This window comes from Agrilactobacillus yilanensis (genome assembly GCF_003946725.1).
Classification (GTDB): Bacteria; Bacillota; Bacilli; order Lactobacillales; family Lactobacillaceae; genus Agrilactobacillus; species Agrilactobacillus yilanensis.
This window is the reverse complement of record NZ_RHOY01000002.1, coordinates 115,343-173,013: the sequence shown is the minus strand read 5'-3', so window position 1 is coordinate 173,013 and position 57,671 is coordinate 115,343. Positions and strand designations below refer to the sequence as shown.

50 protein-coding genes, 2 pseudogenes and 1 riboswitch (2 of these 53 running past the window's edge) are annotated in these 57,671 nt (G+C 40.4%); of the genes and pseudogenes, 39 read left to right on the top strand and 13 right to left on the bottom strand.

All coding sequences use genetic code 11. The features are described from left to right. From ssnA to EKM93_RS02130, 23 genes are all read left to right on the top strand, one after another. Nucleotides 1-935, top strand: the 3' portion of a protein-coding gene (ssnA, locus tag EKM93_RS02240; protein WP_125712633.1) for a putative aminohydrolase SsnA. The gene continues 400 nt to the left of window position 1, outside the view; the window shows 935 of its 1,335 coding nt (coding positions 401-1,335); the start codon falls outside the window, past its left edge; it ends in the stop codon at nucleotides 933-935. 11 nt (nucleotides 936-946) lie between these two features. After that, entirely contained in the window at nucleotides 947-3,967 is a 3,021-nt protein-coding gene (gene ygfK, locus EKM93_RS02235; RefSeq protein ID WP_125712631.1) for a putative selenate reductase subunit YgfK, read from the top strand. A 30-nt stretch (nucleotides 3,968-3,997) separates the two neighbouring features. Continuing rightward, nucleotides 3,998-5,389 carry a dihydropyrimidinase gene (gene hydA, locus EKM93_RS02230; protein ID WP_125712629.1) on the top strand — a complete coding sequence of 464 codons (1,392 nt, stop codon included), beginning with the start codon at nucleotides 3,998-4,000 and terminating at the stop codon, nucleotides 5,387-5,389. A 102-nt stretch (nucleotides 5,390-5,491) separates the two neighbouring features. After that, nucleotides 5,492-6,631 carry a diaminopropionate ammonia-lyase gene (gene dpaL / locus EKM93_RS02225; RefSeq protein WP_376923061.1) on the top strand — a complete coding sequence of 380 codons (1,140 nt, stop codon included), beginning with the start codon at nucleotides 5,492-5,494 and terminating at the stop codon, nucleotides 6,629-6,631. Then, a complete protein-coding gene (locus EKM93_RS02220) occupies nucleotides 6,631-7,965 on the top strand; it encodes a YgeY family selenium metabolism-linked hydrolase (protein ID WP_125712625.1) in 1,335 nt (444 codons plus the stop codon). The genes dpaL and EKM93_RS02220 overlap by 1 nt, the downstream gene beginning before the upstream one ends. A gap of 17 nt (nucleotides 7,966-7,982) precedes the next feature. After that, nucleotides 7,983-9,179, top strand: coding sequence for a knotted carbamoyltransferase YgeW (gene ygeW / locus EKM93_RS02215; protein ID WP_125712623.1), 1,197 nt, complete (start codon nucleotides 7,983-7,985; stop codon nucleotides 9,177-9,179). 40 nt (nucleotides 9,180-9,219) lie between these two features. Next, complete coding sequence (arcC, locus tag EKM93_RS02210) at nucleotides 9,220-10,158, top strand: carbamate kinase (RefSeq protein WP_125712621.1); 939 nt, start codon at nucleotides 9,220-9,222, stop codon at nucleotides 10,156-10,158. Between the two features lie 32 nt (nucleotides 10,159-10,190). After that, entirely contained in the window at nucleotides 10,191-10,571 is a 381-nt protein-coding gene (locus EKM93_RS02205; protein WP_125712619.1) for a RidA family protein, read from the top strand. A 55-nt stretch (nucleotides 10,572-10,626) separates the two neighbouring features. Next, nucleotides 10,627-12,003: a nucleobase:cation symporter-2 family protein gene (locus tag EKM93_RS02200; RefSeq protein WP_125712617.1), complete on the top strand. Its 1,377-nt coding sequence runs from the start codon at nucleotides 10,627-10,629 to the stop codon at nucleotides 12,001-12,003. Between the two features lie 35 nt (nucleotides 12,004-12,038). Continuing rightward, a complete protein-coding gene (locus tag EKM93_RS02195; RefSeq protein WP_125712615.1) occupies nucleotides 12,039-13,064 on the top strand; it encodes an XdhC family protein in 1,026 nt (341 codons plus the stop codon). 122 nt (nucleotides 13,065-13,186) lie between these two features. Further along, entirely contained in the window at nucleotides 13,187-15,766 is a 2,580-nt protein-coding gene (gene xdh, locus EKM93_RS02190) for a selenium-dependent xanthine dehydrogenase (protein WP_125712612.1), read from the top strand. Between the two features lie 18 nt (nucleotides 15,767-15,784). After that, nucleotides 15,785-16,372, top strand: coding sequence for a nucleotidyltransferase family protein (locus EKM93_RS02185; protein ID WP_125712610.1), 588 nt, complete (start codon nucleotides 15,785-15,787; stop codon nucleotides 16,370-16,372). Further along, nucleotides 16,369-17,517, top strand: coding sequence for a selenocysteine lyase SclA (sclA, locus tag EKM93_RS02180; RefSeq protein ID WP_125712608.1), 1,149 nt, complete (start codon nucleotides 16,369-16,371; stop codon nucleotides 17,515-17,517). Before EKM93_RS02185 ends, sclA begins: the two co-directional genes overlap by 4 nt. A gap of 4 nt (nucleotides 17,518-17,521) precedes the next feature. After that, a complete protein-coding gene (selD, locus tag EKM93_RS02175) occupies nucleotides 17,522-18,547 on the top strand; it encodes a selenide, water dikinase SelD (protein WP_125712606.1) in 1,026 nt (341 codons plus the stop codon). Nucleotides 18,548-18,565: 18 nt separating this feature from the next. Further along, entirely contained in the window at nucleotides 18,566-19,150 is a 585-nt protein-coding gene (gene yedF / locus EKM93_RS02170) for a sulfurtransferase-like selenium metabolism protein YedF (protein ID WP_125712604.1), read from the top strand. Between the two features lie 23 nt (nucleotides 19,151-19,173). Continuing rightward, nucleotides 19,174-19,425 (top strand): DUF3343 domain-containing protein, encoded by a 252-nt coding sequence (locus tag EKM93_RS02165; protein WP_125712603.1) that lies wholly within the window; start codon nucleotides 19,174-19,176, stop codon nucleotides 19,423-19,425. After that, complete coding sequence (gene yqeC / locus EKM93_RS02160; RefSeq protein WP_125712601.1) at nucleotides 19,416-20,162, top strand: selenium cofactor biosynthesis protein YqeC; 747 nt, start codon at nucleotides 19,416-19,418, stop codon at nucleotides 20,160-20,162. Before EKM93_RS02165 ends, yqeC begins: the two co-directional genes overlap by 10 nt. Beyond that, the gene (yqeB, locus tag EKM93_RS02155; protein ID WP_125712598.1) at nucleotides 20,135-20,947 is read left to right on the top strand and encodes a selenium-dependent molybdenum cofactor biosynthesis protein YqeB; all 813 of its coding nucleotides are present in this window, start codon (nucleotides 20,135-20,137) and stop codon (nucleotides 20,945-20,947) included. Before yqeC ends, yqeB begins: the two co-directional genes overlap by 28 nt. 339 nt (nucleotides 20,948-21,286) lie before the next feature. Then, nucleotides 21,287-21,736 carry a flavodoxin gene (locus EKM93_RS02150; RefSeq protein ID WP_125712597.1) on the top strand — a complete coding sequence of 150 codons (450 nt, stop codon included), beginning with the start codon at nucleotides 21,287-21,289 and terminating at the stop codon, nucleotides 21,734-21,736. Nucleotides 21,737-21,799: 63 nt separating this feature from the next. After that, nucleotides 21,800-25,396, top strand: coding sequence for a pyruvate:ferredoxin (flavodoxin) oxidoreductase (gene nifJ / locus EKM93_RS02145; RefSeq protein ID WP_125712595.1), 3,597 nt, complete (start codon nucleotides 21,800-21,802; stop codon nucleotides 25,394-25,396). Between the two features lie 363 nt (nucleotides 25,397-25,759). Continuing rightward, nucleotides 25,760-26,221, top strand: coding sequence for a fluoride efflux transporter FluC (locus tag EKM93_RS02140; protein WP_125712593.1), 462 nt, complete (start codon nucleotides 25,760-25,762; stop codon nucleotides 26,219-26,221). A gap of 33 nt (nucleotides 26,222-26,254) precedes the next feature. After that, nucleotides 26,255-26,611 (top strand): fluoride efflux transporter CrcB, encoded by a 357-nt coding sequence (crcB, locus tag EKM93_RS02135; RefSeq protein WP_125712591.1) that lies wholly within the window; start codon nucleotides 26,255-26,257, stop codon nucleotides 26,609-26,611. A gap of 113 nt (nucleotides 26,612-26,724) precedes the next feature. Beyond that, the gene (locus EKM93_RS02130) at nucleotides 26,725-27,366 is read left to right on the top strand and encodes a helix-turn-helix transcriptional regulator (RefSeq protein WP_125712589.1); all 642 of its coding nucleotides are present in this window, start codon (nucleotides 26,725-26,727) and stop codon (nucleotides 27,364-27,366) included. A 212-nt stretch (nucleotides 27,367-27,578) separates the two neighbouring features. Here EKM93_RS02130 and EKM93_RS02125 read toward each other — a convergent pair whose 3' ends face one another. Together EKM93_RS02125 and EKM93_RS02120 are read right to left on the bottom strand one after the other, a co-directional pair. Next, a complete protein-coding gene (locus EKM93_RS02125; protein WP_125712587.1) occupies nucleotides 27,579-27,815 on the bottom strand; it encodes a hypothetical protein in 237 nt (78 codons plus the stop codon). Nucleotides 27,816-27,940: 125 nt separating this feature from the next. Further along, complete coding sequence (locus EKM93_RS02120; RefSeq protein WP_125712585.1) at nucleotides 27,941-30,031, bottom strand: DNA topoisomerase 3; 2,091 nt, start codon at nucleotides 30,029-30,031, stop codon at nucleotides 27,941-27,943. Nucleotides 30,032-30,233: 202 nt separating this feature from the next. Here EKM93_RS02120 and EKM93_RS02115 point away from each other — a divergent pair, with 202 nt between their 5' ends. The 7 genes from EKM93_RS02115 to EKM93_RS02085 all read left to right on the top strand — a co-directional run bounded on the left by EKM93_RS02115 (nucleotide 30,234) and on the right by EKM93_RS02085 (nucleotide 39,079). Then, nucleotides 30,234-32,036, top strand: coding sequence for a heavy metal translocating P-type ATPase (locus EKM93_RS02115; RefSeq protein ID WP_125712583.1), 1,803 nt, complete (start codon nucleotides 30,234-30,236; stop codon nucleotides 32,034-32,036). A 252-nt stretch (nucleotides 32,037-32,288) separates the two neighbouring features. Beyond that, nucleotides 32,289-33,134 (top strand): 5-dehydro-4-deoxy-D-glucuronate isomerase, encoded by an 846-nt coding sequence (gene kduI / locus EKM93_RS02110; protein WP_125712581.1) that lies wholly within the window; start codon nucleotides 32,289-32,291, stop codon nucleotides 33,132-33,134. 23 nt (nucleotides 33,135-33,157) lie between these two features. Continuing rightward, nucleotides 33,158-33,973, top strand: coding sequence for a 2-dehydro-3-deoxy-D-gluconate 5-dehydrogenase KduD (kduD, locus tag EKM93_RS02105; protein ID WP_125712579.1), 816 nt, complete (start codon nucleotides 33,158-33,160; stop codon nucleotides 33,971-33,973). Between the two features lie 122 nt (nucleotides 33,974-34,095). Beyond that, nucleotides 34,096-35,196 carry a glycoside hydrolase family 88/105 protein gene (locus tag EKM93_RS02100; protein WP_125712577.1) on the top strand — a complete coding sequence of 367 codons (1,101 nt, stop codon included), beginning with the start codon at nucleotides 34,096-34,098 and terminating at the stop codon, nucleotides 35,194-35,196. 285 nt (nucleotides 35,197-35,481) lie between these two features. After that, nucleotides 35,482-36,819, top strand: a complete 1,338-nt coding sequence (locus tag EKM93_RS02095) for an MFS transporter (RefSeq protein ID WP_225423613.1) — start codon at nucleotides 35,482-35,484, stop codon at nucleotides 36,817-36,819. A 100-nt stretch (nucleotides 36,820-36,919) separates the two neighbouring features. Further along, on the top strand, nucleotides 36,920-37,756 hold the full coding sequence (locus EKM93_RS02090) for a sugar phosphate isomerase/epimerase family protein (RefSeq protein ID WP_125712573.1): 837 nt from the start codon (nucleotides 36,920-36,922) through the stop codon (nucleotides 37,754-37,756). A gap of 21 nt (nucleotides 37,757-37,777) precedes the next feature. Then, nucleotides 37,778-39,079: a glycoside hydrolase family 28 protein gene (locus tag EKM93_RS02085; RefSeq protein WP_125712571.1), complete on the top strand. Its 1,302-nt coding sequence runs from the start codon at nucleotides 37,778-37,780 to the stop codon at nucleotides 39,077-39,079. Between the two features lie 82 nt (nucleotides 39,080-39,161). Here the strand turns inward: EKM93_RS02085 and EKM93_RS02080 are convergent, their stop codons facing one another. Continuing rightward, entirely contained in the window at nucleotides 39,162-39,425 is a 264-nt protein-coding gene (locus EKM93_RS02080; RefSeq protein WP_125712569.1) for a hypothetical protein, read from the bottom strand. Nucleotides 39,426-39,620: 195 nt separating this feature from the next. On the opposite strand from EKM93_RS02080, the gene EKM93_RS02075 reads away from it, so the two are divergent. The 8 genes and pseudogenes from EKM93_RS02075 to EKM93_RS02040 all read left to right on the top strand — a co-directional run. Then, the gene (locus EKM93_RS02075; RefSeq protein WP_125712567.1) at nucleotides 39,621-40,397 is read left to right on the top strand and encodes an IclR family transcriptional regulator; all 777 of its coding nucleotides are present in this window, start codon (nucleotides 39,621-39,623) and stop codon (nucleotides 40,395-40,397) included. A 22-nt stretch (nucleotides 40,398-40,419) separates the two neighbouring features. Beyond that, complete coding sequence (locus EKM93_RS02070; RefSeq protein WP_125712565.1) at nucleotides 40,420-41,322, top strand: DMT family transporter; 903 nt, start codon at nucleotides 40,420-40,422, stop codon at nucleotides 41,320-41,322. Nucleotides 41,323-41,402: 80 nt separating this feature from the next. Continuing rightward, on the top strand, nucleotides 41,403-42,248 hold the full coding sequence (kduI, locus tag EKM93_RS02065; protein ID WP_125712563.1) for a 5-dehydro-4-deoxy-D-glucuronate isomerase: 846 nt from the start codon (nucleotides 41,403-41,405) through the stop codon (nucleotides 42,246-42,248). 28 nt (nucleotides 42,249-42,276) lie between these two features. Then, nucleotides 42,277-43,296 (top strand): sugar kinase, encoded by a 1,020-nt coding sequence (locus EKM93_RS02060; RefSeq protein ID WP_125712562.1) that lies wholly within the window; start codon nucleotides 42,277-42,279, stop codon nucleotides 43,294-43,296. Between the two features lie 674 nt (nucleotides 43,297-43,970). Continuing rightward, entirely contained in the window at nucleotides 43,971-44,435 is a 465-nt protein-coding gene (locus EKM93_RS02055; RefSeq protein WP_125712560.1) for a universal stress protein, read from the top strand. Nucleotides 44,436-44,515: 80 nt separating this feature from the next. Beyond that, the gene (locus EKM93_RS02050) at nucleotides 44,516-45,319 is read left to right on the top strand and encodes an alpha/beta hydrolase (RefSeq protein ID WP_125712558.1); all 804 of its coding nucleotides are present in this window, start codon (nucleotides 44,516-44,518) and stop codon (nucleotides 45,317-45,319) included. Nucleotides 45,320-45,513: 194 nt separating this feature from the next. Further along, nucleotides 45,514-45,786, top strand: a pseudogene (locus tag EKM93_RS13760) (DNA-3-methyladenine glycosylase I). A 140-nt stretch (nucleotides 45,787-45,926) separates the two neighbouring features. Continuing rightward, nucleotides 45,927-46,153, top strand: a pseudogene (locus EKM93_RS02040) (hypothetical protein); the annotation flags it as partial. Between the two features lie 157 nt (nucleotides 46,154-46,310). Here EKM93_RS02040 and EKM93_RS13470 read toward each other — a convergent pair. The 10 genes from EKM93_RS13470 to EKM93_RS01995 form a co-directional block, all read right to left on the bottom strand. Next, nucleotides 46,311-46,373, bottom strand: a complete 63-nt coding sequence (locus EKM93_RS13470; protein ID WP_263853563.1) for a putative holin-like toxin — start codon at nucleotides 46,371-46,373, stop codon at nucleotides 46,311-46,313. Between the two features lie 52 nt (nucleotides 46,374-46,425). Next, complete coding sequence (locus EKM93_RS02035) at nucleotides 46,426-47,010, bottom strand: LysR family transcriptional regulator substrate-binding protein (protein ID WP_225423606.1); 585 nt, start codon at nucleotides 47,008-47,010, stop codon at nucleotides 46,426-46,428. Between the two features lie 87 nt (nucleotides 47,011-47,097). Further along, a complete protein-coding gene (locus EKM93_RS02030; RefSeq protein WP_125712556.1) occupies nucleotides 47,098-47,865 on the bottom strand; it encodes an acyl-CoA dehydratase activase in 768 nt (255 codons plus the stop codon). Between the two features lie 2 nt (nucleotides 47,866-47,867). After that, on the bottom strand, nucleotides 47,868-49,028 hold the full coding sequence (locus EKM93_RS02025; protein ID WP_125712554.1) for a double-cubane-cluster-containing anaerobic reductase: 1,161 nt from the start codon (nucleotides 49,026-49,028) through the stop codon (nucleotides 47,868-47,870). A gap of 364 nt (nucleotides 49,029-49,392) precedes the next feature. Then, nucleotides 49,393-50,493 carry a cysteine desulfurase family protein gene (locus EKM93_RS02020; RefSeq protein WP_125712553.1) on the bottom strand — a complete coding sequence of 367 codons (1,101 nt, stop codon included), beginning with the start codon at nucleotides 50,491-50,493 and terminating at the stop codon, nucleotides 49,393-49,395. An 8-nt stretch (nucleotides 50,494-50,501) separates the two neighbouring features. Beyond that, a complete protein-coding gene (gene nadA, locus EKM93_RS02015; RefSeq protein ID WP_125712551.1) occupies nucleotides 50,502-51,599 on the bottom strand; it encodes a quinolinate synthase NadA in 1,098 nt (365 codons plus the stop codon). After that, entirely contained in the window at nucleotides 51,596-52,432 is an 837-nt protein-coding gene (gene nadC / locus EKM93_RS02010; RefSeq protein WP_125712549.1) for a carboxylating nicotinate-nucleotide diphosphorylase, read from the bottom strand. Before nadC ends, nadA begins: the two co-directional genes overlap by 4 nt. Continuing rightward, on the bottom strand, nucleotides 52,413-53,891 hold the full coding sequence (locus EKM93_RS02005; RefSeq protein ID WP_125712547.1) for an FAD-dependent oxidoreductase: 1,479 nt from the start codon (nucleotides 53,889-53,891) through the stop codon (nucleotides 52,413-52,415). The genes nadC and EKM93_RS02005 overlap by 20 nt, the downstream gene beginning before the upstream one ends. Before the next feature lie 194 nt (nucleotides 53,892-54,085). Further along, complete coding sequence (locus EKM93_RS02000) at nucleotides 54,086-54,862, bottom strand: NrtR DNA-binding winged helix domain-containing protein (RefSeq protein WP_225423605.1); 777 nt, start codon at nucleotides 54,860-54,862, stop codon at nucleotides 54,086-54,088. A 91-nt stretch (nucleotides 54,863-54,953) separates the two neighbouring features. Further along, nucleotides 54,954-56,243, bottom strand: a complete 1,290-nt coding sequence (locus EKM93_RS01995; protein ID WP_125712545.1) for a cytosine permease — start codon at nucleotides 56,241-56,243, stop codon at nucleotides 54,954-54,956. Between the two features lie 204 nt (nucleotides 56,244-56,447). Further along, nucleotides 56,448-56,583: riboswitch (FMN riboswitch) on the top strand. 194 nt (nucleotides 56,584-56,777) lie between these two features. Here EKM93_RS01995 and ribD point away from each other — a divergent pair. After that, a protein-coding gene (gene ribD, locus EKM93_RS01990) for a bifunctional diaminohydroxyphosphoribosylaminopyrimidine deaminase/5-amino-6-(5-phosphoribosylamino)uracil reductase RibD (protein WP_125712543.1) crosses the window boundary here: on the top strand, nucleotides 56,778-57,671 show its 5' portion. It continues 186 nt past the right edge of the window; only the first 894 of its 1,080 coding nucleotides appear in the window; the start codon lies at nucleotides 56,778-56,780; its stop codon lies off the right edge, out of view.

Below are 57,671 nucleotides of genomic sequence, written 5' to 3'. Positions count from 1 at the left end.
AAGTTGATGGCAGTTTAGATGCTTTGAGCCAAGCTGCTGATGAAATGGGCGTTCGGACTTGTCTCTGCTATGAAGTTTCAGATAGAAATGGCGAAGCACAAATGAAAGCTTCAGTTGCTGAAAATGCACGGTTCATTAAAGCGGTTGCACAACGTAATGATGATATGCAACACGCAATGATGGGGATGCATGCTTCCTTTACATTATCTGACGAAACTTTGGAATATGCAAAGAGTTTCACACCTGAAGGCATTGGTTACCATATACATATTGCTGAAGGGATTTCAGATGTTACGGATTCATTACAACGTTGCGGACAACCCGTTGTTGATCGTCTCTACAATGCAGGTATCTTAGGCAAACAAACAATGGCTGGCCACTGTATCCACATCGGCCCTTCAGAAATGCAACTTCTAAAAGACACTGAAACAATGGTCGTTACAAACCCTGAATCAAACATGGGGAATGCGGTTGGCACACCAGCAGCAATGACAATGATGAATAAATATGGCTTAACAGTTGGCTTGGGTACAGACGGCTTCACAAATGATTTAACAGAATCTTATAAGTTTGCCAACTTAATCCATAAAGACCACTTAGCAGATCCAAATGCTGCTTGGGGTGAAGTACCAACAATGTTATTTGAAAATAACCCTAAGATGGCAAATCATTACTTCCAAACAAAACTTGGTGTTTTAGAACCAGATGCTGCTGCTGACGTTATCGTCTTAGATTACAGCGCACCAACACCAATTACAGCTGACAATATTAACTCTCATATCTTATTCGGTATGAACGGCGGCAACGTACGTGACACGATCATTGGTGGTGAAGTTCGGATGCGTAATCGTGAACTTCAAGGTATCGATGAAGCAGCTGTCTATGCTGATGCACAAGTTCAAGCCCAAAGACTTTGGGACAACATTAATAAATAAGGGGTGTAAACATGAGTGATATTATGCGTCCGATTTCAATCGAAGCATTACTAGAATGGATCTTAGAAGAATACAAACGAAACGGTACAATCTTCGGTGTTCGCAAATTTTTCCAAGCTGATCCAAACAAAAAAATCTCACTATTTGGGGAAGAAATGGAAACACCAGTTGGCCCGGCCGCTGGTCCACATACCCAATTAGCACAAAATATTATTGCAGCTTACTTAACAGGTTCTCGTTTCTTCGAAGTTAAGACAGTTCAAATTATTGATGGCGAAAACTTACCTGTTGAAAAGCCATGTATCAACGCCCGTGACGAAGCTTACAACGTTGAATGGTCTACAGAATTACGTGTTCCAGATGCATTTGAAGAATATGCTAAAGCATGGTTCGTCTTAAAATTATTGAGCCGTGAATTAAACTTAGGCAGTCCTGATGGCTTCATCTTCAACATGAGTGTTGGCTATGATCTAAAAGGCATTAAGTCTGAAAAAGTTCAAAACTATATTGATAGTATGCAAGATGCTTCCAAACAACCCGTTTGGGAAGAATGCATGACAGCTGCTAAGAAATTATTGCCAAGATTCACAAGAATTAATGAAAAATATTTGGCATCTATTAGCCCTAGAGTTTCTCATTCTATTACATTATCTACTTTACATGGTTGTCCTGCAGATGAAATTGAAAAAATTGCATCTCATTTAATCCATGAAAAGCATTTAAATACATTCATTAAATGTAACCCAACTTTATTAGGTTACGATTATGCGCGTAAAGTTGTGGACGAATTAGGTTATGATTACATGTCCTTTGATGACCATCACTTTACTGAAGATCTTCAATTTGAAGATGCTGTACCAATGATCCAACGGTTACAAGCTTTAGCTGATGACGAACAAGTCAGCTTTGGTGTGAAGATTACCAATACATTCCCTGTAGAAATCAAGCAAAATGAATTACCAGGCGATGAAATGTACATGTCCGGCCGTTCATTGTTCCCATTGAGTATTGCAGTTGCTAAGAAATTATCAGATGCTTTCCATGGCAAATTACAAATTTCTTATTCTGGTGGGGCAGATGTTTTCAACGTTAAAGACATCTTTGAAGCAGGTATTTGGCCAATCACTTTTGCAACAACACTCTTAAAACCAGGTGCTTATCAACGGATTACCCAAATTGCAAATGTTGTTAGCACATTAGATTATCCAACGCACGTTCAATTGAAATTAGATAAATTAACAGAATTAGTTAAAAAAGCTAATGAACAAGCATTATATCAAAAATCTGTTAAATTACCAGTAACACCAAAGATCGCTGAAAAATTACCATTATTAGATTGCTACACAGCACCATGTCGTGGTACTGGTGGTTGTCCAATTAACCAAGATGTTCCTGCTTACTTACGTTACGTCAGCGAAGGCAAGTATTTGGATGCTTTACAAGTTATCGTAGACAAAAACCCATTGCCATTTATTACTGGGACAATTTGTGCTCACCCATGTGAAACAAAATGTACCCGTCAATTTTATGAAGGTGCCATTGATATCCGCGGCGTGAAATTAGAAGCTGCAGAACATGCTTATGATGAATTATTAGCAACAATGGAAAAACCAACACCTGTTAAAGATGCACCTAAGACAGCAGTTGTCGGCGGCGGCCCTGCAGGGATCTCTGCTGGTTACTTGTTAGCTCGCGAAGGCATGCCAGTAACTGTCTTTGATAAAGCTGATGAACCTGGTGGTGTTTGTACACAAATCGTTCCAGAATTCCGGTTATCTGCACAAAGCGTTAAAAATGATGTTGGCTTAGCCAAATTCATGGGTGCCGAATTCAAAAACGGTCAAGCTGCACCAAGCTTAGACGAATTACACAAACAAGGTTACGAAAACGTTGTTTATGCAATTGGTGCTTGGCGTCATAATAACTTACGTTTAACAAAAGGTTCTGCAATCAATTCCTTGGAATTCTTAAAAGCGAACCGTGAAAATACTGAAATCAATCCTTATGGTGAAAACATTGTCGTTGTCGGCGGTGGGAATACTGCAATGGATTGTGCCAGAGCTGCAAAACGCTTACCTGGTGTCAAACAAGTTTCTCTTGTTTACCGTCGTAACAAACGGAACATGCCTGCTGACGAAGAAGAATTGATTTTTGCAATGGATGATGGTGTGAACTTCTTAGAATTATTATCACCAATCAGCCTTGAAAACAACGAATTAACTTGCGAAATCATGGAACTTGGCGAACGCGATGCTTCTGGTCGTCGGGCACCAAAAGGCACTGGTAAATTCCAAAAAGTCGCTGCAGACACAGTTATTTCTGCAGTCGGTGAAAAGATTGATACTGAATTCTACCAAAGCATTGGTATTGAAACAGACGAAAAAGGTTATGTTAAATCTAACCCAATGACTTTAGAAACAAACTTGCCTAAGACTTATGTTATTGGGGATGCAAACCGCGGCCCAGCAACAATTGTTGAAGCAATTGCAGATGCAACAAAAGCTGCAAACAACATCTGCGGCGAAGTTAACGGCGAAGTTCACAATAAGAACTTTGAAACAGACAACCAAAACATCAACTTAGCAGAACCTCGTGCAAAACGTGGCAACTTGATTACACCAGATTGTGATACAACACAAGCCGGTCGTTGTCTAGAATGTTCTACAGTTTGTGAATCATGTGTTGATGTATGTCCTAACCGTGCCAATATCGTCGTTAATGTTAACGGCAATCCACAAATCATGCACATCGATCGTATGTGTAATGAATGTGGGAACTGCGAAACATTCTGCCCATACTCTAGCGCACCTTATAAAGATAAATTCACGCTATTCAATAGTAAAGAAGATTTCAACAACAGTACAAACCAAGGCTTCTACGTTATCGATGCAGCTAAGAAAGAATGCTTAGTTCGTTACGATCACCAAGAAAAGACAATTCGTTTAACAGAAACAATTGTTGACATTCCAAACGGCCTATTAGACTTAATGGAAACTGTTATTGATGATTACAGCTACTGCTTAGCAGATTAGGATTTATGATATAAAAGGAGAATAAAAAGGATGGCACTTTTAATTCGAGGCGGTACAGTCGTCTCTACCAATGGTCAACGGCAATTAGATGTCCGAATCGACGGTGAAAAAATCGTTGAGATGGGCGTTGACCTACCGCAAAAAGATTCTGAAATCGTGGACGCAGATGGCTGCTTCCTCTTCCCCGGGTTTATTGATACGCATACCCATATGGAATTGGATAATGGCCCCGGCACTTTAAACGTTTCAGATGAATTCCCAACAGCAAGTGTTGCGGCAGTTGCGAAGGGCACGACGACTGTAATGGATATGGCAACACCACAAAAGGGACATAGCTTACAAGATTGCCTAGATACTTGGAATCGTTTATCCAAGGACAAAACATCTTGTGACTATACATTCCACATGTCCGTGATTGAATGGTCCGATAATATGGCTGAACAAATTAAAGCAATGGCAGCCAAGGGCATCACTTCTTTCAAAATGTATATGGCTTATGATAATTTACGCGTCAGTGACGATGGCATTTATGAAGCTATGAAAGCCATCAAAGCTGTCCATGGCATGTTGGGGATTCACTGTGAAAACGGGGATCTTGTCAATGCATTGCAGCAGGAATATCTTGCTGCCGGGTGCTACGCGCCAAAATATCATCCCATTACCCGCCCGAACATCCTAGAAGCTGAAGCAATTGAGCGTTACTTAACCATTGCAGCTTTGGCGGATCTTCCGGTCAATATTGTACATCTTAGCACTAAAGAATCTTTGGAAGTTGTCCGTGCAGCGCGTAAACGTGGTCAAAAGGTATTCGTGGAAAGTTGTCCACAGTATTTCTTCTTAGATGACCGGCTTTACGACTTGCCAGACTTTGAAAGTGCCAAATATATCTGCTCACCACCACTTAGAAAACCTGCAGATATTGCAGCTTTGTGGACTGGGTTGGAGAACGGTGAGATTGATACGATGGGTACCGACCATTGTGCGTTCAACTTTAAGAATCAAAAAGTTGTTGGCAAAGATAACTTTACAAAGATTCCTGGCGGCATGCCTGGGGTGGAAACCCGCGGTGAGTTAATGTACACCGCCGGGGTTGCCGGTGGCAAAATCACCCCAGAACAGTTCGTCGGACTGATGTCAGAACACGCCGCACACCAATTTGGGATGTATCCTCAAAAAGGGGTCATTCAAACCGGTAGTGATGCAGACATCGTTGTCTGGGATCCAAAAGCACAAAACGTAATTTCCGCAAAGACACAATTGTCAAACGTTGATTACACTGCCTATGAAGGATTCAAGACACAAGGGGCTGCTCATCAAGTTTATCTGAGAGGTCAAAAGGTTGCTGAAGACGGCAAACTACTCAAAGGTCAACAAGGTCAGTTTATTGCCCGTCATGAAAGTGAATATAATTTCAACAAATGAATTATAGATCAAAAACAAAAAACTAAGGAGGATTTTTAATTGGCTGAACTTAAAATTATCAAAAACCAATTATCAAAAACAGACGACAAACATCTTGATTTAATGAATCAAAAGGCGATTACAAATGCCCAGAACTTCCACAAGAGTTTCCCACAATATAAGGAAACACCTTTAGCTGAACTAAAGAACATGGCTGGTTTCTTAGGCTTAAACGATATGTTTGTAAAAGATGAATCTTATCGTTTTGGCTTAAATGCTTTTAAAGTATTAGGTGGTTCTTTTGCAATGGCTAATTACATTGCTGAAAGACTAGGTAAAGACGTCTCTGAAATCACTTATGACGTTATGGTTTCACCTAAATTAAAAGAAGACTTAGGCCAAGTTACTTTCTACACAGCAACTGACGGCAACCATGGTCGTGGTGTTGCTTGGGCAGCTAACAAATTAGGTCAAAAATCAGTTGTTTTGATGCCTAAAGGCTCTACTAAAATGCGCTTTGATAACATCAAAAAAGAAGGCGCTGAAGTTACAATTGAAGACGTCAACTATGACGAATGTGTGCGTAAAGCTAATGCTTTGGCAGAAGCTAACGAAAACGGCGTAATGGTTCAAGATACTGCTTGGGACGGCTATGAAAAGATCCCAACTTGGATTATGCAAGGTTACGGCACAATGGCACTTGAAGCTGCAAAACAATTACGTGAAGCTGGCGTTGAACGTCCAACACACGTCTTCATTCAAGCAGGTGTTGGTAGTTTAGCTGGGGCTGTTGTTGGTTTCTTCGCTAACTTGTTCCCTGAAAACCCACCAATCATGACGGTTATGGAAGCACAAGTTGCAGATTGCTTGTACCAAACAGCTGAAGCAAATGATGATAAGATTCATTTTGCAACTGGCGATTTACAAACAATCATGGCTGGCTTAGCTTGTGGCGAACCAAATACCATTTCATTTGATATTTTGAGAAACCACGTTGCCAACTTCGCTTCTTGCCCAGACTGGGTTACTGAACGCGGCATGAAGATGTTAGGTGCACCAATCAAAGGCGATCCACAAGTTGTTTCCGGTGAATCTGGTGCCGTTGGTATGGGCTTAGTTTCAACATTAATGCAAGATCCAGCTTATGCTGATATGAAAGCACAATTACAATTGGATGAAAACTCTAAAGTATTGATGTTCTCTACTGAAGGGGATACAGATCCAGATAATTACAAGAAAATTTTATGGGGGATTAATAAATAATGACTAAAGTAGAATTAGATTACAATGCAATTAAAGAACAAGCTGCTAAATATCAAGACGCAATGACTAAGTTCTTGCGTGACATGGTTAAAATCCCTGGCGAAAGTGCTGAAGAAGGCGACAAGATAGCCCGTGCCAAGGAAGAAATGGAAAAAGTTGGTTTTGATAAAATTGAAGTTGACCCAATGGGTAACCTATTAGGCTATATGGGTACTGGTGAAACTTTGATCGCCTTAGACGGTCACATCGATACAGTTGGTATCGGCGAAATCAAGAACTGGAAATTTGATCCATATGATGGCTATGAAACTGAAACTGAAATCGGTGGCCGTGGTACTTCTGACCAAGAAGGCGGGATCGCATCTGCAGTTTATGGCGCTAAAATCATGAAAGATTTAGGTCTTTTAAATGATAAATATACTGTTTTAGTTGCTGCTACTGTTCAAGAAGAAGACTGTGATGGCTTAAACTGGCATTACATCATCAACGAAGACAAGATTCGCCCAGAATTCGTTGTTTCTAACGAACCTACTGATGGTGGTATCTATCGTGGACAACGTGGCCGTATGGAAATCCGCGTTGACGTTAAAGGTTTATCTTGCCATGGTTCTGCTCCAGAACGTGGTGATAACGCAATTTACAAGATGGCTGATATTTTACAAGACGTTCGTGCTTTGAACAACAATGGCGCTGGCGATAGCACTGTTATCCGTGGCTTAGCTAGAATGTTAGATGAAAAATACAACCCAGAATGGAAAGAAGCACGTTTCTTAGGCCAAGGTACTGTTACTGCTTCACAAATCTTCTATTCTTCACCAAGTCGTTGTGCCGTTGCTGATGGCTGCTCTGTTTCATTAGACCGTCGTATGACTGCTGGCGAAACTTGGCAAAGCTGCTTGGAAGAAATTCGTCAATTACCTGCTGTTCAAAAATATAGTGACGATGTTGAAGTTTCTATGTACAACTATGATCGTCCAAGCTACACTGGTTTATCTTATCCTATCGAAGCTTACTTCCCAACTTGGGTTATCCCAGAAGATCACCCAGTTACAAAAGCATTGATGGAAGCACACCACAACTTATGGGGTGATGTTCGCCAAGGCCCTGCTGAACAAATCGAAATGCGTAAAGTTCGCCCATTGTTAGACAAATGGACATTCTCTACAAACGGTGTTTCTATCATGGGTCGTAATGGCATTCCATGTATCGGTTTTGGCCCTGGTGCTGAAGCTCAAGCGCATGCTTCTAACGAACATACTTGGAAGATTGACTTAGTACACTGTGCTGCTATGTTTGCTGCATTACCAACTGTATACGTTAATAACAACAAATAATAAGGGGACTTTAAATAATGGCTAACTTTGATGCATTAGTAAATAGCATTAGCAAATTAAACATTGAAAACATGTATGGTGAAGATTTTCAACAAACATGGACTAAAAGTGATGACGAATTAAACGCAACATTACAAGTTGCTGACGCTTTACGTAACTTACGTGAACGTAACATCTCTACACGGGTTTTTGATTCAGGTTTAGCAATCTCTATCTTCCGTGACAACTCTACTCGGACACGTTTCTCATTCAGTAGTGCTTGTAACATGTTAGGTTTAGCTATCCAAGATTTGGATGAAAAGAAATCTCAAATCGCCCATGGTGAAACTGTTCGTGAAACAGCAACAATGATCTCATTTATGGCTGACGTTATCGGTATCCGTGATGATATGTATATCGGCAAAGGTACAGCTTACATGAACGAAGTCATCAATGCCGTTAAAGAAAGTAACCGCGATGGTATCTTGGAACAACGTCCTAACTTAGTTGACTTGCAAGATGATGAAGATCATCCAACACAAGCTTTAGCTGATTTAGGCCACATCATCCATGAATTTGGTGGCGTTGAAAACATTAAAGGCAAAAAGATCGTTATGTCTTGGGCTTATTCTCCATCATACGGCAAACCCTTGTCTGTTGCGCAAGCAATTATCGGCTTGATGACACGTTATGGCATGGATGTTACTTTAGCTCATCCAGATGGCTACGAAGTTATGCCTGAAATCGAAGAAATTGCTAAGAAGAATGCTGCTAAATCTGGTGGTAAATTCACTAAGACTAACGACATGAAAGCTGCCTTCAAAGATGCAGACGTTATCTACTGCAAGAGCTGGGCACCATTCAAAGCTATGGAAGAACGGACTGACTTATACGGCAAAGGCGACTTTGACGGCATCGATAAGTTAGAACAAGAATTATTAGCTCAAAATGCTGAACATAAAGATTGGGCTTGTACTGAAGATATGATGAAATTAACTAAGGAAGGCAAAGCATTATACATGCATCCATTGCCTGCTGACATCACTGGCGTTTCTGCTGAAGAAGGCGAAGTTGACGCTTCTGTATTTGATCGCTACCGTGATGAATTATACAAACAAGCTAGTTTCAAACCTTACATGATCGCTGCAATGATCTTCTTGAGCAAATTCAAAGATCCTGCAAAAGTATTGAAAGAATTAGAAGCTCGCGGCACACAACGTCACGAATTCAAATAATACACTAGATTACATTAATGTTTGAAAGAGGCTAGTATTTATGAAAAAAGTAGTTGTAGCTTTAGGAGGTAATGCATTAGGGAATAACCTACACGAACAGATGGAAGCTGTGAAAACAACTTCAAAAGCCATCGTCGATTTAATCGAAGAAGGCTATGAAGTTGTTCTATCTCACGGCAACGGCCCGCAATCTGGTATGATCCAGTTGGCAATGGGACAATTAACGGAACTTGATCCGGATAAATATCCGGAAGTTCCGTTATCTGTTTGTGTAGCTATGAGCCAAACATATATTGGCTATGACCTACAAAATGCATTACGTGAAGAATTATTGCACCGTGGCATTAACAAACCAGTGGCTACAGTAGCCACACAGGTTGTTGTAGACAAAGATGATCCAGCTTTCCAAAATCCTACAAAACCAATTGGTCGTTTTATGTCCAAAGAAGAAGCTGAAAAACGGGCTGCTGAAACAGGCATCCAAATTATGGAAGATGCCGGTCGTGGCTATCGTCAAGTTGTCGCTTCTCCAAGACCAAAAGCAATTGTTGAAGAAGATACAATCAAAGCTTTGATTGATGCTGATCAAACAGTTATTGCTTGTGGTGGTGGCGGTATTCCCGTCACTCAAGAAGCCAATGATCATTTGAAAGGTGCTGGCGCAGTTATTGATAAAGACTTCTGCAGTGCTTTATTAGCAGAACGAATTGATGCTGATATGTTAGTTATCTTAACGGCCGTTGAAAATGTTGCTGTTAACTTTGGCAAACCAGATCAAAAAGCATTGACTGACGTAACCGTTGATCAAATGAACCAATATATTAAAGAAGATCAATTTGCACCAGGCTCTATGTTGCCTAAAGTTGAAGCTGGTATTCAATTTGCTAACTCCAAACCAGGTCGCAAAACATTGATCACATTATTAGAAAAAGCAAAAGATGGTTTAGCAGGTAAAACTGGGACAACAATCCAAGCTTAATAGTTAATCGAATAATTTTTGGAGGCAATCTTATGATTAAAAAGGCAGTTAACTCTGACGGCGCACCTAGCGCTGTTGGACCTTATTCTCACTCAGTTTTAGCAGGCGACACATTGTATGTTTCTGGTCAATTAGGCCTAGATCCAGCCACTGGCAAATTAGCTGATGGCGTTGCCGCTCAAGCAAAACAAGGTCTAACAAACCTTGGTGCAATTTTGAAAACATCTGGTTTAGACTATAAAGATGTTGTCAAAACAACAGTTTTCTTAAAGGATATTAATGATTTCGCCACAATTAATAAAATTTACGGTGAATATTTCACAGAACTATTGCCTGCACGTTCTTGCATTGAAGTTGCAAACTTACCAGCAGGGGGTCTCTTTGAAATTGAAGCCGTAGCTATTAAAGATTAATAGCTTCGACTTGTAATCACGCAGTTGTTACACGTTGAAGGAAAGGGTCATATCTATGAATGAAAAGAAATCAGGAGGCCTATTCAATTATGATGGTAAGGTTTCATTAGGGGAAGTTGCACCAATCGGACTGCAAAATGTAATGGCCGCAATTGCGGGTATCATTACACCAGGTATAATGATTGCAAAAGCAACAAACCTTAGTGCCGCAGATACGACACTGATGATCCAAATCTCATTGGTCATGGCTGGTATCGCGACATTAATGCAGTTATTCCCTATCTTTGGCATTTTCGGCGCACGTTTACCTGTAATACTAGGGTCTAGTTTTGCATGTATGCCAATCTTATTAGTAATTGGTAAGGACTATGGTATATCAGATATATTCGGCGCCACTGTCGTCGGGAGTATCGCAGTAATATTGTTGGGGTTTGCATTTAAGAAGATACGTTTCTTATTTCCGCCTATTGTATGCGGAACCGTTATTTTAAGCATTGGGCTTTCGTTATTCCCAGTGGCCATTAAGTATATGGCCGGTGGTGAAGGCAGTGCAAATTTCGGTTCAGCACAAAATTGGTTAGTGGCAATCGTCACATTCTTGGTGGTATTTGTCCTAAATTATTTCTCTAAGGGCTTGTTGAGATTATCATCGATCTTAATTGGTATGGTCGTTGGTTATGCTTTTGCTTTCTTCTTAGGTATGGTTAATTTTGACGCGGTAAAATCTGCGGGTTATTTTCAAATTGTTGAACCATTGCACTTTGGGATGTCTTTTCATGCCGTTCCAATTATTACATTAACAATTGTCTTTATTGTTGAAGTTGTCCAATCTGTTGGTCAATTCTCAGCAACAACGACTGGTGCTATGGGCCGGGAAGCAACGGACAAAGAATTGTCTGGTGCGATTACTGGACAAGGTCTAGCTTACTTGTTAGGCGGTTTCTTCGGTGCAGTACCAGTGGGCACTTTTGGTCAAAATGTCGGTCTCACCATCGACACAAAGGCTGTCAATAAATGGATCCTGACTTTTGCGTCAGGCATCCTTATTGTTGCCGGATTTGTACCAAAATTGTCTTCACTTTTGGTAACGATTCCATACGCGGTAATTGGTGGGGCGACACTTTCTGTCTTCTCTATTATTGCCATGACTGGGATCAAAACAATCGCTTCAGCTGGGTTAACTTCGACGAACACTGGTATTGTGGGCTTGTCATTAGCAGCTGGGATTGGCGTTGCCCAATCTCCAAATTCTTTACAAGGTTTCCCAGAATGGGTTTACACAATTTTTGGCAGTTCTGAAGTTATTTTGACAACAATCCTAGCAATTGTTTTAAACTTAGTTTTAAATAGTGTTAAAGATTATCAGCAAGGTAGAAAAATCAAAGCCAAAAAGGAAGATGTCAAGGCAGCACCAATCAGAAATCACAATTAAAGTGATAACTTGACTTCAGAGAGAAGGTAAAAAACATGGAAGCTATTTTTAACCTCATTCACAATGAATTACAAAAAGGAAATGATTTAGAACTCGTCTCAATCGTTGATAGTTCAGGCTCAGCACCAAGAGGTTCTGGTGCACACATGTTAATTGGCGCGCAAGGGTATCTTGGCGGCACAATTGGCGGCGGCAGTATTGAATACAAGAGTATCAGTATTGCGGGAGAACTGTTGGCTAATAAGGTTAGTGAACTAAAACATTTCAATCTATTGCCTAATGATGATTTAGGCATGCTCTGTGGTGGAAAGGCGACCGTGCTTTATACCTTCTTGAATCATGAAGATACGGTGACAAAAGATGTTTTCCAACAAATCGTTGCAAAGTCTGATCAACACGTGGAAGCTTGGTTATTAACGAAGCTTGTTGATGAAACAGAAGCAACGCTTGGCTTTTATAGTGAAGATACGCAATTCATCGGTATTGATGCCGACATGGCTTATTTAACTATAAAACCAAATTGTTGGACGGCTGACGGGGCAACTTATTTCGTGGAACCCATCAGTCAAAGCGATAAAGTTTATATTTATGGCGCAGGCCATGTAGCAGAGGCATTAGTACCGGTGCTACATAATTTGAACTTTTATACGGTTGTCTTAGATGACCGAACAAACTTATTAACACGGGAACATTTTGCAACAGCAGATGAATTAAAACTCGTGGACTTCTCAAAAGATGACTTAGCACAAAAATTGACGGCACAGGATTATGGGTTGGTTATGACACGCAGTCATGAAGCGGATTATCAAATGGAAGTGCAGCTTTTAAATACACCCGCCTTTTATTTGGGGATAATTGGCAGTCGTTATAAGATTTCTAAGCATGCACGTCGCTTGATGGATGAGGAAGGGTTTACAAAAGAAGAAGTCGCACGGTTGCATTGGCCAATTGGTCTGGATATTAATGCAGAAACCCCTGCAGAGATCGCAATTAGTATTGCCGGAGAACTGATTAAAGAACGGGCAACACAATATCAAGAAGTTGTCGATCAGAAAGCTTAATGTATCAACCGTGTTAGGGTTTTCACTATATTGTGAAAACTAACAAAAAATCTAGAGCCTAAAAATGTTTTTGGTGTTATAATAAATGTGAATTGATTAACAATCTATATGGAGGTGTTCTGATGTATACCTTAACGGTGAATGGCGAAACCGTCTCATGTACTGAAGATAAAAAGTTGATGCACTTTTTACGTGATGACTTAGGGTTAACTGGAACAAAAGATGGCTGTAGTGAAGGCTCGTGTGGCGCGTGTACGGTATTAATTAACGGAAAAGCTTCTAAGAGTTGCTTATTTAACTTATCAAAAGTTGAAGGCAAAGAAGTAACAACCGTTGAAGGCCTTTCACAACGGCAAAAAGATGTTTTTGCTTATGCTTTTGGACAAGCTGGGGCTGTCCAATGCGGCTATTGTATTCCAGGGATGGTTATTTCAGCAGTTGGCCTGTTGAATAAAAAACCAAATCCAACAGAACAAGAAATTCGTAAAGGCATTCGTGGCAATATTTGCCGCTGTACTGGGTATGTTAAAATTATTGAAGGGATTCAAATTGCCGCTAAAATGCTGCGGGAAGATGAACCTATTCCAGAAGCAACAACTGACGGACATTTAGGTGAAGACTTAATCCGGGTGGATGCTGCTGAAAAGACAACCGGTGTTGGTAAATACGCTGATGACATCACAGATATGGATGTACCAGGTATGTTACATGCTTCTGCTGTCCGGGCTGCTTACCCACGGGCTAAAGTTTTGAAAATTGACACGACTAAAGCGCTGGAACATCCAGACTGTGTTGCTGTCTTAACGTCTAAAGATGTACCTGGCAATAACAAGATTGGGCATTTGGAATTTATCTCTGATTGGGATGTTATGATTCCAGAAGGCGAAATTACCCGCTATGTAGGGGATGCCATTGCCTTAGTTGTTTCCAAAAACAAAGAAACCTTAGAAGAAATTAAAGATTTAGTGGTTGTAGATTATGAAGAATTGACACCAATGGTTACTTGTGAAGCAGCTTTAGCTGAAGATGCACCGTTGATTCATGAAAAAGGGAATTTACTATCCCATGAACATGTTATTCGGGGTAATTCTGATGAAAAATTAGCCAATTCTAAATATGTCGTTAAACAACACTACTCTGTGCCAATTAATGAACACGCCTTTATGGAACCAGAATGTGCCGTTGCGATGCCTGAAGACGATGGTGTGTTATTGTACACCGGCGGTCAAGGGATCTATGACGAACAACGTGAAGTTAGCCGGATGCTAGGCCTTGAAAAACCACAAGTACACGTTAAATCAATGCTTGTTGGTGGTGGCTTTGGTGGTAAAGAAGATATGAGTGTGCAGCACCATGCTGCTTTAGCGGCTTATGTCTTACAAAAACCGGTTAAAGTGCTATTGAGCCGTCAAGAAAGTTTAATGATCCATCCTAAACGTCACGGTATGGAAATGGACTTCACAACTGGCTGTGATGAAGATGGTAATTTGACAGCAATGAAAGCGGTTATTTACGCAGATACTGGTGCCTATGCTTCCTTAGGTGGCCCTGTCTTACAACGGGCATGTACCCATGCGGCCGGTCCATACAAATATCAAGATATTGATATTGAAGGTTTCGGTGTTTATACAAATAACCCACCATGTGGCGCTTTCCGTGGCTTTGGGGTTTCTCAAACAGCCTTTGCAATCGAAAGCAACATTAACATTTTAGCTAAAAAAGTGGGCATTTCACCTTGGCAAATTCGTTATCAAAATGCAGTTGAACCTGGGGATGTCTTGACAAATGGCCAACTCGTTTCTAGCAATGCTGCTTTGAAAGAATCCTTATTAGCCGTTAAAGATGCTTATGATAATGCCGAAGTTGCCGGTGTCAGCTGCTTCTTCAAGAACAGTGGGATCGGTGTTGGCTTAGATGACTACGGTCGTTGTATCGTGTCCATTGAAAATGGTAAGATTCATGTTCGTGCCGGCGCTTCATGTATTGGTCAAGGTTTTGCAACTGTTGCAACACAGATTGCCTGCGAAACTTTAGATCTACCAGCAGATATGATTATTGCTGAAGCACCAGATACTAGACGGACACCAGATGCTGGGACAACAACAGCTTCTCGTCAATCTCTAATTACTGGTGAAGCGATCAAACGTGCTGCGGGACAATTGCGGGTTGATATGGATATGGGTCACGCAATTAAAGAATTAGAAGGCAAAGAATACTATGGTGAATTTAATCCAGTAACAGATCCATTAAATTCTGATAAAGATAACCCAATTAGCCACGTTGGTTATGGGTATGCCTCAGAAGTTGTAACCCTTGATGAAAAAGGCAAGATTGATAAGATCACAGCAGCCTATGATGTAGGTCAAGTGATTAATCCGAAATCTGCTTCCGGCCAAATTGATGGCGGGATTGTCATGGGGATGGGTTATGCATTAACAGAACACTTCAAACTTGAAGATGGTTACGTTAAAGCGAAATATGCGAACCTCGGCTTATTAGACGCAACAAAAGTACCAGAAATTGAAACTAAGTTTGTTCAAAGCAAACAAATTCATGAAGGTATTGCTTACGGTGTCAAAGGTGTTGGGGAACTAGCCACAATTTTACCGGCTCCAGCTATTGCTGGCGCATACTACGCTATGGATGGGGAACTTCGTCCAACATTACCAATAGCCAATACCCCTTATGAGAAAAAACGCTAATTTAAGGGATTGAGAACAATGCATCTGACAGCAGTGATTTTAGCCAGCGGTTTTTCACATCGCATGGATCCAAAGAACAAGTTATTTCTGACATATCAAGGCCAGTCTTTTTTAGCGCACAGTCTTGAACTAGTTGCTCAGTTACCTTGTACGCAACGGATCTTAGTAATCAGTGCTGCTGATGCACAACAATGTCAAATTCCTGAAAATTTTGAAGTTGTCATCAACCATGGGCAAGCTAAAGGCCTCAGCCACAGTGTGGTTTTAGGGACACAAGCGGCCCTTGGCGATGCCTACTTATATTTACCAGTGGATCAACCTTTGTTGACCATTGAACATTTGAGTCCGTTGCTTCAAGCAGCGCAGTCTAACAAAATTATTTATCCTTTCGTGAATGGGTTACCAACAAATCCTATGATTTTTGGTAGCCTATTTCGCGTTGATTTATTAAACTTAAAAGGGGATCGGGGGGGCAGTCAGGTCATGCGTCAGCATCCCGAAGCCACGATCCCTATACATATGCCCACTGAATTAATCAGTGGTTTTCAAGATTTTGATACACCAGAACAATATCAGCGCTTAGTGGAAGGTGGGTTCAAGCGATGAGTATTTACTTAAATTGGGCAGCAACGTCTTACCAAAAACCAGCGGCGATGACGGATGCGGTCACAGCATATTTACAAAATAACCATTATGAAAATCAAAATCGCGCTTTAGCAGGGGTTGAAGCCACCAGTATTGCCTTGCATACTCGTGAAGTTTTGGCTAAACTTTTTAATGTATCTGATGCCAGTAATGTTTTGTTCACGGAAAATGCAACCATGTCCTTAAATATGGTTTTAAATGGCTTATTAAGATCAGGGGATCATGTGTTAACGACACAAATGGAGCACAATGCGGTTATTCGCCCCTTGGAACGGTTAAAAGATGACGGTGTGACAGTGACTTACTTACCGTGTGATCAGACCGGCTATTTACCACCTGAAACCATTAAGCCAGCTGTGTTGCCGAATACAAGTGCCTTTGTGATGACCCACGCTTCTAATGTAGTAGGGACAATTCAATCAGTAACGGAATGTTTCAAGATTGCCCATGAATTAGGCCTCGTCACAGTTTTAGATGCTTCTCAAACGGCAGGGTATTTGCCAATTGATATGGTTGCAATGGGGATTGATATTTTAGTTTTTACTGGTCATAAGAGTTTGTTAGGTTTAGCAGGCATCGGTGGTTTTTGTTTGGCACCGGGGCTAGCCGATCAAATTGAACCATGGTTAGTGGGCGGTACCGGCAATGCCTCAGAGTTACCGCGGCAGCCGAACTTTTTGCCGGATAAATTTGAGCCAGGCACCCCCAATACAATTGGAATTTTGAGTCTAGGCGCTTCAGTCAAGGCACTACAGGCTATGGGCTTGGCCAAAATTCAACAGCAAGAACAAGCGTTGACAGCGCAGTTCTTGGCGGGCTTGGCGGAACTACCGGTAACGGTTTATGGGCCTAAAGATGCCACTAAAATGGTCCCGGTGATTTCGGTGAATGGCCAAGGGATTGATCCCGGTGAGCTGAGCTGGGCTTTACATGATCGGGCGGGCATTATTACCCGCTGCGGCCTCCATTGTGCACCAATGGCACATAAAACTATTGGTACTTTTCCAGAGGGGACGGTACGCTTTAGTTTAGGGTACACCACGACCGCTCAAGAAATTGAGACAACTTTGACAGCATTAGCGACTGTATTGAAAGAAGGCGTTTAGTATTATGACAGAAGATTTTTTATCAAGTTGTACTTCGGGTGGCTGCGGCGCTAAAATTGCCGCCAGTGATTTAAGCAGTTATTTGAGGGCTTTACCGCATAGTCAAGATCCTAGTTTATTGGTAGGCTTTAGTAGTGGCGATGACGCGGCTGTTTATCAAACGGCTGAAGATCAAGCTGTAGTCAGTACTTTGGACTTCTTTTCACCAATGGTGGAAGATCCCTATGTTTTTGGCACGATCGCAGCGGCAAACGCACTAAGTGACGTTTATGCCATGGGTGGTAAGGCCATCATGGCATTAAATGTGACTTGTTTTCCAGAACGGCTGCCTAAAGAAATGTTAGGTCAAATTTTGGCGGGCGGCGCTGCTAAAGTGCAAGAAGCTGGGGCTGCTTTAGCTGGTGGTCATTCAATTTATGACCATGAACCAAAATATGGCCTGGCTGTTACCGGTTTAGTGGATCCTAGAAAGCTCATCCATAATGACACGCCTGAAACCGGGGATACATTGATTTTAACAAAGGCTTTAGGGGTGGGAATCATCCTAGCTGCGGATCGAGCCAAAGTAGGGGATGCTGCAGCAACACAAGCCGCAATTGCGTCGATGCAGCGGTTAAATAAGTATGCCACCGATAAATTCCCAGCTTATCAAATCCACGCTTGTACCGACATTACTGGTTTTGGTTTATTGGCCCATGGGTTGGAGATGGCTGGCACAGACCATACGTTAGTGCTGGACACTGAAGAGCTGCCAATCTTGCCAAAAGCATTAGATTTTGCCAATGATTATTTAGTTACTGCCGGTGGTCAGCGGAATCGAGAACAAATTGGCGATAAAGTGGCCTTAAGCAATGTGCCATTTGGTCTGCAGGAGATTTTATTTGATCCGCAAACATCAGGGGGCTTATTAATCAGTGTGGCTACTGAAGATGCGGCCGATTTATTAGCTGCGATACAAGTCGATGATCCAGTGGCACGGATTGTTGGGCTAGTTACAGATCGTGAAGAAAATCCAATCACACTACTCTAATTTAAGAAGGTATAGATTATGAAAACAATTCATATTGATGCATTAGGCAAACCTTGTCCATTACCAGTTATCGAAACAAAAAAAGCGATTCAAAAATTACCTGCAGAAGGCGGTGACATAATCGTCCTAGTAGATAATGAAGTGGCGATTAAAAACATTACTAAAATGGCAAATGGCAATGGCTATACCGTAGACAGTAAAACAGAAGGTGATGGTTTTGCGGTAACGGTTACAGTGACACCACAAGCAACAGCTGAAAAACCAAAAACTGGGGCAGTTATTTGCTTTAGCCGTAATGTGATGGGTGAAGGTGACGATACTTTAGGTAAGAATTTGATGAAGACCTATATTTACTCCCTAACTGAAATTACCACACCACCAGAACAATTATTTTTCTATAATGGCGGCGCCTTTTTGACAAATAAAGATTCTGATGTTTTAGAAGATTTAAAAACACTAGAAGCTAAAGGTACACAAATTAGTACTTGTGGGGCTTGCTTAGATTTTTATGAAATTAAAGATCAGTTGGCCATTGGCGACATTACAAATATGTTTACAATTACAGAAGTTATGAACCAAGCTGAAAAGACCATTATTTTATAGTTACCTATATAAGGAGGGTTAACTTGGATTATTTGTTTACATTTACCAATACCCATCATGCCATTCATGCCAGTGATACATTTGAATCTAAGTTGCCTGTCCGTGTGATGCCACTACCAGGGCAACTAGGGGATGCCTGCGGGATTTGCCTGCGGGTAGCTGATGAACATTTAACCGAAGCTAAAGCATTATTGGCGACGGCAGACATTCCAGTACAGCAAATCTATCAAATACAAGTTGTTGATGGTCATAAGGTTTATCAAAAATGCGATTAGTCGATTGTTTGGCATTAACAGACCACGCCGTGATTGGCATTATCGGCAGCGGCGGTAAGACAACTTTAATGAATTATCTTGCGCAATGTTATCAGAAACAGCGGGTTTTAATGACGACAACCACACATATTTTAAAACCACAGCCCACTGAATTTGATCGCTTTTTAATGCCGGAAGAACTAACGAAGCCAGGATTGCCGGGTATTAATGTCACTGGTATAGCGACACCGACACCAATTGGTGAAAAACTTAGCGGTATTGATTTGGCAATTTTACAACAAGCATTACCAAATTTTGACAAAGTTTTAATTGAAGCAGATGGTGCTAACCGTAAGTCTTTAAAGGCTTGGCGGTCAGGAGAACCAGTATTACTGCCAGAAATGACCACAACGATTGGTGTTTTACCAGTCCATATTTGTGGCCAGCCATTGACAGAAACACTAATTCACCGGTTACCACTATTTTTGAAGTACGGGCCATTTGTAGTGGGCCAACCGATAACACCAGCTGTTTTAGCTGCTGTCATTCAAGCATCAACCGGTTTACTGGCGCAATTAACGCCTACGCGGTTGTTAATTTTGAATCATGTCACTGATGCACAAACTTTGGCTAATGCTAAAGCTGTCGTGGCAGCAATGGAACCAAAGAACCGGCAATTATTCGATCGAATTATTGCCGCGGACACAACAACACAATGGGGTGAAATTTTATGGGACAGTCAATCCAAGACACACTAGTGATTATCCGTGGTGGGGGTGACTTAGCAACAGGGGTCGCTCAAAAAATTGCCCATGCGGGTTTTAAACTGATCATGTTAGAAACTGAACAACCAATGATGATTCGGCGGTATGTTTCTTTAGGCAGTGCGGTTGCTGACGGCAAAGCCACTGTTGAAGACATTACAGCTGTATTAACTTCTGAAGAAAATATTGAAAAAGTATGGAAAAACGGAGACATTCCTGTTATAGTAGATTCGAAAGGTGATATAATTCACACACTTAAGCCGTCGATTGTGATTGATGGCATTCTAGCGAAACGAAATATTGGGACCAATCATTCAATGGCCCCTGTAACCATCGGCTTAGGCCCTGGTTTTAAAGCCCCTGATGATGTGGATGCAGCCATTGAAACAATGCGCGGCCATGATTTAGGCCGGATTATTGTAAACGGGGAACCTTTGGCAAACACTGGTGTACCTGGTGTAATTGCTGGTAAAAGTGATGAACGTGTTATTTATTCACCTGCCACCGGACGCATGCGATACAAACATCATATTGGTGATCAAGTGCAGAAGGATTCAGTACTATTTTATTTGGATACAACACCTGTTTTGTCGCCGCTTAGTGGCACACTGCGCGGATTAATTGCTGAAGATACTTGGGTTGAAAAAGGCCTTAAAATCGCAGACGTTGATCCTAGACCGAATATTGCTTGCGACCACATCTCCGATAAGGCGCGTGCCATTGGGGGAGGCGCCTTAGATGCAGTGTTAATGCTCGGACGTCAAAAAGGAATTTTATAGCCGCACTGTCATACAATGTCTAGAGGCTGAACCAGGTTGAAAAACAATTTGGTTCAGTCTCCTTTTTTTAGAAGAACTCATAAAAATATTCTTTATAGCTAAAAATCATTCAGCTATCCGTAAAGTGACGATTGTCAAGTAAAATTAAGGATTTAGTGGATTTTACAGTTATAAAAATAAGGGTTATGCCTATAAAAAATTTTCATAACTAAAAATTATTGAGTTTTCAAAACAGTGTGCTATAGTGAACTTGTAAGCGTTTTAACCTAAACTTTTACTTAACGAAAGTTGAGTTTAAGCATATAAAAAAATTGGATTATCTTAGAAAGGATGATTGTAATGGCTTTAGCAAAAATCGTTTATGCAAGTATGACTGGGAACACAGAAGGAATTTCAGAAATTCTTGAGGAACAACTAAAGGCAAAGGGTCTTGATGTTGAACGCATCGAAGCTGAAGATGCTGACAGCGATATTTTTGAAGATGCAGATGTATGCATCGTTGCTACTTATACTTACGATGATGGTGAATTACCATTTGATTTTGAAGACTTTTACGAAGATTTAGCTGACGAAGATTTATCTGGCAAAGTTTACGGCGTTGTAGGCAGTGGGGATAGCGAACTTTATCCTGATTACTTCTGCCATGCTGCTGAATTGTTTGATGAAGATTTCGCTAAGACAGGGGCTACTAAAGGTAGCGAACTTGTTAAAATCGAAAACGATGCTGACGATGAAGATACAGCAAGACTTCAAAAATTTGTTGACGAAGTAGTCGCAGCACAAGGATAAACTGAGCGTTGATGGGCCTGCAAGGCAAGCCCGGAAGCAACTTATAGAGGTGTGTAAAACAAGATGAATAATGAAACTGGACAAAAACATTTAAAAACAATGGATGGGAATACAGCAGCCGCATGGATTTCTTATGCGTTTACTGAAGTTGCTGCAATCTATCCAATTACACCAAGTTCAACAATGGCCGAAGTCGTTGATGCTTGGGCTGTAGCAGGTAAGAAAAACATCTTTGGCGAACCTGTCAAAGTCGTTGAAATGCAATCTGAAGCTGGCGCTGCTGGTGCGGTTCACGGCTCTTTAAAAACTGGGGCGTTAACAACTACTTACACTGCTTCACAAGGTTTACTATTGATGATTCCAAATATGTTCAAAATTGCAGGTGAATTATTACCTACTGTTTTCCATGTTGCTGCTCGTGCCGTTTCTACAAACGCTTTGAGTATCTTCGGGGATCATAGTGACGTTATGGCTGCACGTCAAACTGGCTTTTGTATGTTAGCTGAAAGCGGTGTCCAAGAAGTTATGGACTTATCTGCTGTCGCACATTTAGCTAGTTTGGAAGGCAAATTGCCATTCATGAACTTCTTTGATGGTTTCCGGACCAGTCATGAATTACAAAGAATTGAAGTTATCGATTATGATGACTTAAAAGGTATGATGGATCTTGATGCTTTGGCTGATTTCAGAAGCAGAGCAATGAATCCTAACCATCCAGTTGTTTCTGGGACTGCACAAAATCCAGATATTTATTTCCAATCTCGTGAAACTGTTAACCAATTTTACGATAAGATGCCTGCACTTGTTAAAAAATATATGGACAAGATTAACGCACTTCGGGGCACAAACTATGATTTGACAAACTACTATGGTGATCCAGAAGCAACTGAAGTTATCGTTGCAATGGGTTCTGTAGCACCAACTGCAAAACAAACCGTAGATTACTTAAATGGCCAAGGCCGTAAAGTTGGTTTTATCAACATGCACTTGTATCGTCCATTCCCAACTGAAGACTTATTGGCTAAAATGCCTAAGACCGTTGAACGTGTTGCTGTCTTAGACCGTACTAAGGAACCTGGTTCAGAAGGCGAACCATTGTTACTTGATGTACAAAGTGCTTTATATTCACATCCAAACCGCCCAGTTATCATCGGCGGCCGTTATGGGATTGCTTCTAAGAACGTAACACCAGATCAAATTGAATCTGTTTACGATCATTTGCAATTACCAGAAGAACAATTAAAACAACGCTTCACAATTGGTATCGTTGATGATGTTACAAATACATCATTACCTAAATACCCTGTCCTAGACTTAACACCTAAATCTATTTATCAAGCTAAGTTCTGGGGCTTTGGTTCTGACGGTACAGTTGGTGCGAATAAACAAGCCATCAAGATTATCGGGGATCATACCGGTCAATATGCCCAAGCTTACTTTGCTTATGATTCTAAAAAATCTGGCGGTTTGACATTATCTCATTTACGTTTTGGTCACGAACCAATCGAATCTACTTACTATGTTGAAAAACCTGACTTTGTTGGTTGTCATAACGCTTCATACATTCATGAATATGACTTATTGAAGGGCTTGAAAGATGGCGGGACATTCCTATTTAATACAACTTGGGATGAAGCCAAAACACGCTTGCTCTTACCAGCAAACATTAAGAAATATTTGGCACAACACCATATTAACTTCTACATTATCAACGCCTTTGACATTGCTCAAAAAGTAGGTCTAGGTCGTCGGATTAACCAAGTTATGTCCACTGCTTTCTTTGAATTAAGTGGCATCTTGAAACGTGACGAATTTGTTAAGTATTTACGTGACGAAGTTGATAAAGCTTACGGTAAGAAATCTCGTGAAATCGTTGAAAAGAACTGGGCTGCTATTGATGCCACTTTTGATGAATTACACAAGATTGATGTTCCTGAAGATTGGGCTAACGTAGATGAAAAGCCAAAAGCTGAAGATTCTAACGTACCTAGTTATGTTAAGAACATCTTAGAACCAATCAATCGTCAAGAAGGGGATAACCTAACTGTTAAAGACTTGATTGATAACGGGATGCTTGGCGGGGATATGCCAATGGGCACAACAGCTTACGAAAAACGTGGCGTTGCCCTTGAAGTTCCTGAATGGATTCCAGAAAGATGTACAGAATGTAATACTTGTGCTTTTGTATGTCCACATGCTGCTATTCGGCCATTTGCTGCAGATGATGAAGAAATGGAAGAAGCACCAGAAGGCTACATCACAAGAGATATGAAGGGTGCCGATGGCTTGAAGTATCGGATCCAAGTTTCTGTTGAAGATTGTACTGGTTGCGGACTTTGTGTTGAAGCTTGTCCTGCCAAAGGTAAAGCTTTAGTTATGAAGCCTTACGCTGAACAAAAAGAACAAGCTCAAAACTGGGCTTTTGCAATGACATTACGTCAAAAAGCAGTACCATTTAAAGTTGAATCTGTTAAAGGTTCTCAATTCAAACAACCATTGCTTGAATTCTCAGGCGCTTGTTCTGGTTGTGGTGAAACAGCTTACATCAAGTTATTGACGCAATTATATGGGGATCATATGCAAATTGCCAATACAACAGGCTGCTCATCTATCTGGGGTGGTTCTTCACCTTCGACACCATATACGACTGACGAAAACGGCCGTGGCCCTGCTTGGAGTAACTCTTTATTTGAAGATAATGCTGAATATGGCTTCGGGATGTATATGGCTAACCAACACAAACGTGAACGTTTAGCTAACAAGATCCAAGCTGCGATTGATGCAAAAGTCGGCTCTGAAGACACACAAGCTTTGTTACAAGCTTGGTTAGACAACAAAGACGATGGCGCTGGCACACGGCAACGTGCTGCTAAGTTAACAGCTGCTTTGAAAGCTGAAACAGATCCAGTATTACAAGACATCGCTAAAGATGAAGATGCCTTTGCTAAGATTAGCCAATGGATCATTGGTGGTGACGGCTGGGCTTACGATATCGGCTTCGGTGGTATCGACCACGTTCTAGCTAGTGGTGAAGATATAAATATCTTTGTTATGGATAATGAATTGTACGCCAATACTGGTGGCCAAATGTCTAAAGCAACACCTGCTTCTGCAGTTGCTAAATTCGCAGCTGGTGGTAAGAAGACAGCTAAGAAAGATCTTGGTATGATTGCTGCAACTTACGGTAATGTTTACGTTGCTCAAGTTGCCCTTGAAGCTAATCATGAACAAGCTATCAAAGCTATTGCTGAAGCTGAAAGTTATCCTGGCCCATCAATCGTTATCGGTTATGTACCATGTATCAACCATGGTATTAAAGGTGGTATGCGTAACTCTATCGCCCAAGTCAAAGAAGCCGTTTCTGGTGGTTATTGGCAATTGTACCGTTACGATCCAAGAATGGCACTTAAAGGCAAAGATCCAATGCGCCTAGACTTCAAGAAACAAAACTTCTCAGAAATTCCAGACTTCATGAAACACGAAACACGTTATGCTTCACTTTACAACGTGAAGAAAGACAATGCCGTTGTTGATGAAATGTTTGAAAAGACAGAAGCAGATATGAAAGAACGGACACAAACTTATGACCGTTTGGCAACAATGCGTAAAAATGCAGAAAAAGTAAATGCTAAAAAAGCAGAAAAAGTTTCTGATAAATAAAAACGTGTTCCTGAAAGAATGAAATCATGCACAGCCTAGCTTATATCCTCTGATTGAACTGGATTCTCACAAGGACAGTTTTTCACTTAGAATAAGTTAGTTTTTATAGGACCAGCCTGTGTGCAAGGCTTTGACTGGTCTTGATCCATAGTCATACTTTACTCCTTTCTTTTACCCCTAAAGTGACGGTTCAGCTCGTTGCTTTAGGGGTATTTGTATGCGTTAATTTTAAATAAAAGTTCCAAAAAATTATTTTTGCCACAAAAAAATATTTAAGTTTGTGCAAAAACATGCTATAATGTAAGCGTAGTCAATAATACGATCATTATCAAAATAGTTAGACGTTATAAAGAAGGCTTTTATATGAATGAATTGTGGATTGGTTTATTTGCTATTTTAGGTGGTAGTTTACGCTATGGCTTAAGCCAATGGTGGGCTTTAGATACTTTTCCAATTGGTACTTTAGCAGTTAACTTAATTGGCTGTTTTCTACTTAGCTTTTTAAACCAAACTTTGGCACATTCTAAAAGGGTGCCAACACAATTAACTTTAGGTATTGGCACTGGTTTTATCGGTGCATTTACAACGTTTTCTTCATTTATGAATGATGCTGTACAATTGATGCTACAAGCTCAATATTTTCGAGCAGGGATTTACTTAATTGGCAGTATTGGTTTAGGGCTGGGCTTTGGCTTTATCGGTTATTATGCAGGCCGTTATTGTTGGGCCAGTTTAATCGCCCAGCAGCGGGCACGGCGAGATTTAGCCGCGCGACAGATTCTATCAGAAATCGCCCCAACACAACGCGATTTAAAACATAAATAATTAGACTTTGTAATACATTTTGGGGGCACATTTATGAATTTTCTATTTGTCGGTGGCGGTGCTGCAATAGGTGCTATCTGTCGTTATGATTTAAGTCAATATATTAAACGGCGCCTTAACAATGGCTTCCCCTGGGCAACGCTAGCTGTCAATTTATTGGGTACGATTTTATTAGGTATCTTGGCCGCACGGTTGAATGTACAGGCTAATTTCTATTTATTTGCCGGTATTGGTTTTTGCGGTGGTTTTACAACTTTTTCAACAATGACCTATGAAGCAATCACTTTATGGCGTCAACAGAGTAAAGGTAAGGCCTTGATTTATTTAAGTCTCACCGTTGTTTTAGGTGTTATTTGTTTCATGACAGCATTTAAATTATTTAATGTATAATTAAAGTAATTTTAATACATCAAAAAAATAGCAAAATTTTGATGAATAGTATATAGTATAGTATAGCTAAAAAAATTTTTGCAAAATCCACAAAAAAGAAGGTTTAATCCATTATGCTAACAGATGACAAATTAAAGTTTCTGAGTCAAATTGGGAAAGCGCTTGCTCAACAATTCGGAAACAATTGTGAGGTCGTCATCCATAAAATCGATCCTGAAGATATGAATCACTCAATCGTCATGATAGAAAATGGACACGTCTCCTCACGCCAGCTCGGCGATGGCCCTTCGCAAGTTGTACTAGAGAGTTTGAAGAAAGATCCAAATAGATTGGAAAATCATATTAACTATCTGACCCGAACTCATGATGGCCGTGTTTTGAAATCCAGTACATTGTATTTGAAAGATGAACAAGGTAACTTGGAAGCCATTTTTGCGATAAACTATGATGTTTCTAATTTGATCGTTGCTGAAAACGTTTTAAAATCTTTGACAAAGACAGAAGACACCGGTAAATCTGCAAATCCAGAGGTCATTCCAAATGATGTTAATGAATTATTGGACGACCTGATTCAAGAATCTGTACGATTGGTTGGGAAACCTGTAGCTTTGATGAATAAAGATGATAAGGTCAAAAGTATTCAATTCTTAAATGAAAAGGGTGCTTTCTTGATTACAAAATCAGGGGATAAAATCTCTAAATTCTTCAATATCTCTAAATATACGTTATATAGCTATATCGATTTGAAAAAATAGTTTATGCTTAATATAAATAATAGCGACCAGGCCTATTTGACCTGGTCGCTATTTTAAGTTGGTACTGATTTTTGAAGTTTATTCTCGCTCTAGTTCTAAAACGCGTTCACTAGAGCAAAGCGCTCACCTAACTACGTCTAACTTGTAAGCAAAAACCGCTCACGGCGTTAGCCTAGGTTAGTGCTCGAGGCTTTCCCGCTTTAGTTCTCGCTCTAATTTAATCTAACGTGGTCTAAGGCTTTTATTAGATATTCAAAGTCAGGGCTATTGGTGAATTTAAATTGTTCATCTTCCAATTGATTATACTTTTCGATTAGCATGTAGGCAGACAAGTAGCGTTTTAAGGCGTCTTTACTTGCTCTAGTGTCATCTTCAGCTTTTAAATTAGAACCACTGACTACGGCTAATGCAAAGGCGTTTGGATCAATAGAAATTTTTTGTTTTGCCATATTGGAAACCTCATTTCGTTTTTAGATTCATAGCCATCATATAAATTATTATATTAGTTGTCAAGAAAACTTATAACAAAAACGGCCTATAATACAATAATTTACTTGTATTATAGGCCGTTTTATTAATCTTTCTTTTCAGCCATTGCGGCTTTAAGGGCAGCAGCTAATGGACTTTCAACGGGTTCAGTATCCTGGTTGACTTTTTTAAGCAACCGACGTTCCTCGTGTTTGGTCATTTTTTTCTGACGTTGATTTTTAGAGTGCATTTTTTCAGTTGTCCCATCATACTTGCATCGGAAATAAGGGCCGGTTTTACCTTCTAAAATTTCCATTTTCCGATGACACTGTGGACAACGATGGTTTGAGACTTTAGGATCTTTACGGCGCCGATATTGACACTCGGGATTTGTACAAACATAAATTTTACCATCCCGGGTATTACGTTCCCGTAATTTAGAACCGCATTCGGGACACAGCTTAGTGGTGATGGAAAAATCTTTATAAGTTGCATCTGATTTTTTGATTTCCATCACTAAACGTTTGGTGTCTGATTCAATATCTTGTATAAATCGTTTAGGCTGCTGCTGGTTTTTAGCGATGGCTTCCAGCTGTTGTTCCCATTTGGCCGTTAAATCTGGAGATGCTAAATCGGGGTTGACTAGCTTTAAGAGCTGTTTGCCTTTAGGCGTTACGATTAATGTATTGCCTTGGCGAGCCATTAACTCGGATTTGATCAATTTTTCAATAATTTCTGCCCGAGTGGCCGGTGTGCCTAAATTATATTTTTCCATTTGGGCTAATAATGTACCGTCATTAAGCAATGATGGGGCTGTTGTTAAAGCTTTATTGATTTGAAAGGCAGGCTTAATTTTCTGATCTTTTTGCCAAGGGATGGGTGCGTCTGTTTTTGAGATGGACTCGGTGATTTTCCAACCGACTTGTTTAATGGCAACTTGTTTAAAAATGAATTTTTGAGTCCCGACGGTCACAGTAGCGGTGACATTGTTTGTAATATGTTTTTCAGCAAATAAGCCAATAAAACGGGCCACAATCAAATCATAGATTTTCAGCTCATCACTGGAAAGTCGATTTGTCTGGGGATGCTCTTCCGTGGGGATCAACGCATAATGGTCAGTGACTTTTTGATCATTAAACACACTGGGCTTAGTAACCTTAGCCCCATTTTGTAATAGCTTTTTGGCTTGAGGTTCAAAGTTAGCAATGGCTTGTAGCCGTTCTTTCATTGTGCTGGCTACGTCTTGCGGTAAATATTTGGAATCGGTTCGTGGATAGCTGACAATTTTGTGCACTTCATAAAGGCTTTGGATCAGCGACAATGTTTTTTTAGCCGAGAAATGATATTTATTGCTGGCAACTAATTGAATTTCAGTTAAGTCAAAAGGTAATGGGGCGCTTTGACTTTGTTCCTTAACTTTTAAGTCCGTCACAATACCGACTTCTTTTGAAAGCTCGTTCACAAAGTTTTCGGCTGCTTGGTGTGTTTTGAACTGCAATGGATTTTTAGTGTCCAGTTGACCCTTTTCGTTTCGATAAGTGAAAGAAACGGTGTAGTAAGTTTTAGGGATAAAAGTTTCCGCTTTAACTTGACGCTGATTTACTAAATTCAAGGTAGGTGTTTGTACCCGTCCGGCATTTAAATTATCTTTATATTTCACCGTCAAGGCGCGGGTAACATTAAGACCTACCAACCAATCTGCTTTTGTTCGGGCCAGTTCAGATTCGTAAAGCTTATCGTATTTCTGCGCTGGTGCTAAATGTTTAAAGCCGTCTTTAACAGATTTTGTTGTTTGTGATGAAATCCACAGTCGCTTTAATGGTTTATCAAACCGAATCCATTGAAAAATCCACCGGGCTAACAATTCACCAGCACGGCCGGAATCGGTGGCGATAATGCCACTGGTAACATCTTTACGTTTAGCAAGTTGTGAAATTGCTTTTAATTGCCCACTAGTTTTTGGTAAAGGTTTAATACCAATATTTTTGGGCAGCATAGGTAGGGTTTCTAATTGCCATTGCCGCCATTCTGGTTTTAAATCTTCAGGCATTTTCAAAGTTAATAAGTGGCCGAAAGCCCACGTGATGATATAGTTTTTACCTTCGTAATAAGTTTTATGTTTTTCAGTGGCGCCGATAATTTTAGCAAGGTCTTTGGCAACACTAGGTTTTTCAGCGAGTACTAATGTTTTAGACATAAATTTTAAAATTACTCCTTTAATAAATTGCGATTACTTCCTATTTTAGCATAGATCTAGAAAAAATCGCATGGCATTAAAAGTGAACGAATATTCATATTAATTTATATTCATACTATTAAATTATGTGAAAAGATTATATAATGGGGCTATCACATTAAAATTTAAATCCTTAAATGGGAAGAAAAATGCGGAGGTTTTTATGGGACACAAAGTTAAGTTTGGCCTAACGATCATTGTAGGGGTTATGGCCTTGCTGTTGGCGTTTATTTTTAAACGACCAGATTGGGCACAAATATTAGTGACGATTGTAGGCGGGTTTGTGGCATTAGGGATGCTATGGGAGATGGTTCAGACCATCCGTGAAGGGCAATATGGGATTGATCTTTTAGCAATCATTGCGATTGTCTCAACGCTTGCTGTTGGGGAATATTGGGCGAGTCTGATGGTTTTATTGATGCTAACCGGCGGCGATTCATTAGAAGATTATGCGGCTAATCGAGCAAGTTCGGAGCTGCAGGCACTTTTAGAAAATTCACCTCAAGTTGCCCATCGCCAAAATAAAACAGGGCTAGAAAACATTAAAGTTGATGCCGTTAATATTGGGGATCACTTAGTAGTTAAACCTAATGAATTAGTACCTGTGGATGGACATGTCTTAGCCGGCTTTGGCGATTTTGACGAATCTTCATTGACCGGGGAATCGCAACCTGTTTCTAAAGAAATAGGCGATCGGTTATTATCCGGTTCTGTGAATGGGGCACAATCGGTGACGATGATTGCCACACATACAGCAGAAGATAGTCAATACCAAGCTTTAGTGAAGTTGGTGCAGACGGCAAAAGCCAAACCGGCACATTTTGTTCGGATGGCGGATCGTTATGCGGTACCATTTACCGCTATTTCATTAATTATTGCCGGGATTGCCTGGTTTGTCTCCAAAGATCCAGTACGTTTTGCGGAAGTTTTGGTCGTTGCTTCACCTTGCCCATTAATCTTAGCCGCACCGATTTCACTAGTGGCCGGTATGAGTCGGGCTAGTAAAAACGGGATTGTCATCAAAAGTGGCGATGTGGTGGAGAAAATGGCCACCGCCAAAGCTATTGCCTTTGATAAAACTGGTACCTTGACCCAGGGTAAGTTAACGGTCGAAAAGGTCTATCCTGTTGGGGACCTATCCGCTGAAGCGTTAAGTTTGTTAGCGGCTAGCGTGGAGCAGCATTCCAACCATATTTTAGCGCGTTCGTTAGTGGCCTATGTTCAGGATCAAAAATTAGAAGCCGTTCAAGACATTCAAGAGGTTGTAGCCCAAGGGGTTCAGGCCAATGTTAATGGGCAAGTCGTTCGCGTGGGTAAAGCGAAGTTTGCTGATGTTCCAGAAATAGTGGCCTTACCAGCACAAACAGCGGTTTATGTGAGTATCGATGGCGAATTTATGGGCTATTTAACGTTTACCGATCAGTTACGCCCGGAAACGAAAAGTACATTAGAACGTCTACGCCAGCAAGGGTTAGAACACTTAGTTATGCTGACAGGTGATAATAAAGCCATTGCTAAAACAATCGGCCAATCTTTAGATTTAGATGAAATTCATGGGGATTGTCTCCCTGAAGATAAGATTAATCTGATCCAAGAAACGGCTGAAATGTACCAGCCAATTATGATGGTTGGGGATGGCGTCAACGATGCGCCTTCATTAGCCACGGCAGATGTCGGCATTGCCATGGGGGCACATGGCGCCACAGCAGCTAGTGAATCTGCGGATGTAGTCATTTTAAAAGATGATTTAACCCGTGTTGCGAATGCCGTACAAATTAGTCAAGAGACGATGCAAATTGCCAAACGGGATGTCTTGACGGGAATTGTCGTTTTAGTGATTTTGATGTTAATTGCGACCACTGGCGTTATTCCAGCTTTACTTGGCGCTATTTTACAAGAAGCTGTGGATACAATGACGATCTTACTAGCACTAAAAGCGCGAAGTGGTTTAAAAGCGATAGAATAACACGCAACTGCAGAAATATTTTAATAAGTATTATTGTGAAAACCAGCTCAAGGCCGATTCTAAGGCTTAGAGCTGGTTTTTTAAGTGTTTTTAGTAGCTAAGTCTGTATTTTTGATACTCATATACTGACCTAGAGATAACAGAATCATCATGAAAAACGCTTGCATTTTAGAGTGATTAAGTTATACTAAAGTCGTTAAAGGAAATTAAATTTCTTATTAAGAAATATAAATATTAATTGGAGGTTCTATCATGAGTTTTAATATGGTTACCCGGTATGCCCATAGTCCTAAAGACATTGAACACTATAGTACAGAGGACTTGCGGGATGAATTCTTAATGGCAAAACTCTTCAATCCTGGGGATATTTTATTAACCTATACGTATAATGATCGGATGATCTTCGGTGGTGTGACACCAACGACTGAAGCCTTGGAGATCAAATTAGATAAAGCACTAGGGGTCGACTACTTCTTACAACGTCGGGAATTGGGCTTCATCAATATCGGCGGCAACGGTAGTATTACGATTGATGGCCAAAAAGACACGATTGTAACCCATGATGGTTATTACATCGGCATGGGCACTAAATCAGTAACCTTTGAATCAGATGATCCTAAAAATCCGGCTAAATTCTATGTGGTTTCCACACCGGCACATAAAACTTACCCTAACAAGAAATTGCCATTTGCCAACGCTTTGGCTAAACCAATGGGCGATCAAGCCCATATGAACAAACGGACCATTTATAAATATATTGACGCTTCCCAAATGGATACTTGTCAATTACAAATGGGCTACACTGTTTTGGAACCAGGTTCTTCTTGGAACACCATGCCGGCGCATACCCATGCTCGGCGGATGGAAACGTATATGTACTTTGAATTCAGTGATCCCGATACACGGGTTGTACATTTCTTAGGGGAACCGAATGCCTCTAAACATATTTTCTTAGAACCAGAACAAGCCGTTGTTAATCCAAGCTGGTCAATCCACTGCGGTGTAGGGACAACAAATTATGCCTTTATCTGGGCAATGTGCGGTGAAAACCAAACTTATGATGATATGGATCAAGTAGATATGCACGATTTGAAATAATAAATTAGTTAGGAGTTTTGAAAATGGCACAATCACCCGAAGAAATTAAGCAAAATGAAGCAGCTTTAGATAAATTCAAAATGAACTTCTTTGATTTAACCGGCAAAGTTGCCATCATTACTGGTGGGAATACTGGTTTAGGGCAAGGCTATGCAGTGGCTTTAGCTGAGGCTGGCGCAGACATTTTTATCCCAACATTTGGCAAAGCTGAATGGGACGAAACAAGAAAATTAATCGAAAAACGCGGTCGCAAGGTAGAATTCGTAGATGTTGATTTGACCAAACCAGGTGTCGCTGAAACGGTTGTTGAACAAGCCGTTAAAACATTTGGCCACATTGATATTTTGATCAATAATGCCGGAATGATTCGTCGGAACCCACTATTAGAATCTAAAGACTCTGACTGGGATGCCGTTATTAATATTAACTTAAATGCGGTTTATCACATGTCCATGGCTGCTGCAAAAGTCTTTGCCGCTCAAAAATCTGGCAAGATTATCAATATTGGCTCCATGCTTTCATTCCAAGGCGGCAAGTTTATTCCATCTTACACCGCTTCTAAACACGGGGTTGCTGGATTAACTAAATCTTTTGCAAGTGAACTTGGTGCTTATAATGTTCAAGTTAATGCGATTGCACCGGGCTATATTAAAACAGCAAATACAGCACCAATTCGTGCCGACAAAGCTCGGAATAAAGAAATTTTAGATCGGATTCCTGCTGGGCATTGGGCAGAACCTCATGAATTAATGGGTGTTGCTGTCTTCCTAGCCAGCAAAGCGTCTGATTATGTTACCGGACATATCTTAGCCGTTGATGGTGGTTATTTAGTAAGATAGGTCAAAAAAGCAGGTTTGAACTAAATGATGCGTAAGGGTACTTTGGAACTTTCGCATTATTTTTTGAAACACATTGTGAAATTAATAACCAATAATATTTTTATTTTATAGGAGTGATAAAGATGGCAGATCAAGACATCACAAAGACGTCATTGACAAGCACTGTTGATTTATTGATTCATAATTTAACACATTTAAGTGACCCAACCGGTGAATTTTCAATTAAAGTTGCCGATGGTTCAATTATTGATAATAAGAGTTTCGACTATTGGGAATGGACTTCAGGCGTTGGCCTTTATGGGATGATGAAGTATTACCAATTAACTCGAGATCAAGCTGTCTTAGATCGTATGATCAAATGGTTTGACGATCGCTTTAATGAAAAACCAGTAGAAAAAAATATTAACACAATGGTTCAAATGTTAACGCTAGCATATCTCTATGAAGAAACTGGCAACAAAGCTTATCTACCGCATCTACAAAGATGGGCTGACTGGCTGTATTATCGCCTGCCAAGAACTGAAAAAGGTGGCTTCCAGCATGTTACTTTTGGTGATTTGAATCCAGATGAGATGTGGGCCGATACGTTGATGATGAGTGTCTTAACCTTAGTTAAGTTAGGCAAACTGTTAAACAAACCTGAATACGTTGAAGAGGCTAAAAAGCAAGTGCTCTTGCATATCCAGTTCTTACAAGATAAAAAGACCGGACTTTGGTATCATGGCTGGACTTTTAAAGATCGGAATAATTTCGCCGGTGCTTTTTGGGGCCGTGGTAATTCTTGGATTACAATTGCCTTTCCAGAGATATTATCTTTATTAGATCTTGATGAAGACGATGCGATTCGCAACTTCATGATCATGAATTTACAATATCAAATTGATGCTTTGAAGAAATATCAAGATGAAAGTGGTTTGTGGCATACATTAGTGGATGACAAAGAAACCTACTTAGAAGGTTCTGCTACAGCGGGCTTTACTTACGGTATCTTAAAGGCGATTCATGAACATTACATCGATGACAGCTATCGTGAGGTCGCTATGAAAGGTGTCCATGCCTTATTGAATAACATCGATAACGAAGGCGCCTTAGCCCATGTTTCTGCCGGAACACCAATGGGGGAAACTAAAGCTTTCTATAATCAAATTAAAACTTCAGTCATGCCTTATGGTCAATCAATGGCAACGTTAGCATTGACGGAGTATTTAACAGAATTTTACTAAGCCGACAATAGCATAATCGACCGTAACGCCAGTGACTTTTGGTTTGAGCGATACTTTTAAGTCAAAATGGGTTTAAATTCGGGCGGTTATTGTTCCAAAAATGAAAGCGCTTAATATTCAAGTAACGAGCTATTTTATAATTAATTTTTGCAGTTTAAGGGAGTGCAAATTATGAAAGCAGAAGCAACAAATAGCAATACAGCTGGCGCCGCAAGACAAGATGCAGGGCTAGAAGTTGTTAAGACAGATTTTAAACCTTTTGGTATTCGTGATAAAATCGGCTATATGTTTGGTGATTTAGGGAACTGTTTTATTTTAGGATTAGTAAATAGTTTTTTGATGATTTATTATACAAACGTTTTAGGGATTGCCGGTGGTGTTGTTGGGATTTTATTCTTGACGGCTCGGATTATTGATGCCTTCGCGGATGTAACCGTTGGTCGTTTGGCTGATGTGGCTAAATTAACGGATGCAGGTCGTTTCCGGCCTTGGATCAGAAGAATGAAATACCCATTTTGCCTAATTGCCATTATTTTATTCTTACCATTCGTTAATTCTTTCCCAATGGCTGGTAAGGTTGCTTATATCTTCGTCACTTATCTTATTTATGGGATTTTCCTATCTACAATCAATATCCCTTATGGTTCTATGGCTTCAGCAATTAGTTCTAATCCGGATGACCGGGCTTCCCTTTCTACTTTTAGAAGTGTTGGTTCTGCCATTGGTGGTGCGACAACTGGTTTCTTGATCCCTATTCTAATGTACACAACAGCTGCTAATGGTCGCCAAGTTGTTTCAGGCATGCGTTTCTTCTTCATCGCCATTGCTTGTGCTGGGATCGCTTTTGTCGCTTATAATGTCACTTATCATTTGACAACAGAACGGGTTCAAGTTGAAAAAACAGAAAAAGTTAGTGCTAAAGATTTAGTGAAAGGTTTGTTCACAAACAGAGCGTTAATGTCTTTAGTTGTTGCCGATTTGTTTGTTGTCATCAACCAAATTCTTTCAGGCACAACGACCACTTATTTGTTTAATGACTATTTCCATAATAAACAAGCGATGTCTATTGCGTTATTATTCACTTATGGGACCGTTGTTGTCTTAGCACCATTTGCCACAATGTTAATTAAGAAATTCGGGAAACGTGAAGCAAGTATTGTTGCCTTATCAATTTCTTCAGTATTGTATTTAATTATGTATTTCTTGCACATCCGCAATCCTTGGGTTTACTTAGTACTCTTGTTCATCGCAACTTTAGGTGCTGGCTTATTTAACTTAATGGTTTGGGCCTTTATTACCGACGTTATTGACTACCATCAATATTTGACCGGTTTTCGTGAAGATGGGACTGTTTACGGTGTAAACTCCTTTGCTCGGAAAGTAGGACAAGCATTAGCCGGTGGGATTGGTGGTTTCATGTTACAAATCATTGGTTACCGCTCTTCTTCAACAGGTGGTGCTGTACAAAGTTTAGCAGTTGAAAATCGGATTTATGGCTTAGCCAATTTAATTCCGTTTGCCTGCTTAGCAATTGCAACATTGATTTTAGCTTTCTGGTACCCATTAACTAAGAAAAAGATTGATCATGTTGATGCTGAATTAGCTAAAATCAACAAACAATAAAATAGACTGCTAAAAGGCGGTTCGTACTTTAATTCAAAATTTTAAAACGATGCTGCTCAAATTGAGTGGCATCGTTTTTTAGAAAAGGACGTAAATAAAAATGAAATTAGGATTAAGAGCACACGATATTGCAATTTTTGATGATATCACAAGTTTGGCGAAACGTTTAAAGGCCTTAAATTTTGATTATGTGCAGTTTGCACCGCGAGCATCTTTGCCACAAACAACCGATCATGGGTTAAAGATCAATTTTGGCTTGGCGAATCAGGTGAAACAGACATTTAATCAATATGACATTCAAATTGCTGTTTTAGGCTGCTATATTAATATGATTCATCCCGACCTTAACCAACGGCAAACCGCCATGGCCCAATTTGAGCAATACTTAGCTACGGCACGTTATTTCGGGGGTAATTTAGTAGGGACGGAAACTGGCAGTGTTGATCCGGATTTTAATTTAACAGCCGCAAATTATGCGCAGGATGTAGTTGCGCTAACGATTCAGCAAATTAAAACTTTAGCCACAGCCGCTGAAAAAACTGGTAATTTATTAGGGATTGAACCTGGGGTGAACCATCCGATTCATAGTCTTGAAGTGATGGCCGATGTTTTAAAACAAGTGGCATCCCCTAATTTACAAGTTATTTTAGATGCTGGCAACCTAGTAACCAATGACCAGCAAAAAATAAATACAGTGATACAACAGGCGCTTGATTTATTTGGTGATAAAATTTATGCCTTCCATGTTAAAGACTATGTTATTGAAGGCGGCCGGGCTAAGGTCGTTCCTGTCGGCGAGGGTATCGCGGATTTATCAGCTGCGTTAAAGGTTATCCAAGAAAATCAGCCTAATGCGTTTGTAATCTTAGATGAAACACCACAGCCGCATTTCTTACGGTCGTTAAGTCGAGCTAGTTTAATGGCAGCGACAGTTTAACAAAAAAGGGGGGTGTGACGCATGCAGATTTTTAATGTCTTAGATTATGGGGCGCTTGGGGATGGTCAGACGTTAGATACAACAGCTATTCAGCAAGCAATTGATGCAGCCGCATTAGTCAGTGGTGAAGTTTTCTTACCAGCAAAGACTTATTTGGTAGGGGCTTTATTTATCAAACGGCATGTCACCTTGTCTTTTCAAAAAGGCGCAAAGCTTTTAGGCAGTACTGATATTGCCGATTTTCCAGAAATTTTTTCTCGAGTAGCCGGTGTAGAGATGTGCTGGCCAGCTGCAATTTTGAATTTATTAGAAGTGGACAATGTTACCATTAAAGGTCAGGGCATTATTGATGGGCAAGGCCCGCACTGGTGGCAGCTGTATTGGGGCGCAGATGGCCACGGTGGTCAGCGACAATGGTATGACACCCATGATTTACGGTGGATTGCGGATTATGCGATTAAGCGGCCGCGGTCGATTTTAGTCTTTAAGTCAGAAGCCATTATCATTAAAGACATTACCTTACAGCGCGCAGGCTTTTGGAATTTACAGCTGACTTATGCTACAGACGTTGAAGTGAAAGATATTATTATTCGTGAAAATAACGGTCCCAGTACGGATGGGATTGATGTGGATTCTTCCAATCATGTGCATATTCATCATTGTCAGCTGGCTTGCGGGGATGATTGTATTGCCTTAAAATCTGGCCGGGATGGTGATGGTTATCGGGTGGGCATTGCCACGAGTGATGTAGAAATTGATCATTGTCAAATTAAGTCGGGTTATGGCGTGACCATTGGCAGTGAAGTCAGCGGCAATATCCACGATATCACTATCCACGATATGACTTTCGAAAATAGTGGCTGTGGTTTTAGAATGAAATCCGCCGTTGATCGGGGTGGTGTTATTGAAAATATTCGAGTTTCGGATTTACAGATGACCAACGTTCAATTCCCATTTTCTTGGTTAATGACTTGGCATAATCAATATAATCACAAAACGATGGTGGATTTAGCAGATAAACCGGCTTTTTGGCAAGCTGTTGCTGCACAAATTCCGGAAGCACAGCGCTTTACGAAAGTACAGAATATAACGGTACAAAATGTAACCGCCCAATTAGCTGCAGACTATCCGCTGCCTGCTCGAGCTTTTGATCTAAAAGCGTTACCGGAAAAGCCAATGGAGCAGATTCGTTTTTCTAATGTGAAGCTAGCGGCTAAAGAATTTGGTAATATTGTGGCGGTTAACGACTTGCAATTTAAAGATGTGACCGTGTCTGTCCAACATGACAACACTTTAGCAAACGATGCGTATGATAATCGGTAATTTGGGGTAATTAAAAGAGGTTGGCGCAATTTCGACCAACCTCTTTTTGATCACATGGATTAATATATTTTTTTGAGAAATGTTAGCCGTTATTTAACCACAACGAACCAACACCGACAGCCGCTAATAAGCCAATGCCGATAATACCGGCTAAAGCAAATTTAAAAACAGCAAAACCACCAAGGGCAAAAAGGGCGATACTGATAAAGGGATGCCGTAAAATTAAGCCTAGCAGTTTGATGACTAAAATGACAATAATTACAATGGCCACCAGTGCCCCAATTCCTGCAGCACCGCTGAAAGAATGGGTTGAATTTTCGATGGCTGCAAAAGCCAATTCAGACATAATTGTTCACCTCGTCTTTAACTAAATCCTACGATTCAAAAATGATAGCGCTCAGGATAAATTAATTTTAACGGAAAGACTTGCCAGCCACATCAGTAAAAAGTCTGAAATTACGAGCTGACAGGCTTCGAAATAAAGCGTATAATATTTCTGTATAAGAAATTTTATAACGGTAACTATAAAAGGAGTTTCAACATGATGGCATCTGAACAAGTGACCCCGCCTTTATATGGGACAGTCTTACTAAAAGCGAAGGCTATTTTAGATTTTATTTTAAACACACCAACACCGCCAAACTTAAAAGAAATCAGCGATAATGTACCAATGACAAAATCTACGGTTTTTAAAATTTTAAAGACGTTAGAGTTTTGTGGATTTGTTCGGTGTTTAGGTGAGGAAAAACGTTATTATTTGGGGACTACTTTTTTAAGTTATGCTCAAAAAACTTTGTCCACTTTTGATATCAATTTAGTGGCCAAACCTTTCTTAGCCCAGTTACGGGATGAAACTAATGAAACCGTAAACTTAGGGATTTTGGATACCTCTGACAGTACGGTGACTTTGTTGGCTAAACTAGAAAGCCCTAACAGTATTAATTTAGTGTCCCGGGTGGGCAAAGGGATGCATCTTTATTCTTCAGCGATGGGCAAGGCGATGCTGTCTTGCTTGCCAGAAAATGAGTTTGATGCTTATTTAACTAAGACAGATTTAGTGCCGCTGACTGAAGATACAATTACGGATAAAAAGCAGTTATGCGAAAATATTCAGCAGGCTAAAGCTAATGGTTATGCAATTGAGAATAATGAGAATCAAAAAGATGTTCTTTGTGTTGGCTTTCCTTTATATAAAGATGGCCGAATTTACGGTGCTTTTAGCGTTAGTGCGCCACGGTACCGTGTGGCTGAGGGAAATTTAGCTTTATTTATTGAAAAAGGGCGTATTGCGCAACAAAATATTTTAGCAGTAATTTAGAGCCGTTATTGGGGGTAAAAGTGTGTCGAAGCATAGATTGGGGCTTTTTTTAGCAGCTGCCGGTGCAATTTGTTTTGGGATCGGTGGGACTTTATCCAATATTTTATTTACACGGATCACCGTGTCACCGCAATGGGTAGTCAGTGCCCGGATGTTATTTTCAGGGCTTTTAATTTTAGGTTATTTACTTTGTCGTCGAGAAAATATTTTTAGTATTTGGCATCAAAAACGGGATGCTTTCGGCGTCTTATTATTTGGTATTTTTGGGGTCTTGTTCGCCCAGGCCACTTTTTTACAAGCTGTTTTTTACGGCAATGCGGCGGTGGCCACTATTTTACAATCACTAGGCCCGGCCTTGATTGTTATAATTTTGTCGGTGGCTTTAAGGCAAGTACCTAGACGTAATGAAGCCATTGCGATTTTGATCTCTTTAATTGGTGTTTTTTTAGTCGTGACTAATGGCGATCTCCATCAATTGGATGTCCCGGTTCAAGCCTTCGTCTGGGGCTTAATTTCAGTGATTGGTGTGGCTGCTTACACCTTATTGCCACGACCATTGTTAGCGCGACATTCTTCTTTGATTGTAGTCGGTTGGGGCTTATTAATCGGGGGAATTGTGGCTAATTTTGTAGCCCCTGTTTGGCAATTGCCAAAAGACTTTGGGGGGGTAGAATTGCTGTTAGTCATCGGTGTTGTTTTGATTGGAACAATGGGCGCTTATGCGTGTTATGTCGCTAGTTTAAATTATTTACAGCCAGCAATTGTCAGTATGTTAGGTTTATTTGAACCATTAACGGCCACAATTCTAGCCGTTTTATTTTTAGGTGTTCAATTCCGCGGTTTTCAAATTATTGGAGTTATTTTAGCGCTGTTTTCGATTATTTTAATCAATTTTCCATTACCGAAAAAACACCGGTCCTTGTAAATTGAGTAGAACTCGATATACTAGAAATTGAAGAATGGTTTAGAAATTATATTTCTTATAGAGAAAAAGGAGAATAAAAAATGAGTTTTAGTATGGTTACCCGGTATGCCCATAGTCCTAAGGATATTGAACACTATAGTACAGAGGATTTACGGGATGAATTTTTGATGGCGAAATTATTTAACCCCGGTGATATTTTGTTAACGTATACATATAATGATCGGATGATCTTCGGTGGTGTAACACCAACGACTGAAGCCTTGGAGATCAAATTAGATAAAGCACTAGGGGTCGACTACTTCTTACAACGTCGGGAATTGGGCTTCATCAATATCGGCGGCAACGGCAGTATTACGATTGATGGCCAAAAAGATACAATTGTAACCCACGATGGTTATTACATCGGCATGGGCACTAAATCAGTAACTTTTGAATCAGATGATCCTAAAAATCCGGCTAAATTCTATGTGGTTTCCACACCGGCACATAAAACTTACCCTAACAAGAAATTGCCATTTGCCAACGCTTTGGCTAAACCAATGGGCGATCAAGCTCATATGAACAAACGGACCATTTATAAATATATTGACGCTTCCCAAATGGATACTTGTCAATTACAAATGGGCTACACTGTTTTGGAACCAGGTTCTTCTTGGAACACCATGCCGGCGCATACCCATGCTCGGCGGATGGAAACGTATATGTACTTTGAATTCAGTGATCCCGATACACGGGTTGTACATTTCTTAGGGGAACCGAATGCCTCTAAACATATTTTCTTAGAACCAGAACAAGCCGTTGTTAATCCAAGCTGGTCAATCCATTGCGGTGTAGGGACAACAAATTATGCCTTTATCTGGGCAATGTGCGGTGAAAACCAAACTTATGATGATATGGATCAAGTAGACATGCATGATTTGAAATAATTATATTTTATTTTTGAAAGGATTCTAAATTATGAAAGTACTGACTTTTGGCGAAATGATGTTACGGTTAAAACCACCAACAAGTAATCGAATTTTACAAACAACCGCTTTTGAAGCAACTTATGGTGGTGCAGAAGCTAATGTGGCTGTTTCTTTGGCTTTGCAGGGCGATACAGCCGCTTATTTAACAAAGTTACCAGATAACCTCTTAGGGGAAGCCGCTTTAGGCACTTTGCGTAAATATGGCGTTGAGACGCAGGCGATTTTACGAGGCGGGCCACGCTTAGGAATTTATTTTTTTGAAAAGGGTGCTAGCGTTCGAGGAACCAATGTGGTTTATGACCGTGCTGGCAGTTCATTAGCCACTTCTACAGCTGACGAATACGATTGGGCCAAAGTCTTTGAAGGGGTTGACTATTTTTACTTCTCTGGTATTACACCAGCGATTTCTAAAGACTTACAACAAGCTGTTTTAGCAGCTTGTGCTTACTGTCAAACCCACAATATTACGGTAGCTTGTGATATGAATTATCGGGGCAAGATGTGGACACCAGAAGCTGCCCAGGCCTTTAGCCAACAAGTTATGCCTTATGTCAATATTGTTTTGGCCCACGATGAGGATTTCATTTCATCTTTTGGTATTCAAGCCTTTGACGGCGATATGACGCGGGGTATTGAACAAAAAGCAAGTTTTAAAGCAGGCATGCAAGAAGTCGCCAAGCGTTATCCTAATTGTCACACCGTAGCTAGCGTACTCAGAGACATTCATTCGGTTGAAGATAGTCAATGGAGCGCATTGTTGTTGCGGGACGGCCAATTTTATGAAAGCCCTGTTTATCAAATGCACGTCTTTGAAGGCGTTGCTGGGGGCGATGCCTTTGGTGCGGGCTTAATGCATGGTTTCTTGAATAACCTTGAACCGCAAGAACAAATCAACTACGCCATCGCTGCTAGCGTCTTAAAATTAACCATCAGCGGTGATTTGAACCTTGTCAGCGAAGCAGAAATCCGCAACGTCATGGGCAACGGCGCCGCAATGAACCGGTAAAAGAAAGAGCGCGAGACAACACGGGTGATTTCGTAATATAACCTAGACTTGGCAGGTAGTCGCCTGCGACTAGCAACAAGGCGTAGTTATATGCAGAAATCAGTGTTGGTGAGCGCGTTTAAGAAAACTCACACAGAATAGACCCGACATAAGCCCGGTTTTGGCTTGTGAGTAAGACGTAGTTATGTAAATTGTCAGTACTTGGAACGCATTTCAAGATTAGAGCATAACCAAAGACGGGTTGATTTTAAAACACTAAATAGTAATATCTAAAAAAATAAACCAGTGAGTATTGAGCTGAAATTGACTTTCGACTCAGCGGCTTACTGGTTATTTTTTACCAATTATAAAAGTAATATAAATATACCAATTTTCATTAAAAAAACAAACGGTAACAAAAATGCTTAAATGCGAAATAATTTCGAATTTTAGAATAACTGAAAATTATGGCCAAACAGGTGATTTTGAAAGAATATGACTTTTATAAGCAGAATGCTTAAGGCTTTTTAATGTACATTTCAGATTATAGTCGGTAAAATAATGAAACAATTAGCAACAAATTAAATATCACTCAGGTAGGTAGATAGCGATTGTAAACCGCTTACTTACACCATATAATGGGGTTGTAGAACTTTATAATACATCATTGGTATAGGTGAAAGGGGCAGATTTTTATGAACGCACATTATCGGAATATTTTAATCGCTTCAGATGGTTCTCCGGAGGCACAACGGGCTTTTACAGAGGCTGTTGATTTGGCCAAGCTGATGGATGCAAAATTGTACATTACGCATGTTTTGGAGCACCGTAATTACGATGGTTCATTAGAGCCTTCATATTATAGTGATGCTTCTGATAGTGCGACATTGGTACAGGCCGGGGTACGTAAGCTGTTGACCAAAATGAAAGCGACTGCAGAGGCACAAGGCCTAACAGATGTTTCTATTTTACAGCCAGAAGGTAATGCCAAAGAAATCATCGCCAATGAATTACCAATTGAACTGGACATTGATTTGATCATTATCGGCGCTACTGGCCGATCTAGAACGGAGCGGCTATTATTAGGCTCTGTATCCGATTACATTATTCGAAAAGCTAATACACAAGTGTTAGTTGTTCGGGATAAGGCTTATCAATAACCCAGTTTTACCTGAAACTGTGTTTAGTTTGTTGCTAATTATAAAACTTTGACACAGCATGACAGGAAAGGGTGGTAGACATGCAATTTATCCAAGAAGAAATACAAGTGGGGACGGAACCAAGCGCAAAATTAAATGGCTTTTTAATTGATAATTCTCAAGAAATTGATCCAAATCGTCAACGACCAGCCATTGTGATTTGTCCTGGTGGGGGTTACGCTTACACTTCAGACCGCGAAGCCGAACCTGTGGCATTAGCCATGTTAGCAGCTGGGTTTCAAGCTTTTGTTTTACGCTACAGCGTGGCACCGGTGCGTTATCCGGTAGCTTTGCATCAATTAGCAAAGAGCGTGGCTTTCATTCGGGACAATGCGCAGAAATTGCATGTTGATCCTGACAAGATCGTTGTTGCTGGCTTTTCAGCAGGCGGTCATTTAGCAGCTTGTTTGGGCGTCTTTTGGCATACGGCCACGTTAGCCGATATTGGGTTAACGCCAGCACAAATGCAACCTAATGGGTTATTTTTAGGCTATCCCGTAATTACCACGGGTCAGTATGGACATCAAGAATCATTTGAAAATTTACTGGGGCCTGATTCGGAAAAATTAGACCAGTTATCTTTAGAGCAGCAAGTGAATTCAAATGTGCCGGAAACTTTTATTTGGCACACGGGTTCAGACCATGTGGTGCCGATGGAAAATAGTTTACTATTTGTCCAAGCGTTACGAAAACAAGGGATTTCCTTTGAATACCATGTTTTTCCAGAGGGTAAACATGGTGCCAGTTTGGCAAATTCAGAAGTTAACCGGAATCCAGAAGATAATCGACCGGAAGTCGCAATTTGGCCGACATTATTTAAAACCTGGGTTCATAATCGTATATAGTAATACAAAAATAAAGCTTATCTCATGATAGGCTTTATTTTTGTGGCACTTTATGTCAACCACTTCCGACTTTAGTCAGAAGTGGTTGACCAACTAATCAGCGAACAGTGATTCTCCATAAATCAATTGATAAATTATTTAAGGAGTTGATTTAAATACCAAAACGCTGTTCTTGGGCAGCAATTGGGAATGAGTTGCTGAAACAATACCACGGTTGTGAATGGGGAACACCTTGTCACAATAACCAAACGCTGTTTGAATTATTATGATTAGAAATCATGCTAGCTGGCCTTAGTTGGCAAACAATTTTAAATAAACGGCAGGCACTTAATACTGCTTTTTGTAAATTTGATTACCAAAAAGTACAATACTTCCAACAAGAGTTGCCCGACTTACCTACTCATTCTTACAGGCAATTGGAATCATTAACGACCATGAAGTTGCTTGTTTTTGCTTCAATGAATTGAATAACTGCTCAAAATAAAAACAAGTCATTGCTGACAGTGCCTTTGTGGTTACAGATTATGTTCAAAATCGGCCTTTAACTCCAGAGTATTTAGCTAAATACCGTTTAGCTGATATTAATTTTAAGAACGATATTCGCGATAACTTGGAACAGCTATCAGCCCAAGTGCTTAATAAGTCGTATCAAGGCTTGCAACAACAAATTAAGCAAGCGACTGATCACCAACGAAAATCAGAATAAAAAATCAGTTAAATGATGTTCACCAAGAAATCAGTAATCGAACGCAAAAATAGCTGAAAACATTTGCTGAAGAAAATCCGGAAATTAAACAACCCGATTTCAACCCCGATCAAAGTCTAAAACGTTAGCCAGTTTTTAAAGGACATGCTATAATAGTAGTAAGAAAAAAGGAAGTCCCGCTGAAGACAGGACTTCCCGTGCAGGCCGCTTCAAAGGCGGTGGCGAAGTTAATAAGACAGCATTAAGCTACCCTGTAACCTACCCAAGTTACGCAGGGCGGCTTTTTTATTTGTGGTTCTTGTCGATGTAGCTGAGTAGCGCGATTAAAAATGTGCCAAACAGCAACATCAACGAAAGTGTCTGGAAGACGCTCATTGACTAATAATACCAATTTTTCGGGTTAGTTCGGGGTGGATTGGTAAAATAGCGACTTGGTACGCCGTTTTTCGTAGGACAAGTTCAGGTAGAATATAACACCTAAGCCTAATTCAATCATGGAGAGAATAGAATAATCATCGTGGACTCGTAACTTAACATTAGGCCGTAAATTAGCGTCCGCAAAAGCAGTTAGCGGTTCACTGTAAGCCCCTTCTTCTAATTCTAAAAAAGGTTCCTGGGCTAAATCGGTCAAGGTCACAAATTTTCTTTGCGCTAAGGGGGGGTTAAGGGGTAGCACCGCTCTTAAAGCTCCTGATTTAACAAATTGAACTGCGGTATTTGGCAGGGCATCGGGACTAATAAAACCGAAATCAGCTTGATTAGTTCGCACCCACTCAGGAATAGTTGTGTAGTCACCTTGATGCAAAATGAACTTAACTTGTGGATATTTCTCTTGGAATTTTTGAATTAATACCGGTAACCAATGGGCTGAAATACTCGAAATTGTCCCAATTTTAACGGTCCCAGAACTTAATCCATTGATTTCCTGCACCTTTTCTTGCATTGCTTGGTATTGGCGAATGGCATTTTGAATTAAAAGGTACACTTGTGCGCCCCTACTAGCTTTTGTCCTTTCAATAAAAATTTGGGCATGCCTCCCCTGATTAAAATCAGAAGATTCCTGCCCAAATTTTTATTGAAGACTGAATTTTTTGAGCCCAATTTGAGCGGCACCAATTGCACCGGCAAACTGGCCTAAATCATCGCGATATACGGGGGCGGCTAAATACTGTGCTAAAACTTCGCCAAATAGTTCACTTTGCGATAAGCCGCCGGTAAATAAGACCGCTTCACCTTTAGGCGCTTGTAGTTTGGCGTGCTGCCCATTAATTCGTTTGGCAATGGAGTGACAGACGCCTAGAGCAATATCTTCGCGTTTTTCACCTTTAGCGACACGGCTGACAACTTCAGATTCTGCAAAAACAGTACACATGCTGTTGATTTGTACTGGTGTGGCACCTTGGATGAATGTATCTAACGTTGCAATATCTTCACCCAGTGTACGCATCATGACTTCCACAAAGCGCCCGGTACCTGCAGCGCAGCGGTCATTCATATTAAAATCTAACACACCGCCGTTACCGTTCAGCCGAATCGTTTTGCAATCTTGACCACCAATATCAACGACTTGTGTAATCCCTGGGTGCAAGTAATTAGCGCCTTTACCGTGACAAGTAATTTCAGTAATTGCTAAATCACTGGGCAGTAATTTACGACCATAACCAGTAGTAATAATCTTATCTGCTTTACCATAATGTGTCGTGAAATAATCAATTACAGTGGCCATAGCGCCCTTGGGATCACCCGCAGTGGCTAAAAGATATTTGTCAATATAGTCTGTTTCAGTAAATAAAACACCTTTTGTGGTTGTGGATCCGGCATCTAGACCGATGTAATACATAATTAACCCTCCAACATTTCAAGAAAAGCGGTAACCCGTGTGTTGATTTGTTCAATATCAGATTCAGAATAGTCTGTTTCTAAATACATATAAGGTGTGTCTTTTTCATCGTTACAGAAGTTTTTAATCCGACGAGATTCAACAGAAAATGGCGTGCAATTTTGTAAGACCATATCAAGGACACCGTCAACTTGATAATCATCAATCATATTGCTAATTAAATCTAATCTATCATGATTATCAGACATACAAGCGCAGCCAATATGAATATATTTGTCAGATAAAGCTTTATAAACATCGGTTTCATCTTCATCAACTAAGCGTTCAACAGCTTTGGCAACGGTACAGTTTTCATAACCGACAACGACACCACCATTTTCTTCAACGGCACGAATGACTTTTTCAGTAACCCCACCCATTGGTGAACCAGTAATCAAAATTCTAGGTTTCTTTTCGAGGTGTTCACCGTTGGCATAGCGTTCTTTAACGGCATTTGTAGCCGCTTCCAAAGAAGCAATGTTTTCAGCTTTATCAAATTTATATTGAGAGCCGTACATGACTTTAAAGATTTCAGCACCACTTAAAGCAGGTGGATTAAGCTGACCTAAATGATAAAAGTCTTTTTTAGCCTGGCGTTCTCTATTCTTTAAAATAATCGCATCCCGAATTTGAGCTTCGGTAATTGTAACCCCAAAGAAGTCTTCTAATTTTTCTTTAAAAGCTTTGATTTCTTCGTACCAAAGCTTTTGACTACGATCATTGTCCCGCATATTTGGCAACTGCATAAGATAAAGCGGCTTGAAGTCACTCATGTATTCATACATTTTTTTCTTGCCATCACAAGTTGTTTCACCAACAACAAGATCAGAGAAATAAAAATAAGGACATTTATCTGTTTTACCAAAGCCGTAACTGGATTTGATCAAAGGACATAAATTTCTTGGTAAATCCTCTTCGGCTGCCGGGATGGTTTCGTCAGAAGTTGAACAAAGACTGATTTGAACAGCACCAGCTGCTAGGACAAGTTCTTCAGGCATGAAAGTACAATAAACACCTACAACGGGTTGACCTTGATCCTTAAGGGATTTTACTTTTAAAAAGCCTTGCTGTCTGGCTTCTCCAAAATCTTCAAAAATTTCTGGTAATTCTGTTTTGACTTTCATAATGCGGCCTCTTCCTATGTAAAATTTAATTAAAAGGGTGGAAATAAGTAATTTAGAACAATTAGCAAAAACTGTGATCTAATTCACATTAATTGCTAAAACAACAAAATATAAGTAGATAATACTGAGAGAAATATATTATTTAAAAATACAAATTTATTCTCTAAACGTATTATAACTGTCTTGAACAAATTTGGAAACCCATATTTTAGATTACCTAAAAATTTTTAAGAATGGCGTTATATCACGGTATTATATGGAATTTTTTATATAAAAAATAAGCCTTTCGAAATAGGTAGGCTTATTTCTTAAATGAATATCATTCTTAATTATAATAACAAAATAGCGCAGAATAAATTTTAATTCAAGCGTAATCTCTATTTAAAATATCTGTGAATTTTGTAACTTCTTTAACTTGATTCAAGGCGCCAAAGGAAAGTCGAATGTAACGCTCATTTTCGGAAGCACTTAAACCGAGCGCTGTTAAAGTTGCATCTGGCCGGGGGTCCTTTAAACTACAAGCACTCACGGTTGAAAAACAAAGGCCCTGCTGACCTAAAACAGTAACCGCTTCTTGACCAGGTGTATGGGGTAATAACAAACCACAGATTCCGGGGAATTCTGCCCAAGGCGCTACGGGTTTAATAGTGGGCGCTAAATTGGCTAATAACGCTGCCTTTAAATGTGTCAGTTGCGTGAATTGTGTGACTTGTTGCTGTAAATTGGTCATTAATGCGGTAGTTAAACTTAAAATACCCGGCGTATCTAAAGTGCCTGGCAAAAAGCCGTTTTGTTGAAAAACATTTTGAAAAAGGGGCTTTGTTAAATAATTGGGATTTAAATATAATAAGCCGCACCCTTTAGGCCCATTAAATTTATGGCCGCTGGCGCTGAAGCCAGCTAGATTTTGCAAATCTAAGTTGATTTTAGTCAAACCTTGGACGGCATCCACAAATAAGGGCACTTTATAATGGGTTGCTGTGGTGTTGAGTTCGGCAATATTTTGGCAGATACCCGTAATCGGATTAACAGCTTGGATAACGATTAAGCCGGTATTAGGTGTAATAGCAGCCGCTAAACTTTGTGCAGTAACTTGACCTGTGGCCGTTATTGGTAATATTTTAATCTGATATTCTTGTGTTTGGGCAAGTTTGTTTAAAACTTGATAAACCGAAGCATGTTCCAGGGGGCTAACTAGAATTTCTTTTTTTGAACTGCCTTGGGCTAATGCCATTAAGCCTAATTGATTGCTTTGAGTACCACCACTGGTGAAAATCAAACCTTCAGGTAACAAGTTTAATGTCTGAGCGATGGTTGTTTGTGCTTCTTGAATAAGTTGTCCTGCCGAATTACCAGCTCGATGCAAACTTTCACTGTTTGCATAAAAGGCTTTGGCAACCTGCTGGTAAGTTGCTAAAGCGGCTGCGCTCATTGGGGTTGTAGCTGCGTGGTCAAAATAGATCATCTGGTCACCTACTTACTAAGCTGCAACATGCGGTCTAAAGCTTTTTTGGCCCAAAAGCTTGTTTCTGCAGAAACAGTGATAACATTACCGGTTTCTTGAGCCATTAATTGATCCATCGTCCAAGCAAGATGGGGGAGGTCAATACGATTCATTAAGATACAAGAACAAGCGTAAGGATTCAAAAAAGAGATGGTCTTGTCTTGATATTGCGCCTTTAAGCGACCAACTAAGTTGTTATCGGTTCCAACAGCAATATGACTATTTTTGGGGGCTGCTTTTAAGTAATTGATAATCGCCGCTGTAGAGCCCACTTCATCAGCGGCAGCAACAACTTCTTGACTGCATTCGGGATGGACAATAATTTTTATCAAGGGATCTTGCTGACGTAGTTTCTGTATTTGAGTGACATTAAATTGTTGATGCACAGAACAGTAGCCATCCCACAAAATAACACGAACTTGATTGGGTTGAGCAGCTTGTAAAGTCATTTGCTGGGTTTGCCATAGACCGATTTCATCAGGATGGATACCTAAAGCAAGCGCAGTATTGCGGCCCAAGTGCTGATCGGGTAGAAATAAAAGACGTTTGGCTTTTTTTAAAGCCCAGGCGACAATTTTTTCGGCATTGCTAGAAGTCACAACGACACCGTGGTGGGCACCGACAAAAGCTTTGATCGCAGCAGTGGAATTAACGTAGGTGATCGGTAAAATATCGGTATCATATTGTTGGGTTAATTGCGCCCAAGCCTGAGTGAGCTGAAAAGTATTGGCCATATCCGCCATAGAGCAACCCGCCATTGGATCAGGTAAAATAACGCTTTGGGCATCTGTTGTCAAAATATCGGCGGTTTCAGCCATAAAATGGACGCCGCAAAAAACGATTTTTTTAGCCCGTTGATTTTCAGCTGCAATTTGGGCCAATTTTAAAGAATCGCCTTGGGCATCCGCAAATTGGAAAACCTCATCTTTTTGATAATGATGGGCCACCATTAATAAGTCATCCCCAAAGGCGGCTTTGGCTGCGTAAATTCTTTGGATTTGAGCCTCTGGATTTTCGTCATAATATTGATTGAAGGCGGACTTAGCCTTTAAGTCGGTTAAAATCATGCTTTAATAACCCCCTCTAAATAAAAACTCAGATCTAATGGCTGGACAGCGTTCGTTAAAAAGCCTAATGAAATGAAAGTTGCTGCGCAGTGTCGATAAGTTGCCAAATTGGCTAAGGTAATGCCACCGGAAGCTTCAGTGATAATAGATGGTGGGATTAAACGACACCAAGTTTTAATAGTTTCAGGTTTTTGGTTATCCAGCATAATAATATCAGCTTTGGCAGCTACAGCTTCTAGAACTTGCGCTTTTGTTTCTACCTCAACTTCAATTTGCATCATTGGTCCAGCATATTGTCGCGCTTTGGTGACGGCTGCGGTGAGACTGCCGGCAGCTGCAATATGGTTGTCCTTGAGCATAATGCCATGATCTAAGCCTAAACGATGGTTATAACCACCGCCGACAGTAACCGCATACTTATCAAAAATACGTAATCCTGGGGTTGTCTTTCGAGTATCGGCAATTTTAATTTCAGGATCGGCTAAAGTTTGGACCGCTGTTTGTGTCGTGGTCGCGATGCCGCTCATATGCTGCATTAAATTTAAAATAGTCCGTTCACCCGCCAGTAAAACACCGGCATCGCCAACGACGGTGCCAATGACGGTACCAGGCAGAACCGGACTGCCTTCTGCTAATAATGGGGTGTAGGTAGCAGCGCCTAAGCAATCATAGACTTGCTGAGGGATAGCTTGGCCGCATAGCAGCCCCGTTTGTTTTGCCACAAATTGACCTTTAATTTTTTGGGCGGCAAACATTTGGGTGCTGGGATCGCCGAAACCGAGATCTTCGATTAAGAAACGTTCAATGGTTTGTTTAGTGATGACTGGATTCATGGGTTATTTCCTCTTTCAAATAATGGGCACCGATACTTTTTGGCTCAGCTAAAGCGGCCTCAGCAATTAGTTGCGCACAGTAACATAAATTTGCTATCGTCAGTTCTTTTTGACTCAACTGGCTCGGTTGTAATTGCAAGAAATTATATTGTTTTAGCCAAATTAAAAATGTCCGCAACTCTATTCGAGTTCGTTCAATACCTAAGTAGTGCCAAGCTTTTTTTTGCAGTACCGCTAAAGTTGGTAGCTTTGGGGTCACAAATAAGGTGGGACTATACTTGAAATTAGCCAGTGGCAGATTGGTTAAAGTCATAATAGCCATTGCCGCTTTTTGCGCACTGACTAAGCAATCCAGTAAGGAATTACTGGCCAAACGATTGGCCCCGTGGACACCGTTACAAGCAACTTCACCTACTGCAAATAAACGAGAAAGTGACGTTTGGGCAGATAAATCAGTCTGAATACCGCCCATCATAAAATGCGCACCAGGCTGAATCGGAATGAGGTGTGTCTTTCTAAAAGGCACATGGTGTTTATCCAAATTGGCGCAGACACCGGCAAAACGGTGTGTGAAATCTGAAACATTTGTAATATCCAAAAATAATTGATGGCCATTTTGCTGCCAAAGTTTTAATCGGCGCGCCACCACATCCCTAGGTGCCAGATCCTTTTGCGGTGTGTCAGCCATGATAGGCGTTTGATGTTCATCCACTAAAATAGCACCACTGCCGCGGATAGCCTCGGTGATGAGGCCGTAGCAGCGATTATTCAACGCTAAAACAGTAGGGTGGAACTGGACAAAAGCCATATCCTTTAAAGCAACTTTTTGTCGGGCAGCCAAAACTAAGCCATCCCCAGTAATGGTTTCGTTGTTAGTTGTGAAATCGTATAAATTACCTAAGCCGCCTGTGGCTAACACAATGGCATCTGCCGTTAAAATGCGCTGTTGACCGCTTTCAATGTCCCGGACTAAAACCCCTTGGCAAACACCTTTGTTAGTGTAAAGCTCGATGGCTGCAGTATTCGTCAGCCAAGTAACATAGGCCAGTTGCCGTTGAACAAAAGTCGTCAGGGCAGCGCCGGTTTGATCCCCATTGGCGTGGAGAATACGGTGGTGACTATGGGCGCCTTCAAGCCCGAAATCTAAATCACCTGTAGGTTTTCGATCAAAATTCATCCCCATTGCAATTAATTGCTGGACCAATTCAGGACCCACATGCACTAATTGTTCTACAGCCAAAGCTTGATTATGATATTGACCGGCTTTTAACGTATCTTGTTCATGGGCAGCTGGTGAATCGCCAGGGTCCAAGGCGGCAGCGATTCCGCCCTGCGCTAACATAGAATTGCTGTCTTGGCGCGCCCCTTTAGTAACCAAAGTCACTTGACAGTTTTTTTGCAGGAGCATCGCCAAATAGCAGCCGGCCAAGCCGGCACCGATGATAATGACTTTTTTCATAAGTGTTGCAGGTGCAAGTCTGTCAAAAAAAGCTTAAAAGACCGACATCTTTTGCAACACACCTCTTTTCATAGCGATTTGTATAAGTTTCAAAGACGCATAAGCAATAAAAGTATTTTAGACTTTTATTCACGTTAAAAAATAAAAGTACCAAATACTTTTATTAATTAAGCTACACTTTACCGCAAATGTTCTCAAAATTCAACTTTATTGCTCGCAAGTCGATAAAGTTTTGCGGGGCGGCCGATTTGTTTACTAGAAGATATACCAATATCTTTAAATAAATGTTTATGAGTTTTTTTAAAATTAGAATTATCAATTTCACTAGGTTTTATACCTAAAAAAGCAGCATAGATCATCCGAGCCTCTTTAAGTGTAAACTGCGCGCCGAGGACGAGTAAAATATTAGGCTGGTAGTTCAATTTATTTTTAATCCGCTGACAAGCTAGACGTAAGATCCATTCATGATCAAAGGCCAGGTGCTGATCAGGCTGTTGCTGCTTTAAAGCTTGATAATAAGCGGTCTCTGAAGCTTCAGCCGCCGTTTGAAAGGTTAGTTGGCGATTGCTGAGGCAATACCGTTTTTGAACTGCGCTAAACGCAAACCAACGGGCTTCAAGAGCGCCGTAACCCGCTTTTAAGGCCGGCATTTCTGGTAAGAAAGTCATATAAGCTAACGACAAGGCCCGCTCATTACTGGTCCGCTGCTGATTGGTAAATGTGGCCAGCTGTTCGGTATAAAAATCGGATAAATTTAAACCTATTTTTTCTCGGATTAAGCGCAATGCTGCTTCATCGGCACTTTCTTGAGTCCGCATAAACGTTTCGGGTAAGGCCCAGCTGTTTTGATAAGGTGGTTGAGCCCGCTTGACTAGGAGTACTTGCAGCTGTTTGGTGGTGCGATCAAAACTCCAAATGATATTCGTAATGGTGATCAAAGGTTTTTCTAAAATACCGAACATATTTAACATTTTTAACCGGTCCCTTCCAAAGTAACGCTAGTTTTATTTTAGCAGATAAAAACGCCAGAGCAATTGCTCTGACGCTAAAAAGTGCGTTTCGTTAATCTTCAGAAGGCGTTAGTGGATCTAACTGGCGCTTGCCGTTGTGATAAATAATAGCAATCGTTAGGAAAATACCAATAATGGATACGAGCCATAAATAACTTAAAATAGAACGGGTAATAACTTCGGCACCCATGTATAAAGCAGTCCAACCTACATAAGTCCAACGGTAATGACTGGTTTTGACAATTTTCTGTTTTTGCAAAATAACATAGCAGATTAATACTGCCAATAATGGTGCTAAAACGGTACCGCAAAGGTTAATCCAATAATAAGCAATTTCGCTAGTTGAAGAACTTAAGAAAAATGGGGTGATGGCACTACTGACAATTAAGAAAATCAAAGCGTTGATCAACACTTGGGACTTATTGCGAATAGCTTTAATACATTGGATCGCTGGGTAATAATTTGCTACTGAATTGGTAGAGATCATAAACATCAAAAAGATGGCAACAACAAAAATATGAACAGGGACAGATGTTGATAAGTAAAGCAGAGAATGACTCAAATTCCAATTGTAAGCGCCGGTGGTAATAAAAGCTTGGATAGAAAAAATTGCGGCAATAATCGCCATGGCGGCCATCCCGATGATAATCCCAACAAAGTTCCCCCAAAAGGCATCTTTATCGGTTTTGGCATTGCGGCCAAAGTCAAACATGTTTAAAGCAAAGCCGTTCCAATAAGCGGCAACGACACAAATACTGCCAATAATATCTCGTGTTTGTAACATTGGACTATTGGCAATAAAATTAGCCTTGGTGACCATCTGACTGCCGGTATTGATTAGAATCATTAAAATACCCACAGCCATAACCACTAGCGTGATCGTTAATAATTTTTGTAATTTACTGGAGCTTTGGGCAATAAAGGCATTGGCGACTAATAGTAAAATAAAAATAAAGACATAAGGGACATTGCCGATTTTAGTCCCCGTAATAATTGCGATAAGATTAATGATTAATTGTGTTGCGGCGGCGATATTAATGCCATACCAACCGGCGCAATCCAAGCCTCTTAGAAAATAAAAGAATTTACTGTATTTATGGCCAAAAACATCGCTGATTAACGTGACAAAGTTTTTTTGTGAACGTCGGCCTAAAACTCCCATAACCCCGCATAAAAGACCCATAATTGCGGAGCCTAAAAGAACGACAACTAAGATGGTGGCCAAATTCCACTTGTAACCCGCCAAGGTTTCTACAACTAAAAACGTGGGTACACACATGGAAACATTCATCCAAAGCTTGAGATAATTTTTCTTAGACCAATCATGAGTAACGACATCCATAATTCTAACCCCCAAAAAGATAAAAAATATTTTTTAGAACTAATTATTATTTGTAATCGCTTACACGGATAATTATAATTGTTCAGTCTAAAAAAAGCAATTTAAGCTTTTATAGCAGGCGTATTAAGAGATATGTTCAAAAAAATAAAATTTTTTGTTGACAAATCAAAAAAATCCGCTTACGATAAAGCCATCAATTGAATACGATTTCTTCGGGGCAGGGTGCAATTCCCGACCGACGGTAACAAAATTAATTTTGGAGTCCGTGACCCGCTATATAGCGGTGGAACTAGTGTGAGTCTAGTACCGACAGTGAAAGTCTGGATGAGAGAAGAAAGAGTATTTTGACAAATTTGGTTTTCGATTCAATTATTTTTTTGTAGACGGCTTTTTATTTGAGCAATATTGAGTTTTTATAACGTCTAAATTGAATTTTAAATTAGTCAAAATATTTATTTAGCTAGCCATTAACTGCCCCGTGTTTTTAGACACGGGGTTTTTTGTTGCCATTTTTTACAAAGGATGTGATTTTTAATGACCGAAGACACAGTATTCATGGCCGCTGCTATAAAATTAGCGCGATTAGGACAACATCAAACTTACAAGAATCCATTAGTTGGGGCCGTGTTAGTTGTGGATGATCAAATTATTGGTACTGGTGCACATTTAGTTTATGGCCAGCAACATGCGGAACGACAAGCTATTGCGAGTGTTAAGGATAAGACACAACTGGCTAAAGCAACGTTATATGTGACTTTAGAACCTTGTCATCATACGGGCAAGCAGCCACCATGCGGTGAATTAATTGTGGCCAGCGGCATTTCTAAAGTTGTGGTTGCGCAAGTGGATCCTAATCCGTTAGTTGCTGGTAAGGGCATTACTTTTCTAAAAGAACACGGCGTTGCAGTAAAGACCGGTGTTTTAACCCAAGAAGCCGAGGCCTTAAATCCATTTTATAATTTCTACTATCGGCAGCAGCGTCCGTGGATTACGTTAAAGCAAGCGATCACGTTAGATGGCAAACTAACACAAACTAAAGGGACGCAAACGGCGATTACCGATCAGGCGGTTTATGATTATGTTCATCGTGAACGGGCCAATTATCAAGGTATTTTAGTTGGTAGTGAAACGGTTTTAGTTGATAATCCTAATTTACTGACAACGCTAAATTTAAAACATCCCCCCGTACGTATTGTTTTGGATCGTCGGGGTCGGACATTAAAGCAGCCCACATTGAAGCTTTTCACAGCCTCTGATGTGCCGGTTTACATATTTACGACCCAGGCAAAATCGGCAGCACTACCAGCACATTGCCATGTTTTTACAGCGTCACAGTGGCCGATTGAAGCAGTGGTGGAAAAGCTGGCTGCTCTAGGACTACAGGCTATTTATGTAGAAGGTGGTGCAGCGATTCACCAGGTCTTTTTA

Coding starts and splice junctions, on each gene's coding strand:
- selD (WP_125712606.1), top strand. CDS start 17,522: ATGACAGAAGATTTTTTATCAAGTTGTACTTCGGGTGGCTGCGGCGCT.
- EKM93_RS02130 (WP_125712589.1), top strand. CDS start 26,725: ATGCTAACAGATGACAAATTAAAGTTTCTGAGTCAAATTGGGAAAGCG.
- yqeB (WP_125712598.1), top strand. CDS start 20,135: ATGGGACAGTCAATCCAAGACACACTAGTGATTATCCGTGGTGGGGGT.
- nifJ (WP_125712595.1), top strand. CDS start 21,800: ATGAATAATGAAACTGGACAAAAACATTTAAAAACAATGGATGGGAAT.
- EKM93_RS01995 (WP_125712545.1), bottom strand. CDS start 56,243: ATGGATGTCGTTACTCATGATTGGTCTAAGAAAAATTATCTCAAGCTT.
- sclA (WP_125712608.1), top strand. CDS start 16,369: ATGAGTATTTACTTAAATTGGGCAGCAACGTCTTACCAAAAACCAGCG.
- EKM93_RS02050 (WP_125712558.1), top strand. CDS start 44,516: ATGCAATTTATCCAAGAAGAAATACAAGTGGGGACGGAACCAAGCGCA.
- hydA (WP_125712629.1), top strand. CDS start 3,998: ATGGCACTTTTAATTCGAGGCGGTACAGTCGTCTCTACCAATGGTCAA.
- EKM93_RS02055 (WP_125712560.1), top strand. CDS start 43,971: ATGAACGCACATTATCGGAATATTTTAATCGCTTCAGATGGTTCTCCG.
- kduI (WP_125712563.1), top strand. CDS start 41,403: ATGAGTTTTAGTATGGTTACCCGGTATGCCCATAGTCCTAAGGATATT.
- nadA (WP_125712551.1), bottom strand. CDS start 51,599: ATGATTTTAACCGACTTAAAGGCTAAGTCCGCCTTCAATCAATATTAT.
- crcB (WP_125712591.1), top strand. CDS start 26,255: ATGAATTTTCTATTTGTCGGTGGCGGTGCTGCAATAGGTGCTATCTGT.
- EKM93_RS02185 (WP_125712610.1), top strand. CDS start 15,785: ATGCATCTGACAGCAGTGATTTTAGCCAGCGGTTTTTCACATCGCATG.
- EKM93_RS02150 (WP_125712597.1), top strand. CDS start 21,287: ATGGCTTTAGCAAAAATCGTTTATGCAAGTATGACTGGGAACACAGAA.
- ygfK (WP_125712631.1), top strand. CDS start 947: ATGAGTGATATTATGCGTCCGATTTCAATCGAAGCATTACTAGAATGG.
- EKM93_RS02140 (WP_125712593.1), top strand. CDS start 25,760: ATGAATGAATTGTGGATTGGTTTATTTGCTATTTTAGGTGGTAGTTTA.
- EKM93_RS02085 (WP_125712571.1), top strand. CDS start 37,778: ATGCAGATTTTTAATGTCTTAGATTATGGGGCGCTTGGGGATGGTCAG.
- ygeW (WP_125712623.1), top strand. CDS start 7,983: ATGGCTAACTTTGATGCATTAGTAAATAGCATTAGCAAATTAAACATT.
- EKM93_RS02090 (WP_125712573.1), top strand. CDS start 36,920: ATGAAATTAGGATTAAGAGCACACGATATTGCAATTTTTGATGATATC.
- yqeC (WP_125712601.1), top strand. CDS start 19,416: ATGCGATTAGTCGATTGTTTGGCATTAACAGACCACGCCGTGATTGGC.
- nadC (WP_125712549.1), bottom strand. CDS start 52,432: ATGAATCCAGTCATCACTAAACAAACCATTGAACGTTTCTTAATCGAA.
- EKM93_RS02205 (WP_125712619.1), top strand. CDS start 10,191: ATGATTAAAAAGGCAGTTAACTCTGACGGCGCACCTAGCGCTGTTGGA.
- EKM93_RS02200 (WP_125712617.1), top strand. CDS start 10,627: ATGAATGAAAAGAAATCAGGAGGCCTATTCAATTATGATGGTAAGGTT.
- EKM93_RS02080 (WP_125712569.1), bottom strand. CDS start 39,425: ATGTCTGAATTGGCTTTTGCAGCCATCGAAAATTCAACCCATTCTTTC.
- xdh (WP_125712612.1), top strand. CDS start 13,187: ATGTATACCTTAACGGTGAATGGCGAAACCGTCTCATGTACTGAAGAT.
- kduD (WP_125712579.1), top strand. CDS start 33,158: ATGGCACAATCACCCGAAGAAATTAAGCAAAATGAAGCAGCTTTAGAT.
- yedF (WP_125712604.1), top strand. CDS start 18,566: ATGAAAACAATTCATATTGATGCATTAGGCAAACCTTGTCCATTACCA.
- EKM93_RS02120 (WP_125712585.1), bottom strand. CDS start 30,031: ATGTCTAAAACATTAGTACTCGCTGAAAAACCTAGTGTTGCCAAAGAC.
- EKM93_RS02220 (WP_125712625.1), top strand. CDS start 6,631: ATGACTAAAGTAGAATTAGATTACAATGCAATTAAAGAACAAGCTGCT.
- EKM93_RS02115 (WP_125712583.1), top strand. CDS start 30,234: ATGGGACACAAAGTTAAGTTTGGCCTAACGATCATTGTAGGGGTTATG.
- EKM93_RS02025 (WP_125712554.1), bottom strand. CDS start 49,028: ATGAAAGTCAAAACAGAATTACCAGAAATTTTTGAAGATTTTGGAGAA.
- EKM93_RS02125 (WP_125712587.1), bottom strand. CDS start 27,815: ATGGCAAAACAAAAAATTTCTATTGATCCAAACGCCTTTGCATTAGCC.
- EKM93_RS02005 (WP_125712547.1), bottom strand. CDS start 53,891: ATGAAAAAAGTCATTATCATCGGTGCCGGCTTGGCCGGCTGCTATTTG.
- arcC (WP_125712621.1), top strand. CDS start 9,220: ATGAAAAAAGTAGTTGTAGCTTTAGGAGGTAATGCATTAGGGAATAAC.
- EKM93_RS02100 (WP_125712577.1), top strand. CDS start 34,096: ATGGCAGATCAAGACATCACAAAGACGTCATTGACAAGCACTGTTGAT.
- EKM93_RS02020 (WP_125712553.1), bottom strand. CDS start 50,493: ATGATCTATTTTGACCACGCAGCTACAACCCCAATGAGCGCAGCCGCT.
- dpaL (WP_376923061.1), top strand. CDS start 5,492: ATGAATCAAAAGGCGATTACAAATGCCCAGAACTTCCACAAGAGTTTC.
- EKM93_RS02000 (WP_225423605.1), bottom strand. CDS start 54,862: ATGTTAAATATGTTCGGTATTTTAGAAAAACCTTTGATCACCATTACG.
- EKM93_RS02095 (WP_225423613.1), top strand. CDS start 35,482: ATGTTTGGTGATTTAGGGAACTGTTTTATTTTAGGATTAGTAAATAGT.
- kduI (WP_125712581.1), top strand. CDS start 32,289: ATGAGTTTTAATATGGTTACCCGGTATGCCCATAGTCCTAAAGACATT.
- EKM93_RS02075 (WP_125712567.1), top strand. CDS start 39,621: ATGATGGCATCTGAACAAGTGACCCCGCCTTTATATGGGACAGTCTTA.
- EKM93_RS02195 (WP_125712615.1), top strand. CDS start 12,039: ATGGAAGCTATTTTTAACCTCATTCACAATGAATTACAAAAAGGAAAT.
- EKM93_RS02030 (WP_125712556.1), bottom strand. CDS start 47,865: ATGTATTACATCGGTCTAGATGCCGGATCCACAACCACAAAAGGTGTT.